The following is a 57,671-nucleotide window of genomic DNA, read 5'->3' on the forward strand; positions in this document are numbered from 1 at the left end:
TGCAGCCACTCCAGGGTGGCGGGCACGAAGGGGAGGCGGGCGAGGGCCGCGGATGCGGCGGTGGCGGCGACTGCGGGGACGCGCACCGGCCTGCCGCCCAGTGCGGCTGCCACGTCGGAGAGGGTGAGGGTGCCGTCGCCTGCGATGTTGTAGGCGCCGGGCGGCGCATCCGCGGTGGCGGCCAGCGCGATGGCGGCGGCCACGTCGTCGTGGTGGACGAGTTGCAGCGGGTGGCCTGGGTCGGGAATCACCGGTTTGAAAAGCGGATTGGCCTTGGCCAGTGTGCGCAACGGGCGGGGGAGTCTCTGCCACGGCAGGTCGTGCAGGGCCGGCGCTTTCGGGCCGGCCACGATGCACGGCCGAAGCACGAATACCTCCAGGTCGGAGTCGGCGGTGATCTCGGCGAGCGCCGCCTCGCACGCTGCCTTCTGCTCGGAGTAGTAGTGCTCGGGCGAGCCCTCGGGCGGCACGTCCTCGGTGATGGGGGTGGGATTCTCCGGGTGGTAGCCGTACGCGGCGACCGAGGACGTGTAGACGAGGCGGCGGGCCTGCTCGGCGGCGACCGTCGCCTCGAAGACGTTGCGGGTGCCCGCCAGGTTCACCCGAGCGCTCTCCTCCCGGGAGCCCATGATCACGAACGCCAGGTGGATCACCACGTCGGCCTCGGTGACCAGGGCGTCCACGGCGGTTCGGTCGAGGATGTCGCCGCGCCGGTACTCGGTTTTGCTCCAGCCGTGTGCGGCGGGGTCGAACGGTCGGCGGGCCATTCCGACGATCCGGTCGACCGCCGGGTCGCGTTCGAGTGCGGTGACGGCGGAGATGCCGATCTCGCCGGTCGGCCCGGTGACGGCGACGGTGATACCCATGCGGGCGGGATTCCCCGCCCGCCGTGGGTGAAACGGTGCTCAGTCGGGCGGTTCGACGGCGCCCGCCTCCTCGTTCACGTCCTCGTTCTCCGGGGTTTCGCGGGTCTCGAGGTCCAAGTCGTCGGGGTGGGAGGTGTCGGTCTGGTCGCCCAGTTCGGGTGCGTTCTGGTTTACGGGTTCGGTCACGTCCGTGGCCTACCCACCGACGTCGGTTTCACGCGCATCGGTTGTCGTCGCCATGCCCAACATGCCGGGCGCGGTAGCAATGGTTTCAGGGTTCCAGCATCGCATACGTCGACGATCCGAGACCGTGCGTGGATGCCGAACCCGTGAACGGGCTGGGAGCGAGAGCGTTGCGTGGCAGCAAGTTCTGCCAAGGTGGCAATCCAAGGCGCTGCCACGGCCGAGCGGAGTTGGGTAGGCGGTCAGCGGCACGCTCGGTGCGGCCCTACACTCGACGCACACGCATGCTGAAGACGGAGGTGATCGGCGGTTGAATCCCATGGATCCGCGCGACCAGCACACCGCACGCTATGAACCCGGTTATCAGCCGGGGAATTACCGTGATCCTGGGTACGGCCAAGATCACGGATACAGCCCCGGCTCCGGATACAGCCAGGACCACGGCTCCGGATACGGCCACCGAGGTCACGGATACAGCGAATACCAGCAATCCGATCTTCCGGACCGGCAGCCTCGGCAACAACAGGGCCCGGAGGTCAACATCGGCATGTTCGTCGGTGGTGTGATCGCGGCGGCCGTGGTGACCGCTCTTGCGGCCTGGCTGTGCGCCTTGATCATCGAGATCATCGCGACCCGGGTCACCGAGAGCGGCGCGTTCGGGGTGTGGAACCCGATGGCCCAGGACGCGTACTGGTTCGCGGTGGTGGCATTCATCTGCACACTGCTCGCCGGACTGCTCTGGTACCTGCTTCGCCTGGGCACTCCGTCACCGGAATTGTTCTTCAGCTGGATCGTGGGAATCCTCACCGCGGCGGCGGTGATCATTCCACTGGCACTGTCCAGCCACCTCTGGGTGGGAATCTCCACCGGGATCGAACATCTCGTGATCGGGCTTCCGATCCTCAGCCTGGTGCGCATGGTGGGTGCCAAGAGCATCGTGCCCCGATGATGCACGGTGAGCGGAGGTCCGACAGCCTTCGGGCATGATCGCCGTTCGCGATCGTGTTCCAGCAGCGCACTCGATCGGTCCTCGCACGCCATGTAGCACTGCGGCTATGTCGAGCAGACCGGAAGGGTCGGCGGGGCGGGGGCTGATCGGATCGCCCCCCGACTCCGGCATGGCGTGAGATGGGACCTCAGCGACGCTCACTATGGGTCAGCGGAAGTCGGCCGCGTGATCTTCTGCCCACTGCGCGAACGTTCGCGCGGGGCGTCCGGTGACCTCCTCGATGATCGACGACACCTGCGGTGGCGCCACTGTTCCGGCCTTCCATCCGGCCAGGACGGCCTCGACGCCGATCGACGGCATGGTCTTGCTCAGTTCTGCGCGCGCCTGTTCGACGGAGATCACCTCGAGGGCGATCTCACGGCCGATGGCCGCACCGATGTGCCGCACCTGCTGCCGCAGGGTCAGTGACTCGGGACCGAACACGGTGTAGGCGTGGCCGTGGTGACCCGGCTCGGTCAGGGCGGTCACCGCGAGCGCCGCCAGATCCTTCTCGTGGATAGGCGCAGTTCGCGCGTCGGCATACGGCACACGGGCGACGCCGGCGTCGCGGATGGACTGCTGCCACCACCACAGTGCGTTCGTGGCGAACATGCCGGGCCGGATGAATGTCCATTCCAGACCGGACTTTTCGATGGCGGACTCGACGACGGTGTGCATGCGGGCGATCGGGTTGTCGGCATCGCCGCCCAAGACAGCCCCGGACGACAGAAGTGTCACGTGCCGTACCCCGGCGGCCTCGGCCGCCGCCACGAAACCGTCGATCCCCTCGGGCTTGGCATAGAGGAACACGCCTTCCGCGCCTTCGAGTGCGGCGGGCAGCGTTTCGGGGCGCTCCAGATCAGCCGCGACGACCTCTGTGCCCCATAGGAAGCCCGCCGTGTCGGGTTCCCTGCTTGTCAGACGGACCTGGCTGCCCCTCGCGATCAGACCTGCCGCGACGTGGCGGCCGACATTGCCTCTGGCTCCGAAAACGACTGTGACCATGGCAGCAGCGTAGGCTGCGGGATTACTCTCAGTAAGGACATACCTCCAGGTAAGCTCCGGTCATGGTGGTACGTTCGCAAGTCGGTGGCACTGCTCGGCCGGTGCAGAGTGACGCATTCAACAGTGAGTGCCCTGCCCGTGAGGTGCTCGACCACATCACGAGCCGCTGGGGCATGCTGATCCTGACCGCGCTGGGCGGCGGGCCACTGCGGTTTTCCGAGCTGCGCGACATGATCGGCGGGATCAGCGAGAAGATGCTGTCGCAGACGCTACGCACGCTCGTGCGGGACGGGCTTGTCGCGCGTTCCGTGGAGCCCACCACGCCGCCGCGGGTCAACTACGAACTCACCGCACTGGGCCGGAGTCTCTCGGTGTCGTTGCAGCAGTTCCTCGAGTGGATCCGTCGGCACACGGCCGAGGTCGTGGCCGCCCAGCACGAGCACGATCGGCGAAGTCGATGATCTCTCGGCGCAAGCGCGCCGGCGGCGGGCGTTGCTGGTGCCGCGGATCCGCCGGTTAGTCGCCGCGACAATTTCCTACAACCTGATCGAGATTTCTTTGGCGTTCTTCCAGCCGTAGCCGCTCATCTTGGTCCGCCGAGACGATGGTCGGTCGAGCCCGCTGGAGCAGTCGACCCCCGTTGTGCCAGTGCCGATGCCCTGCGGGACGCCCGTGCCGAGACCACTGTGGGCGTGATGGGCTGCTCGTAGCGCCGACCCGTTCGGCGTGACATTTCCGCGACCATTTCGTAATGTATCGGTGACCTATCCTCGACGTAATCGGTAATCGACATCATGCCTGGTCAACATCGCAAGCGGACGGCAACCCGGAAGCTCACGCCCCTGGTTGTGGGTGGCATAGCGGCAATCATCGCCGTCGTGCTGTGGGCGGCGATTCGACCGAACCCGGCTGCTCAGCATGTCGCGGCGGTCGGATCCGCGCCGTCGTCCGCCGTGGCGAGCGACCCGGCCATGACGACCGTGCCGTCGACGGCGCCGCCGGTACCGGCGCAGGCCGCGGCGGCGGCCGAGCAACCACCACCGTCGGCCAAGCAGGCGATACAGCACCCGCCCCCGCCGCCTCCCTCCGTCCCGTGTTCAACGGACCTGGTCGGCACACGCCCGCACGTGGCACAGGTGGGCCACCTGCTCAAGAAGACGTTCGGCGTCACCGACATCGGCGGCGCCGTCGGCCGGGGCGACGGCGACCACGGCGCCGGGCTGGCGCTCGATCTGATGACATCCGATTCGGCACGCGGCGACGCCATCGCCGATTTCGTGCTGGCCAACCAACAGCGTTTCGGCGTGACCTACGTGATCTGGCGGCAACGGTACAACGACGGCAGCGGTTGGTCGTACCTGGAAGACCGAGGGAGCCCGACCGCCAATCACTACGACCATGTGCATGTGTCGTTCCACAAGACTGCCGTAGTGGACGTGACCTGCTGATCTGGTGACGCGGTCTTTCCGCGACTTTCCACCCCGCCCGATCGCCGGACGAGTGCAGGTCGGCACTCGGAGAACCGAGTTCAGTGCGCGCGCAGCGCGTCGAGAATCATCGGACGCGCGGTCGCGAGTGCTTGCTGCCAGTAGGGCCAGGTGTGCGTTCCGTTGACGATGTCGACGCGGGCGGTGATTCCGAGCGCGGCGATCCGGTCACGGAAGATTTGTGTGGCAGTGGTGGTCATCGACTCGAGGCTCATCGCGTTGACGGTGTTGCCGACCCCGTACGGCAGGTCTTGCGGACCGGGCACGCCGTTGCCGGTCGAGATGTAGATCGGCAGTCCGCGCAGCAACTCCGCCTGAACGGTGGCGTCGTTGCGGCTCCAGGCAGGGTCTCCGGCCGGACCCCACATGTCATCGACGTTGAAGTGGCCCTCGTCCCACATCGCAGCGCGCATCGCTTCGTTCCAGAGCGGAAAGGTGGGGTGCAGGAATCCCGAGAACGATCCGGCGAATTTGTATTGGTCGCGGTGATGCGCGGCCAGTGTGAGGGCGGCGTTTCCTCCCATGGAGGCGCCGACGATGGCGTTGTTGGTGCGCGAGACACCGTATCGCTGGAGGTAGGCGGGCAGTTCCCGAGTGAGGAAGGTTTCCCATTTGTACGTCGTCGTTTGACCGTTCGTGCTGCTCGGCCGGTACCAGTCGGTGTAGAAGCTCGAATGGCCACCGACGGGGAACACCAACGTGACATTGTCGTTCTCGAACTGGCGCAGAGCGTCGGTATCGGTCGTCCACTGGTTGTGGTCGCCCGGCGCTCGCAGGCCGTCGAGCACATACAGGGCAGCGCTCCCGCCGCGGGCCGCCCACTGCACCTGGACTTTGATCGGTCCCATGCTGGACGGCACGGAAAGCTCCGTGAAACCGCCTGCCGGGGCGCGCAATACGGGCGCGTGGAGTGGCACGGCGGTAGCCACGGCCGGGCCGATCGACGACATGAGCACAGCTGTTGCCACGGCAACGCCGGTCTTCCGCAATCGACCACGAACAACTCGCTGGTGTCCAGATCGCGCCGCTCCCACCCGCATACCTCCTGCCGACTTCCTGTTCGATGACCGAGAAATTCGAATCCGTCGCCGCTGAGAGCAAGTTGCTCCACTCGCGCGTACTGCAGCCGCGCCCGAGACCGGGAAATCATCCTACGTCGCGCCGCTACCGGCCCCTGGGGTCGTGGCCGTCAGTGCTGGGAAACTCCAGGTCCGACCGTCTGCGCGCGTGGTGCTGGCAACTCGCCGGTGCCGACGCCTTCACGTTCGGCCCGACCACGAGGATTCGTCTCGGCGGGCGGACCACCGGGTGCGACGTTCGCTCGGAGGTGGCCGATCAGGACCGGACGACGGATGCGCAGCGGCTGGTTCCGGCGGCGGGAAAGCCGACGTCACCTCCGTGATCCCGGTGATCCGCGAAACCCCGAGCTGTTCGGCGAGGGTGCGTCGACGTCGAGCGCAACGGCAGCGTTCTCATAGGGTGGATCTCCTCTGTTATGGAAGGAGCCCGAGGTGGCCGAGACGACGCTGGCCGAGGTGATGGCCGAGTTGGCCGCGCTCGAAGACCCGAAGGCACGCGAGGTGAACGAGAGACACGGTGACGATCACGGTGTGAACCTCAGCAAGCTGCGCGCGCTCGCGAAGCGGCTGAAAACTCAGCAGGAACTAGGAAGTGTCCTCAAAGCCATATGAGCAGGGTGGCCAGGTCGAGCATGCCGCGGTAAGAGGTTGCGGTTTTGTCGTATCGGGTGGCGATGGCCCGATATTGCTTGAGCCGGTTGAAGCAACGCTCGACCACGTTGCGGCGCCGGTAAGCGACCGGGTCGAAACTCGGCGGGCGACCACCAGCCGGGCCGCGACGACGGCGGTGGGCCTGCTGATCGGCACGTTCGGGAATCGTCGCAGCGATCCCGCGTCTGCGCAGATGCTCCCGGATCGCTCGTGAAGAGTAGCCCTTGTCGGCCAGCACCCGACGTGGCCGTGTCCACGGCCGGCCCCGCCCGGGGCGTGGCATACGGATACCGGCCAGCACTCGAGTGAACACGGTGCAGTCGTTGACGTTGCCGCCGGTCAGCACGACCGACAACGGCCGCCCCAGCCCGTCACAGGCCAGGTGGATCTTCGTCGTCGGTCCACCACGGGAACGGCCGATCGCGTGGTCAGCGGGCTCGTCGCCTGCCTCGGGGTAGAACCCGGTCTCCGCCGGTATGGACCACCCGACCGCGGCGGGCACCGGCGGCGTGCTGATGCGCGCGCACGATCGTCGAGTCCACCGACACCTCCCGATCCAGCTCGGCGACCGCTTCGGCGACCACCCGAACCCGCGCCACCAGCAGCGCCAAGGTCCCGTTGCGCGACCACCGCCAGAACCGGTTGTAGACGGTCTTCCACGGCCCGTACCGCTGCGGCAGGTCCCGCCAAGCGATCCCGGTCTTGGCCTTGTACAACATGCCGTTGACCACCCGCCGGTCATCCACCCTGGGGCGGCCCCTGGCCCCCGACACCGGCAGCAACCCCGCCACGACCTGCCACTGCTCATCAGTCAACTCATGCCTGCGCACCACAACGCGACATCAAAACAGAACACCACCGGCCACAAAGCAGATCCGCCGCAGCAACTTTGAGGACACCCCCTAGCGCGCACGCTGTGGGAGACCGGTGACACCGCGGCGAGACTGCTGGCGATTCTGATCTGCAGCCCGAAGACGTTCGAGCGTGCCGAGTTGGACGCCATGGTGCGCGAGGCGCGCACACCCAAGGTGCACGACTGGCTCGTCAACTACGTGGTGAAGAAGAACCCGCACTCCGAGGAACTGCGCCTGGCCTGGACCGCCGATCCGGATCGAGTGGTCGCCAGTGCCGGCTGGGCGCTGACCACCGAACGGGTGGCGAAGAAGCCCGAAGGCCTCGACCTCGCCGGACTGCTCGACGTCATCGAGGCGGAGATGAAACACGCCCCGGACCGCCTGCAGTGGGCGATGAACCACTGCCTGGCGCAGATCGGGATCGAGCACGCCGAGCACCGCGCCCGTGCGATCGGAATCGGTGAGCGCTTGCGGGTACTCGAGGACTACCCGACTCCAGCGAACTGCACGTCTCCGTTCGCGCCCATCTGGATCACCGAGATGGTGCGCCGAAAGCACGACAAGTAGGAAGGTCCGGCTCGCGCTCGGGATGTCACGGTCGACTCCTGCCATGGGGGGTCAGGACACGACTACGCGCTCCAGCGTTCCTTCGTCGTTGATTGCCATGCAAGCGTAAGAACGGTTCTCGCGGATCGCATGGCGAAAAAGAGCTGCCGGTGACGTTTCTCGCGGCGTATGCGTGCTATTCGGTGACTGACTAGACATAGCGCCCGCAACGGGTTACGACCAGACAGCGCATAGGAGATCACTGTGGCCGAGAAGAGCTTTCGTTCCGCCGAGACCGGCGAATATGTGAGCGAGGAGACCGCGGCGGAGAACCCGAAAACCACCCTCGGCGAGGATGAGCCGCACCACGGTGACAACCGGCGCGACCGTTCCGCGATCACCGGGCACTTCGTCAAACCCGATACCAGCCGCCGCCACCCCGACACCACCGTCACCGAAAACGAGTGACATTCCGCCCCCTGACAGGTTCCGTGTCGCCTCACCCCGCATTGTTCGCAAGCCATCTGAAACCTCGTAGAACCGGCGTTGCGCTCGACTTGCCTTGGAGTGCACTCCAGGTCGTAGCGTGAGGGCGCAAGCTCGCCGACACACGAGGAGATCACGCCATGGAACTCGGCTTTCACCTACCGATCTTCGACATCGACGGAGGAACCACCGCCATCGCCGGTGAATTGGCCAGGGTGGGTGCGGCGGCCGAAGCGTCGGGCGCGACCTGGCTGTCGTTCATGGATCACTATTTCCAGATCGAGCCGATCGGCCTCCCCGCGGAATCGAACATGCTGGAGGGCTACACCACGCTCGGCTTCCTGGCCGCGCACACCTCGACTGTCGAGCTCGGCTTGCTCGTCACGGGCGTGACGTACCGGCATCCGGGTCTGCTCGCCAAGATCGTCACCACACTCGACGTCCTGTCCGGTGGGCGGGCCGTGCTCGGCATCGGCGCCGCGTGGTTCGAGCGCGAGCACCGCGGGCTCGGCGTGGCGTTCCCCTCGGTGGCCGAACGGTTCGAGCGACTCGAGGAGACCTTGCTCATCTGCGGGCAGATGTGGGATCCGGCGAACAACGGGCCGTTCGAAGGCAAGCATTACCAGCTGGCCGAGACACTGTGTTCGCCGCAGCCGATCAGCCGCCCCAAGGTGCTGATCGGTGGCAGCGGGGAACGTAGGACGCTGCGGTTGGTCGCGCAGTACGCCGACGCGTGCAACCTGTTCGGCTCGCCCCGGGAAGTCGAGCACAAGCTCGACGTCCTGCGCAGGCACTGCGACGACGTCGGTCGCGACTACGACGAGATCCGCAAGACGATCATGGCCAACAACCCGCGGCCGACTCCGGAGACCCGCGACGAATTCGTCCGTGGGATGGCCGAATACGCGAAGCTCGGCGTGCACGCGGTCATGGTCACTCCGACCACCGGATCCCCGGCCGCGTGGATCGATGGCTTCGCGCCTGTCGTCCCGCAGCTGTCCGAGCTGGGCTAGGCCTCCCTCCGCCTTCGTCGCGGCCATGCGGATTCGTGGCTCGCATCCGGCCGTCGGCCCAATCGTCGGTCGGCCTCCCGGCGCATCGTCGGCGATGCGCCGGGAGACGAGTTCACCGTTCGCTCACGCCGCGGGGGCGGGGCTGAACACGCCGAAATGATTGCCGGAGGTGTCCAGCAGATCGGCCGATACCAGACCGTCCGCGCTCGTGACGGGCGCAGTCAGCACCTTGGCGCCCAGGGCCTCGGCCGCCGCCACGGTGGCCGCGACATCCTCGACGACCACCAGGAAGGTGGCGTGATTGGCCGCGCTGTCCGGGGTGTGCGCGATACCGCCGCTCGGTGCCTCGCTGCCAGGGTAGTGAATCAGTTCATAGCCGTCGTCGCTGTTCGGGTACGGGCTGTAGGACCAGCCGAACAGCTTGCCGTAGAACTCCTTGATCTGCTCGGGCTCGTCGCTGCCTACCTGGAACCAGGTCACCGTGTTGTACGGGGGAGTGCTCATCGATCGTCTCCGGATTCTCGGGGTCGTGTGGTCTTGCCGGAACACGATCTCCCGCCGAGGCGACATCCCCCTGTCGGTGTTTTCGAATCGGTTCTACCAGGCGACGACCCGGAGTCCGGAATCCGGAATGTCCCAGGCCGAACCGTCGAACGGGCGGTGCGGCGCGGGCAGTTCGGTCGTCACCGCCGAACCGATCCGGTCCAACCGGAAACAGCGCGCACTGCCGCGTAGCCGGCACCAAGCCGCCAGGTACCAGCCGTTGGTCCCGTTCACCAGCGCGAACGGCTCGACCTCGCGTTCGGTGCGTGCGCCGAACCGGTCGAGATAGCCGATCCGCAGCACCCTGCCGACCTCGATGGCCCGTTCGATCACCGCCGGGATCTCGCGATCCTGCTGTGCGTCGACCGACAGCAATCGGATCCGCGCGGCGAGATCTCGGGCTGCCACCGCGTCGCGTTCCGGCAGCACCGCCACGATCTTGCGCAGCGCACTGCGGCCCGCCCGCTCGAACGGGCCCCCGCGATGGCGGGCCAGCGCGACCGCCAGCGCGACGGTCTCCGCGGGCGTGAGATTCAGCGGCGGCAAGGACATGCTTTTGTCCAGCGCGTACCCGCCGCGCCTGCCGACATCGGCATAGATCGGGATACCGGCCTGCTGCAGCGCGCAGATATCCCGCTCGATCGTCCGGATGCTCACCTCGTACCGCGCGGCCAACTCGCGCGCGCTGCGCAGTCGCGGCGAGATCGCCCGCAGCTCTTCGACTATCGCGTACAGCCGATCCGTCCGGTTCACGCCGTCACCGTAGCGCCGCCCACCGACACCTACCGCCCACCGGCCGAGCGATGTCGAACTCCGTGCGTCCGTTTGGAGGAGGCCCTTGGCGTGCGCATCGGCATCGGGAACGCCGAGCACGGGCAGGCCGCGGTGCTCGTCGAATGGCTCGACGGGAACCGACGGACGAACGTGAGATCGGGTGTCGGACAGCCGGTTACCACGATTCGATCAGCGGGACGTCATGCTCCTGCCGCTGCCATTCCTCGGTGAGGCGGCCGAGTCGGCGCGGGGCGGCGATGCCGCACACGCCTGCGATCTTGTCGTCACGGATCTCCAGGATCGCGACACCGAGGACCCGGTCGTCCAGCGCGAACAACATGGCCGGGCAGCCGTTGACCATAGCGGCATGGATCGACGGGGAGCCACCGGCGAGTCTCCGCTTGGCCGCGGACGGTCTGAAGCCGGCCCGCACCGCGTCGGCGAGCCGCTGCGGAGTCGAGTACCGGATCAGCGTTTCGGCCAGTCCCGCGGCGCCGTCGGAGATGCCGGTCGCGTCGTCGGTCAGCAGCGCGACCAGCCGTTCGGTCCGGCCCGAGGAGGCGGCAGCGACGAAAGCCTCGGCGATTCGACGCGCGGAGGCACGGTCGATCTCGCGGGAGTTGCGCTCGGCGGTGATGCGGCGCCGGGCCCGGTGGGCGTGCTGTTGGCTCGCCGATTCGGTGATGTCGAGGATCTCGGCTATCTCGGCATGGCTGTAGGAGAACGCCTCACGCAGAACGTACACGGCCCGCTCTACCGGCGAGAGGCGCTCCATGAGCGTCAGCACGGCCAAGGTCACCGATTCGCGCTGCTCGACGGTATCGGCCGGGCCCAGCATCGGGTCGCCGTCGAGCAGCGGTTCGGGCAGCCAGGCGCCGACCGCGCGTTCGCGCCGCACCTTCGCCGAACGGAGCCGGTCGAGCGCCAGGTTGGTGACGATCTTGGTCAGCCATGCCTCCGGCACCTCGACGCACTCGCGGTCGACGGCCTGCCACCGCAGGAACGCGTCCTGCACCGTGTCCTCGGCGTCGGCGGCCGAGCCGAGCAGGCGGTAGGCGAGCGAGGCCAGCCGGTTCCGGCTGGCCTCGAAACGCGCCACGGTGGCAGTGTCCATGAGCACGACTCTATGCGGCGACCACGTCGGGCGAATGCTCTCCAGTGGTGGCCGAGCGGTACTTGTGACTCAACTTTCCGACGGTCGGGTGGCTCAGGCTCCAGGCAGCGGTCCCGAGAATCGCCGACTTGACACGCGCGGCCTTCCTGCCGAGCAGGGCACCCGGCTTGGATTGCGCATCCCCGTCGACGAGCTGGAAGATCGCGTCCTTGCGGCCGAGACTGATGTGGTTGCCGACGTAAGTCAGCGAGGCCGGCTTGATCTTGCGCCCGGTCAGGTCTTCGATGATCCCGGAGATCGCCCCCTTGCTGGTGGGCCCCGCGGAAGCGCAGGACATCGGCAACGGCCGACCGTTCTCTGCGATGGCGCAGACGCTGTCACCGGCAGCGTAGACATTCGGGTGCGAGACCGACCGCATCTGACGGTCGACCGTGATCTGACCGTTGGGTTCCACCGCGAGACCGCTTGCGGCGGCGATCGGGTGGACTGCGAACCCGGCGGCCCACACGATCGCGTCGGAGGCGAAAGTGGTGCCGTCCGCGGCGACCGCCGCCCCCTGCTCGACGCGCACGATCGTGCTGTGCTCGTGAACTGTGATGCCGAACCGGTCGAAGGCACGCAGCAGGTGACCACGGGCCTTCGCGCTCAGCCAGCCGCCCAGTTCACCGCTGGTGACGAGGTCGATCCGAAGTCCTGGACGGGATTCGGCGAACTCGGTGGCGGCCTCGATCGCGGTCAGGTTGCCGCCGACCACCAGCACCTTCCCGTCCCCGCCCAGCTCGTCCAAGCGTGCGCGCAGGCGTAGAGCGGCCGGCCGCGCGGCCACGTGGAAGGCGTGCTCGTGGACGCCCGGAATGTCGTGGTCGGCGGCGGTGCTGCCCAGCGTGTAGAGGAGAGTGTCGTATCCGAGCCGGTCGACGCCTTGGTCGTCGGCGACAGTGACTGTCCGGTGCTCGACGTCGAGGTCGGTTACCCGCGCCACTCGTAGCCGGATGTCGGTGCCCGCGAACACCTCCGTCAGCGGCCGGTGGCGAAGTTCCTGCCCGGCGGCGAGCTGATGCAGGCGCAGCCGCTCGACGAAATCGGGTTCGGCGTTGAGGACGGTGATCTCGAAGTCGTCGGGGTGGAGTTGGCGGGCCAGATATCCCGCGGAGAAGGTTCCGGCGTATCCCGCCCCGAGGACGACGATGCGGTGCTTCATGGTTCGCTCCTGTCTGGTTCGCGTGCTCCCTGAACGAGACAGCCCCCGAATTCCTGACAGCATCGACCGGTGACGTGGGTCACCTCCGACCCTCGCTCAGCGAACGACCTCCATTCCGAACCCAGCGATCCGCAGTCTTAGATCGAACAGCCGAAGTCGACCAGGGTGACCCCGTGGGGGTCGGTGGCGTGCTCGGTCATCGGCAGAGCCGTGGCGGTCGCCCTTCCGGCGGTTATGAGCTGTCGCTGCGGAACTCAGCCGGTACGTCCCACTGTGGCGCGGTGTCGTGATGGTCTGGAACGGCGTCGACGCCTTTGTGGCGCGCGAGCGCCACCGTCGCGACGACCACGGTCACGAACGCGGCTACCAGCACCGCGACCAGTTCGACATTCACATCCAGGTACTCGCCGAGCGCCAGGAATCCGAGGGCGCCGACCACTATCGGTTCGACGACCGTCGCCGCCGGAAACGATGCGTGCAGGCTTCCGGCCCGATACGAGTATTGCTGCATCACCGTGGCGGTGAGGCCGACGACGATCAATGCGTATGTCTCGGCCGAGAGGAGCACCGCGTTCGTGCCGCGGCCTGCGGTTGCGGTCACGCCCTTGATGAGCACGGCGGCGAGCCCGAAGAGTGCACCGGAGCACAGGCCGAGCAGTACCGCCCGACGCGGCCCCGGCCAAGCGCGGGCACCGAGCAACGCGGCGGTGAACAACGGAACGCCGATGAGCCCCACGAGCACCCAGTGCCACGCCTCCGCGTGCGACTGGCCGGGCTTGGGGTCGCCGACCACCACCAGAATCGCGACCGCGGCGGTCAGCGCCAGCGCCCATGCCCACTCGCGGGCCGACACCGTGCGCCCGTTGAGCCACGCACCCATCGGCAGAGCGAACAGCAGCGACAGCACCAACAGCGGTTGCACCAGCATCAGCGCACCCCTACCCAGAGCGGCGGCCTGGAAGGCGAATCCACCGGCGCCGACCAGGGTCCCCAGCCACCATTCGGAGGTGCGGAGCAGATCGCCCATGGCCGCGACCGAGTCGGGCGCACCGGCCGTTCGCGCGGCGGCACGCTGGCGGATCACCGCCCCGAGCGCTATACACAGGGCCGCGCAGAGGGCGAAGACAATGGCGACCTGTGAGGACGACACTCCGGTAGATTACTCCGGTGCACAGGCGGGGGACGGGCCGCGCGGCGCTCTACCGAGGACCTATCGAGGCTTTCCGCTAACGATCCGTTACTTGTCTTGATCGGCGGCTCGGCGCCCGTCGGGCCGGATGCGCTGGTCGCCCGGCATCGTCCGCGTAGAAGGCGCGTCATGGGCGCGTCGGGCCGCGAAAGCGCCGGTGCCGACGGGGCGCGGTGTACGGAATACCGCAGAATTTCTACGGAATTGTTATGGGTGCCGGCAGGATCCACATCGTCGTCGCGTGGCTACCGCCATCACCGACCTGAAATGTAACAGTTCAGTCCCCATGGAAAACAACAAGGCAGCATTCGGCCTCGATACCGCATCGGACAACCGCATCGGCCCGATCCGCGGGGATTTTCGATTTCACTGCGGTTCCCTTGGTCGAGCTGCTGAATGCAGTTGGATTCGCTGTCGCATTTCCCGGAACGATGTAATTTACTATTCACTGGACTGACGGGATTCCGCTGGTCAGCAGGGTGCGACGGTCAGCCGTGCCGGAGACGGTCGGGCACGCCGACGGGATGCCGGGTTACGGACTATTGCGGCGGCACCGCCGAACGGTCGTATACTCCCGTTATGGCGTATGAACCGTCCTCCACGGAATTACCCGAGGCACCGGTTCTTGTGGTGCAGACGAGAGAACGCGTCTATCGGCTCCGCGCCGGGGGCGCATATAATATCGGCCGCGATCCAGAAGCCGATATCGTGGTGAGCGATCCGCGTGTATCTTCCTTGCACGCCGTTCTGGAGCGGGGTGTGGAGGGTTGGAAAATCGAGGACGCGGGTAGCCTCAACGGAACATTCTTCGACGGTCACCGGGTCGACCGGATGGTGATCGACCACGACGAGACGTTCCAGCTCGGTCACGCCGTGGACGGTGAGCAGTTGGCCTGTTCCGTGGAGGGGCTACCCACCCACGACTCGGGTGGCGATGGTGAGGGCGACACGATGGTCGTCCCCGATCCCGGATACAACCTCGATGAGGATGCGACGGTCACGAAGTTCCAGCCGGGCCTGCCGCGGCGAGTTTCGCGATCGGCGCCACCGGTGGCCCCTGCGGACGTGGTAGTCCGTATCACTTCTCCCACCCTCCGGATCGGACGCGCGGCCGACAACGACATCGCCGTGCACGACCTCATGGTTTCCCGTCATCATGCCGAGCTGCGCACGGTCGGCCCGGGCAGATACCGGATCGTCGATCTCGACAGCCACAACGGCACCTATGTCAACGGCTCCAGGGTCGACGCCGCAGACTTGTCCGAATCCGACTTGATCGGCATGGGCCACACCGCTTTCCGTCTGGTCGGCGACGAACTGCGCAAGTTTGTCGATACCGGCGACGTGTCGGTCTCGGTGCAGAACCTCATCGTGCGGACACCGGAAGGCAAGGTGCTCCTCGACGACGTGAGCTTCCCGATCCCGGAGCGCTCGCTCGTGGGCGTCATCGGGCCCAGTGGGGCGGGCAAGTCGACACTGCTCGGCGCGGTCACCGGGTTGCGGCCCGCGACGGAGGGGACGGTCCGCTACGACGGACGCGACCTGTACACCGATTACGACGAGCTGCGGCACCGGATCGGGTTGGTCCCGCAGGAAGACATCCTGCATAATCAGCTTCCGACGCGGCGGGCGCTGCTCTACGCGGCTGAATTGCGCTTCCCGGGTGATACACGCAGCGAGGAGCGCGAGCAGCGGGTCGACGAGGTGCTAGACGAATTGGGTTTGTCGAAGCATGCCGATACCCGTATCGACAAGCTCTCGGGCGGGCAGCGCAAACGTGTGAGCGTCGCACTGGAACTGCTGACCAAACCGTCCCTGCTGTTCCTCGATGAACCGACCTCCGGGCTCGACCCGGGCCTGGACAAGACGGTCATGGAAATGCTGTCCGAGCTGGCCCACGACGGGCGGACCGTCATCGTCGTCACGCACAGCGTTGTGAATCTCGATTTCTGCGACCGCCTGCTGGTCCTCGTGCCCGGCGGTCGGCTGGCCTATTACGGGCCTCCGGCGGAGGGGTTGCAGCAGTTCGGAAAGCGCACCTGGGCTGAGGTGTTCCAGGCGTTCGACCGCGAGGACGACCGCGACTGGGCCGCTGAATTCCGGGCTTCGCCACGCTTCGAGAACTACGTGGCGGTCGGGCTGACCGACGAGGTCGGGCCGGTGGAAGTGCGTCCGCCAGCCCCGCCGCCCGCGCCGCAGTCCAAGCTCAGCCAGCTCAGTACGTTGTGCCGGCGATACCTGGCTGTGATCGCCTCGGACCGAAGCTATCTGGCGCTTCTCGGCGCGATGCCACTGCTCTTGGGCGGCTTGATCGCCCTGGTGCCGTCCGGGGAAGGGTTCATCGGGGCGCCGGGATCCAACGTCGATGCCCCGACGAAGCTTATGATCCTGGCATTCGCCGCATGCTTCGTCGGCACGGGCAACTCGATTCGCGAAATCGTCAAAGAGCAGACGATCTACCGCAGAGAACGCGCGGCCGGACTGTCAGCTGGGGTCTATCTGATGTCGAAACTCCTGGTCCTGAGCGTGATCACCACCCTCCAAGCGGCGGTGTTGGTCATGATCGGCACCATTGGTGTGAGCATGCCGCCCAAAGGGGTGTTCACGTCGGTGGAGCTGGAGCTGATCTTGGTGATGGCGCTACTCGGCATCGCGTCACTGGCACTGGGCTTGCTGGTGTCGGTGTCGGTGAACACCTCGGAGAAGACACTGCCGCTGCTGATCGTGCTCTCGATGGCGCAGCTGGTGCTCACGGGCGGAATGGTGCGGCTTCCCGGCACACCCGTCCTAGGGCAACTGTCCTATCTATCGCCGTCTCGTTGGGGCTACGGCGCGGGAGCCGCCACTCTCGACCTCGACACTCTCTCACCGCACTCGGGAGCGCCCGACCCGCTGTGGAAACACACCCTCGGCACGTGGCTGGTCGACATGGGAGTGGTGGCCGGTTTAGGGGTCCTCTTCCTCGCGCTGGCTTGGTATCGCCTGTACCAGCTGCGTCCACAGCGCCGCGGTGCCCGCCCGGCCAGGCTCTGACGCACGACTCCGACTCCGGCAACCTCGCGACGCCATATCGTCAGCGGCCTGCGGCGGTTCGGTACCGCGTGCGGTCGGCGGCAGGCCAGACCGGTCAGGAATCGAGAAGCGCGGGTCACCGAGCAGCAATTAGCGTCATCGCCATGGATACCACCGTCAAGCAGCCCACCATCGAGTCCGTCATCCTCGAGATGCCCGATCCAGCCGCCGCCGCGGACTTCTACGCCGCCGCGTTCGGTCTCGGCGACAAGGTGCGGGTGCGCGCCTCGGAGACGCCGACGAACGGGTTCCGTGGCTTCATCCTCTCGCTCGTGGTGTCTCAGCCGAGCACCGTCGACGGCCTCATCGGCACCGCTGTGGACGCCGGAGCGACGACGCTGAAGCAGGCCAAGAAGAGTTTCTGGGGCTACGGCGGCGTCGTCCAGGCGCCGGACGGGGCGATCTGGAAGGTCGCGACGTCGTCGAAGAAGGACACCGGCCCGGCGACCAGGGAAATCGATGATTTCGTGATTCTGCTCGGGGTCGACAACGTCAAAACGACCAAACAGTTCTACATCGATCGCGGCCTGACCGTGGCGAAGAGCTTCGGGAGTAAATACGTCGAGTTCGCCGCCTCGTCGTCGGTCAAGCTGGCGCTCTACGGGCGTCGCGCCGCCGCCAAGGACGCCGGCGTCTCCCCAGAGGGCACCGGGTCGCATCGGATCGTCATCGGCAGCGACATCGGTGCCTTCGCCGACCCGGACGGGTTCGCCTGGGAGGCCGTGGTCTGACGTGAGCACCGTATCTCCGTGGGGCGCAGACGCCCATGCGGTGGTCCCCGCCAACCGGCCGCTCTGCCGCATCGAGTGCTGCTACCAGTACTGATGCCGCTTTCCGTCGGTATCGGTGATGAAGATGACCGCGTCGGCGCCGTCCAAATCTTCGGGGTCGAGTGGGATATGGCCGGGCACGATCGGTTCGCTTGTGCCGATCGACGGGGCAAGCGCGGCGCGCAGGGCCGGTGCCGGGAACAGTGCGCGGCGGGTGGTCGCCTCGGCCAACACACCCTGGAGGGTGCCCGGAGCGCTGTGGAGGCCGGCGTCGGTTGCCAGGAACATGTAGCGCTCGCCGAGGGCGAGCCCGACGAGCGCGCCGGCGCCGCACCAGTTCGCCTCGTCTTCGCTGATCAGCGTGCGGGAGTGCGCGCGCCGCAGGTGCGCGTTGTGCGCGAAGACCAGGCTCGGGCCGCGGCACTGCTCTCGGGCCGCGATCGCGAGCAGGTTATCGGCCATCATCTCCGCGCGCAGGCTGAGCATGGTCGCGATGCGATCGGGGGCGGGGCCGGCCATGGCCGCGTGATAGCGCAGCAGGCCTTGGGCGGTGCGCGCGTGCGCGACGGCGTGGTCGTAGCCGGTCGGGTCGGCGGGACGAAGGCCGGGTGCCGCGCGACGCAGCGCGCAGGCGACATCGTCGGCGACGATACGCAGGGCGCGAGCGCGATCGGATCCGCCGATGGACGCCGCCGGGTCGAACATGGCCGCCCGGTTCGACCAGTCGGCATCCTCGCCGAGCAGTGCGTCGAGGTCGTGGACTGAATCTGGCCGCAGCGGCACGGGAAGGTAGTCGACGGCCGAGGTCAGTGTGCGTCGCGGGCTCGGCGCACCGGAGTACTCCACCGGCGCGTCGAAGCCATAGAAGCGAACTCGATCCTGCGGCGCGCGACCGGCGTTGTGCGCGCGGAGCCATTCGACGAGTTCGCGGTTGCCCGGCACGGCGCCGAAGCCGTGGCTGAACCCGGTCGCGAGCACCGTGTCGATCTCCGCCGGACCCCCGGCCACGTAGTCATCGACAACCGACGCGGCGAAGACGTCGGTCTCCAGCGCGATCGACCGGTACCCCCGTGCGACGAGATGGCCGAGGATTTCGTTGCGCAACAACGGGAACGCCTCGATCCCGTGCGTCGGTTCCCCGAGGGCGAGCAGAATCGGCGGCTCGGTTCGCGCGGCGAGAATTTCATCGATGGCACGGCCCAGGTCGGCCGGGTCGTCGAGTTGGCGGCCGAGGGTGCGCGGTAATGCGGCAGTGGACATGAGCACTTCTTTCGACTAGGCACTGCCTTTGACAGTATCGTTGAAGATTCGGGTGAAACTTCTGACACGTTTACCTGCCATCTAGAGATCAAAGCCTCAATCGGAGATGCAAGCTGCGACCCATCGACCTCGCCCGGGAACACGGGTTGTCCGCACAGGCGATCCGCAACTACGACGATGCGGGCATACTCCCGCCGACCGAGCGCAGCCAGACCGGCTACCGGCGCTATACGCCCTTGCACGCGCAGTCCCTACGCGCCTTCCTCGCGTTACGCCGTGGCCACGGGCACCAGCAGGCAATGGAGATCATGCGCGCCACCAACCGCGGCGACACCGAGTCCGCCTACCGGCTCATCGACACCGCCCACGTCGCGCTGCTCACCGAACGTGACACCCGCACCGAGGTCGCAACGGCACTGGGCAGCCTGTCCACCGCGATGCCGACCCCTGTCCAGGGTCGGCCGCTGAGCGTGGGGGAACTCGCCCGGCGGCTCGGCGTGCACCCTGCGACGCTGCGCGCCTGGGAGACCCACGGCATCCTGCGCCCCGAACGCGACCGGGCAACGGGTTACCGAGAATACGGACCCGACTGTGTGCGCGACGCCGAGATCGCACGACAGCTGCGCCGAGGCGGTTACCTGCTTTCCCAGGTCGCGCAATTCATCGATTCGCTGCGCGAGGCGGGCGGGGCGAACGCGTTGAGCGCATTCCTCGACTCCTGGCAGGACCGGCTGACCACGCGTAGCCGCGACCTTCTCACCGGCGCGGCGCAGCTCGATACCTACATCACCATGCTCGATCAGGCACGGCAGGGGCGAGCGGCGACAGTGTGAAAACGTTTATCCTGCACCACTACAGTGCTGGTATGCCCATGGCAGGCGGGGTGAGCCTATTCGCGTATCGATGAACAGAACGGTAGGTGACTGCCAATGCCGAAGATCGTGTTGTTCGGCGCCACCGGGTACACCGGTCGCCTGACCGCCGAAGCCTTGATCGCCCGTGGCGCCGCCCCCGTGCTGGCTGCCCGCAATGCCACTGTCCTCGGGAAACTGGCCGCCGACCTCGGTGGCGCGGAGACCGCGGTCGCCGACGTGACCGACCCCGCCTCGGTACGGTTGCTGCTGGGCCGAGGCGACGTGCTGGTGACGACGGTAGGGCCGTTCCTGCGATACGGCGGACCCGCGCTGACGGCGGCAGTGGCGGCGGGCGCACACTACTTCGACTCCACCGGGGAAGGCCCGTTCATCCGCGAAGTGTTCGACCGCGACAACGAGGCGCGCAAGGCAGGAGTGGCCCTGCTGACCGCGTTCGGTTTCGATTTCGTGCCCGGCAACCTGGCTGGCGGTCTCGCCTTGCGCGAAGCGCCGGAGGCGGTCCGCGTGGACATCGGCTACTTCATCGCCGGCCCCGGCACCAGCGGCGGCACCCGCGCGTCCATGGCAGGGATGCTGTTCGAGCGCGGCTTCGCCCTCCGCGGCGGCCTGGTCGTGCCCGAGCGGACCGGCTCACGGATTCGCACCTTCGACGTCGCCGGTCGCTCGCGCGGGGGTATCGATTCCCGGATCCGAACACCTCGCACTGAGCCGCGCCTACCCGCGGCTGGGGGAGGTCGACGTATATCTCGGACTGCCGACTGCGGTCGCTCGCGGCCTGCAGGCCGGCTCGTTACTCACCGGCGCCGTCGCACGAGTGGAGCCGGTGAAACAACTGGCCGAGGGTGTGCTGGAACGTGTCGTGAAGGGATCGACCGGCGGCCCGGGGCAGGACGCACGGGCCCGCACTCGCTCCTGGGCGGTTGCCGAGACATTCGACGACACCGGCCGCGCGCTGGCGTCGGTCACACTGGGCGGTGTCGACCCCTACGACTTCACTGCCGCGATCCTCGGCTGGGGTGCGCAGACCGGGGGTCGCCGTAGTATCGGCCGAATTTCGGGCGGATATGGCGTAACCCGCTGGTAGTGGTGGTATTTGGGGTTGCCGCGCTGCGGGATTGGGTTGTTAGTGCTTTGCTGGCTGGCGTCGTGGTCGGTCGGTGTGGTGAAGGGTGAGAGTTCGTGGCGACGCGGGTGTTCGCGGACGAGCAGTTGGAGCGTCTGCGGGAGTTCCCGGAGATCGGGCGGGAGGAGTTGTTCCGGTTCTTCACGTTGAGCCCGGCGGATGTGGCGTTCGTGGATCCGGAGCGTGGTCGGGGGCCTGCGGATCGGTTGGGGTTGGCGATCGCGTTGTGCACGTTGCCGTGGTTGGGGTTCGTTCCGGACAGGTTGGTGACCGCGCCGCCGGTGGCGGTGGCGCGGTTGGCGGGGCAGTTGGGGGTGGATCCGGTCGAGATCGGCTCCTACGGCCGTCGCGCGAAGACCCGGACCGAGCATGTGCGGCTGGTCGCGCGGTATCTGGGCTGGCGCAACGCCGGGGCGATGGAGTTGAAGGAACTCGACGAGTTCTTGTTGGCGCGGGCGTTGGAGCACGATTCCCCGACGCTGTTGTTCCGGTTGGGGTGCGAGTTTCTGGTGTCGGCGCGGGTGATCCGGCCGGGGCCGGTGATGGTGATCGAGCGGGTCGCCCACGCTCGCGCCCAGGCCCAGGCCCAGGCCGAAACCTACGATCGGCTCGCCCACGAGTTCACTCCCGAGCGGTGCGCGCAGTTGGACGGGTTGCTGGTCAACGACGCCTCGATCGGGATGTCGCGGTTGCGGTGGCTGTCGACCGGGCCGGTGGAGGCATCCGCGTCGGCGGTGCGCGCGGAGGTCGACAAACTCGGATTCCTGCGCGGTCTCGGCGCCGACGAGCTGGATATGTCGGTGCTGCCCGCCGAGCGGCGCCGGTTCCTGGCCACGATAGGCCGCCGGTTGACCGGCCAAGCCCTCGAACGTCGTGACCCGCAGCGGCGGTATCCGATCCTGCTGACGGTGTTGGCGCAGTCGGGCACCGATGTGCTCGATGAGGTGGTGGGGTTGTTCGATCAGGCGATCTCGGCGAAATTCGGTGCCGCCGAACGCCGGATGCAACAGGAGTTGGCCGAGCGCGGCAAGACCGGGGAGGACCGCCAGGCCCTGCTCGACGATCTCCTCGAAATCATCACCGACCTCGGGATCGGCGACGAGCAGATCGGCGGGCTGATCCGCGGTGAGCGGATCGGTTGGGAACGGCTACGCGCGGCGATCGCGCAGGCCAAACCCCGACTTCCGCGTGACCACGGCCATCTGGCCGCGCTCGACTCCTCGTATTCGTATCTGCGCCAGTTCACCCCGGCGGTGCTCTCGACGGTGCGGTTCACGGGCGGCACCGCGGCGACGGAGTTGCTGATCGCGGTGCACATGCTGCGCGAGTTGAACTCGACCGGCGCCCGCAAGGTCCCCGCGGAAGCACCGACCGGGTTCGTGCCGACGAAATGGCGCGGCTACCTCGACGAAGCCCGCAAATCCGGCAGCGCCACCGCGTATCGGCACTACTGGGAGCTGTGCGTGCTGCTCGGATTACGCGACGGGCTGCGCAGCGGGGACGTGTTCGTGCCCGGCTCACGCCGTTACGCCGACCCGGCCGCCTATCTGCTCACCGCCGAGCAGTGGGAGCCTCAGCGCGTCGAGTTCTGCCGTCTGGTCGGCAAATCCGCCGACCCGGCCCAGGCGCTGGCGGCCGCGACCGACGAACTGCACACCGCGGTCGCCGAGCTGGAGACCGTCCTCGCCGACGGTAACGGCCCGGTCCGCCTCGACGAGGCCGGGGATCTGGTGATCTCACCGCTGACCGCCGAGGATGTCCCGGCCGAGGCGATCGCGTTGAAGGCCGAGCTCACGGAAATGCTGCCCTTCGCCCCGATCGTGTCGCTTCTCATCGAGCTGGACAAACGCACCGGCTACCTGGACTGCTTCACCCACGCGAGCGGAAAGCAGGCTCGCACTCCGAAATTGAAACGCAACCTGATCGCGGTCCTGCTCGCCTACTCGACCAACCTCGGGCTCACCAGAATGGGTGAGGCGTGCGGGATCTCCTACGACATCCTGGCCTGGACCTCGGAATGGTACGTGCGCGAGGAGACCCTGCGGGCGGCGAACCTGGCCATCATCGACTACCATCAACGCCTGCCGCTGACCACGGTGTTCGGCGCCGGAACCTTGTCCTCGAGTGACGGTCAACGCTTCCCGACGCGCGGCAAGTCGATCACCGCTAGAGCGTTGAGCCGCTATTTCGCCAACGAGGGCCTGTCGACCTACACCCACGTCACCGACCAGCACGCCACCTACGGCACGAAGATCATCGTGGCCACCCGCCGCGAGGCGCACTACGTGCTCGACGAGATCCTGGGCAACGCCACCGATCTCCCGATCACCGAACACGCGACCGACACCCACGGCGTCACCCTCGTCAATTTCGGATTGTTCGACCTGCTCGGGATGCAGCTCTCGCCCCGAATCCGGGACCTGGGCCGCATCACCCTCTACCGGCCAGGACCCCGCGCCGTCGCCGAGGCCCGGTTCTCGCAGGTGGGACCGTTGCTGACCCGCAAACTGAACCTGGAGTTGATCGCCGAGCACTGGGACGACCTGCTCCGGTTGGCGGGGTCGTTGAAGTTCGGGCACGCCACCGCCTCGCTGCTGGTCGGGAAACTCTCGGCCTCCGGGCGTCAGAACGCCCTCGCCGCGGCGCTCAAGGAGTACGGGGCGCTGCGGCGCACGATCTACGCCGCGAAATACCTCGCCGACCCCGACTACCGGCGCAAGATCTCGCGCCAACTCAACAAGGGAGAATCGTTGCACGCGCTGCGCCGCGACCTGCTCTACGCCCACGAGGGCATGATCCGGGCGCGGCACCTCGACGGGCAGACCGAACAAGCCTGGTGCCTCACCCTGGCCACGAACGCCGTGATCACCTGGACCACAGAGTATTACGGTCTCGCCGTGGAGCAGATGCGGCGGTCCGGCCGCCGGATCGATGACGATGTGCTTGCCCACATCTCCCCGGCGCACAGCGAGAACATCAATTTCTTCGGCGCAATCGAGGTCGACAATCGACGCCGAACTCGCCGCACTCGGCCCAACCGGATATCGGCCGTTGCGGGTCCGCGACACCCTGTTCTGATCGCCGCCGCGGGCGGGATTCACAGGGCTTGCAGGGTGTAGAGCGCGTCCGTGGTCACGACGGTCGCGCCGAGGGTATAGCGCAGTGTCGGCGTCCATCTCGGGCATCGGCTCCGGATCCGACTGGCGAGCCGACATATGCAGAAGTCAGGACTTACTGCGTGCGAAAAGAATCGCTTGCTGAGCTTTCGCGTCCGGGTCGAGCAGCATCTGAGCCTCGACCACGAATCCGGCATCGCGCAGCCAGGATGCCACCCGGTCAGGCTGACGGCGGTGGACATGGACCTTCATCGGGTGACCGCCATAGCCGTCGGTCTTCAACTGCGACTCGTCGCCGACGTGAAACAGCAGCTGCAGCGGTCCGCCGGGACGCAATGCTCGGTGGAAGTGCCCGAACACGTTCGGCACCTCGTCGTCAGGGATGTGGATCAACGACTGCCAGGCGAGCAGGCCGGCCACCGAAGCGACGGGCAGGTCCAGGTCCGTCATCGAGCCCACCTCGAACCGCAGGCCGGGGTGGTCGCGCCGAGCCACGTCGATCATCGCCGGGGAGAGGTCGACACCGAAGGCGTCGACACCGAGCTCATGCAGGTGGGCGGTGACTTCACCGGGGCCGCAGCCGACGTCCGCGACCGGCCCGCCGCCAGCGACCCGCACGCTGTCGGCGAACAACGCCAGAGCCGCGCGAAGGTACTGGTGTCCGGCGAGGGCGCCGCGCACTTGGTCGGCATAGCTGACCGCGACCGTGTCATAAGAGGTTCGGGTGTCGGCCAACCAGTCATTCGTGGTCATGACCGGCACGATATTCCATGATCACGACCTCGTGGACGGCCGACGCAGAGAGAACCGATCATCGGCCCGCCGACTGGCCCTGAACTCCGCCGCGTTTCCGCGGACCGCAATGCAGGAGAGCACCATGGCGCTGACCACCGAACAGCGCCGCCATAACAAGCCAGCATCCGTGCTGCGATAATGTCGTCAAATGGTCCTTTGACGACACCCGCCGGGGGCGGCGTCCGGTCCGCGCGGATCGTGCGGAAACAGCACTCCCGATCCATTGCCGTCCGTTCCATATTGACGACAGGGTTTGACGACAGATAGAACGGTGAACGAAAGCGATCAGATCGGAGAGGGACACCGCAGTCATGGCCGAACTCGTCTACACGCGGGTCTCCACCGACGAGCAGAGCACCGCGCGCCAGACCCACCTGCTCGCCGAGGCCGGTCTCGTCGACGGCGCGCACGGTGTGCGACTGTTCGCCGACCCGGCCACCTCATCCAAGATCCCCGCGCTGCACCGCGACGGCTTCCGCGAACTCGCCCGATACGCGCGCCCCGGCGACCGGCTCACCGTGTCCGAGCTCTACCGGCTGTGCCGCGACCTGCCCGACATCCTCGCCGTGCGCGAATGGTGCCAGTGGCACCAGGTCAAACTGCGGGTGCTCTCCGGCGCGCTGTCGGGCATCACCGACCTGGCCGCCGCCGACGCGACCACCACCATGCTGGTCAACGTGCTCATCTCGGTCGGCCAGTTCCAGCGCGACCTGCAAAACGAACTCACCCGCGAGGGCCTGGCAGCCGCCCGCGCCAACGGTGCGATATCGGGGCGCCGCCCCCAGGTCGCCACGAACGGGGACCTCGAACAAGTCCGCCGCCAATACCGAGAAGGCGCCAGCATCGCCGCCCTCGCCCGACAACACCGAGTCAGCCGCGTCGCGATCCGCACCGCACTCGCCGACCTGCTACCCGACCGACCCGAACACCCCGCCCCCACCGATATCGACGAACCCCGCTCGATCCGAATCGAGATGCCGGGCAAGCTCGCCCACCACCTCACCGCCCACACCGCCGACCTCGGTGAAACCGAACGCCACGCCCTACGCGACGGCCGGGAGATACGGCGAGGCCAGGGCTACAGCCTGCACGTCACCGCACCACCACAGATCCACCAGGCACTGCTGGCCGCCGCCGAACCCCTCGCCCACAGCAACGCTGCCGCCGACCGCAAGGCATATCGGATCTACCGCGACCGCCTCAACCCACAACCCCCGGCCTGACCAGCACCCAGCGCGCGGAACTAGCCCTCTACCAGCGGGTTACGCCTTATCCGCCCGAAATTCGGCCGATACTACGGCGACCCCGACCGCCCGCGACGGCGGCCTGCTCGGCACCGGTGCGCTCGGTCCGGTCGACGCGTTCGGCTTGGATGCGCTCACTGCCGGTGCGGCCAATGCGGGGTTCAGCCGGTAGGGGTTCGCGGCAGCTACTGTGATCACCGCGGACCGCTCAGTTTTCGCGTTCAGCTTGCCGCCGGTCATATCGTGATCGGCATAGAGCCGCACACCCATGGTTTCGAGCGTCTCGGCTTCGTCGCGCCGCACGAGCGAGGCTTTGTCGTGGCTGTTCGAGATAGTCATTCCTACACCCGCCGGAACGACGGTGTCGCCGACCTGGTGATCTCACGAGTGGGTATCCGGCCTCGGTGATATCGCGGCCCTCATTAGCATCGAAACCGCGAACAATCGAGGGAAATCCGAGGACCTGCGTTGACGACCGAACAACTTGACCGCTGGAATGCCCAGGAAGCCGCCGCGGAGGCGATGATTCCCATCATCGGCACGTTGTACCGGGGGAAAGGCGTGACGATCCTGCTGCACAGCCGGTCGCTGGTGAACAAATCGGTCATCAGCATCCTGCGGACGCACCGCTTCGCGAGGCAGATCGAGGGCGAAGAGCTGTCGGTGGACCAGACCCTTCCTTTCTTGCAAGTGCTCAGCGAGCTGGATCTGGGGCCGTGCAAGATCGACCTCGGTCAGTTGGTCATGACCTATCGCGCTGATGATCGCGGACTCTCGATCCGCGAGTTCACCGAGTCGGTGCTGGCCGAGGTGACCAACGGCAACAAGGCTCGGTCACCGGGCCCGAGGGACGTCGTCCTCTATGGCTTCGGCCGCATCGGTCGTCTGGTCACTCGCCTGCTCATCGAGAAGGCCGGATCCAGCAATGGGCTGAACCTGCGTGCGGTGGTGGTGCGCAGAGGAGGCGAGGACGATCTGGCCAAGCGTGCGTCGCTGCTTCGCAGGGACTCGGTTCACGGCCACTTCAACGGCACGATCAAGGTCGATACCGGCAACGACACGATCACCGCGAACGGGAACGTCATCAAGTTCATCTACAGCGATGATCCGACGACGATCGACTACACCGCGTACGGGATCAAGGACGCGATCCTGATCGACAACACCGGTAGGTGGCGCGATCGTGACGTGCTGTCGCAGCACCTGCGCCCCGGCATCGCGAAGGTCGTTCTCACCGCGCCAGGCAAGGGTGACGTTCCGAATATCGTGCACGGCGTCAATCACCGCAGCCTGGATCTGTCGCAGCGGATCTTCTCGTGCGCCTCGTGCACGACCAACGCGATCGTCCCGCCGCTCAAGGCCATGGATGACGAGTACGGCATCATCCGAGGGCACGTGGAGACGGTGCACTCGTTCACCAACGACCAGAACCTGCTGGACAATTATCACAAGGCGGACCGTCGGGGCCGGTCCGCGCCGTTCAATCTGGTGCTCACCGAAACCGGTGCGGCGTCCGCGGTCGCGAAGGCCATGCCGGATTTCAAGGCCAAGATCACCGGCAATTCGATTCGTGTTCCCACCCCCGACGTATCGGTCGCGATTCTGAACCTGCAACTCGCGCGGCCGACGACGAAAAGCGATGTGCTCACCTACCTGCGTCAGGTTTCGCTCGCCGGGCCGCTGAGCCGCAACCTCGACTACACCGCCGCCACGGACGTGGTTTCCAGCGATTTCATCGGATCGCGCGCAGCGTCGATCATCGATGCCAATGCCACGATCGTCGAGGATGACACCGCGATCCTGTATGTCTGGTACGACAACGAATTCGGCTACTCGTGCCAGGTGGTGCGGACGGTGCAGTACATTTCCGGCATCGAGTACCCGACCTACCCGCAGGTCCGAGCAGCGGACGCGCATGTGCTGACTGCGACCGACGCGCGGTAGCCCGGGATCCCGGTCGGCACGCCCCGGCTCCGCCGGCAGGGGCGGCGCGATCGGGAAGTCGTTGCCGGTGGCATGCGCGTCGAGGCTGGTGCCACGGCAGAATGATCGAATGGTTGTGAGGATCGACGGCGCACGTTCGGCTCGATGCCAACTGGTGGCCAGGCGCGGACGGTACGCATCACCGGTGCGAACGCACCGCAGAACCCGAAGCGCACTCGTCATGGTGGCCGTGTGCGCGACCGCCGTTCTGTCCGCTTGCTCGTCGTCGAGTTCGGAGGCGGACTTCACCGCCACCAGGGATGAGCCCCTGGTGATCTCACTGGACGATCTGCTGGCCGAGACCGGCGGCAGCGCCGCGGTCGAGATCGCCGATCCGCGGCACGGCACGATCACCCATCGCACCGATGGGGCGGTGGTGTACACGCCGGCTGCCGGGTACACCGGGCCCGACAGCATCACCGTGACCACCACCGACGCCGTGAAGCTGTTCACCACCGATATCCCGCCGCTCGGCGACTTCGGCGGGGTGAGCTTGCAGGGCAGCGGGTACGGGTCGGCGTTCACCCCGGTACCCGGATCGACCGACGAATTCTACGGTCTCACCGACCGCGGTCCGAACGTCGACGGCCAGGGCAAGAGCGAGAAGCTCACGCCCGTACCCACTTTCACGCCCACCATCGCGAAGTTCAAGATGGTCGGCACCAAGGCGGTGCTGGTAAGCGCCATCGCTTTGAAGAACTCGGCGGGTCAACCGTTCAACGGCTTGATCGATATCTCCGCCGGCACCGGCGAGACCATCCGCGACCTCAACGGCGCCATCCTGCCGCCCACCGATCACGGCATCGACAGCGAGGGCTTGGTCGCTATGCCCGACGGCAGCTTCTGGGTGTCCGACGAGTACGGGCCGTTCATCGTGCACTTCGACGCCAACGGCACCGAGCTCGAACGGCTGGCGCCGGGACGCGGCCTGCCCGCGGAACTTTCGCTGCGCACTCCCAACCAGGGGATGGAGGGGCTCACCGTCACCCCGGATGGCAGCACGCTGGTCGGCATCGTGCAGAGCGCACTCAGCGAGCCGGGTGTCGCGTCGGCGCGTGAGGTGCCCATGACCCGGATCGTCACCGTGGATCTGAAGACCCGGGACGTCAAAGAATTCGTGTATCCGCTCGAGGAGCCGAAGCAGAAACTCGTGGTCTCCGAGATCACGGCGCTGAGCAACACCACTTTTGTGGTCGACGAGCGCGATGGCAACAAAACACCCAAAGCGAACAAAAAGCTCTGGACGATAGACATCACCGGCGCCACCGATGTCGGCCCGCAGTCGGAGATTCAAGGCGCGCAATACGATACGGAGCTGGGCCTGCTGGTCGGCGGAAAGCCGTTGGAACTCCTCGTCGGTGCCGTGCCCACCGCCGACGGCGTCGCCACGCTGCGGAAGGCGGGCATTTCTCCGGTCGTCAAGAAGTCCGCTCTGGATCTCGGCGGTCTGCTGGACGGTCTGAACGCGGACGGCCTATTCTTCGGCCACGACAAGATCGAAGGTGTCGCCACCCGTGACGGCGGCAAAACCCTTTACATCGCCGCTGACAGCGATTTCGGCATCGAGGCCCGCACCGGTGACCGACCGCCGTTCGGGCTGAAGCCGAAGCTCCTGGCCAACGGCGTGCAGGCCTCGGGTGAGGTGCTGATGATCGACACCACCGAGCTGCCCGCCGAGACACGGACGCAGACAGTCACGATCACCGTGAAGTAGACAGCACAGACGGCAATCGCAGCACGCGCGTCGGACGGATTCGGCAGTAGTCGATCGGCATTGCAGCGGTCGAACCCAGGAAAATCATCTGTTGTCCTCATCCGGGTGCCGCCATGGGAATTCGAACGGGTCAGGGTCCGCGAAGTCGGCGAGATCGTGACGGCCACGAGGGGAGGAGTGTCTCCACTGATGGAACTTTCCCTTGGAGATCCCGTCGCTCAGCGAGAACAATACCGCGAGCGTCAGCGCGACCAAGGTAATCAATACGATGCGTAGGACGCCTTCGATGCCGGGCCAGACGCGATTCATCCCGGTCGCGGTCAGCGTGCACGCTCCTACTGCGAGAAAGCTGGGCAGGATCTTGCCGTGGTTGTCATCGATGAACCCGGATTCCGCCAACCACCGGCATCTCCGGGCGCTCATCGGATGAGTCTGCCAGCTCTCGGCGAGGCGGGTGACGAGCCCGGCCATGACCCCAGCGATGAGTGCGATCGGGCGGCGAATCCCTCCATCGGTCCGGCGCAGGGGATACCGCCGGCCGGCGCGACGGATCTGCGCCAGTTCGTCGGTGCCGCGCTGGAGCACCGCCCACACCGCGGGGTCGGCTCCCCATACGCGGGCATCGTGGTCGGCTACCTGCTCCCGAGTGCGTTGCAGTCCCGCGTAGATCAGATGGCCCGTTACGATCAGTGATCCGAGAAGGGCCAACTCGCGCAGCGGGTTCACAGCACCGGTCGGCCAATGCCGGGAGTATGTACCCGCCGCGACCAAGCCGGTCGACAACCACAGATGCACTGCCGCGGACGGTACGGCGACACCGATCACAAACGCCAACCACAGGGCACGCGCACCGTATCCGATCAAGACGTCCCGGTTGTGGACGTGCGCCAGTTCATGCAGCACCACCGCCCGGAAAATGTCGGGCTGCCGCTCTTGCCTACGCTGTCCGGTCCTGCGCAACCCCTCCTTGACCAGACCCGCGCCGAGACAGATCGTCGGACGGCCCGCACGGCGCAAGGTGACCGCATCCCGGCTGGAATCGAAGATCGCGACAACGAACCTCGGTGGACGCGAGGTGAGTCCGGCGATCTCGACGAGGTCGTCGACCGTGGCCCGCAACTGCGTGGGGATCGTCCCCAGCGCCGTACGTCGGGCCCACAGCGGCCCGATCCGGTAGATGACCAATGCCACGATCAGCACTGCGGCGGTCCACCAGAGCGCAGGCCGCACCGCCTGGGACACGGTTGCCGGAAAACAGTGGGAATACCGGCCGAATCCGGCGGGAAGTCGCAGCATCGCGAGGTGCCATGGGTTGGCAGGATCGAATCCGGCGGCATCCAAACAGCGGCGGTAGGCGGCTTCACCCCGTACTGCCAACAGCATCCGGGTGACCAGCATGAGCGACCACGCAGGGACCACTGCCAGCAGCAGCACACAACGGCGCCGAGTACCCCAGGAGAGAAAGCCGCGGTGCCCGCGCGCACCGTCGGCGTCCGTGGTCACTGTCCGGTATCCGGCTCGATCGCCCGGAGCCGGGCGACCACCTCCTCAGCCAGCTCGTCGGCCCGGACGCGGTCGAACCCGCGCGCGAGCGCGCCGTCGACGACCTGGCTGCGCACGCGCCGCAACGTCTCCGAATCCACGGGAGGCACAGTAGGTTCCGCTGCCCGCCGCCTGCCGATCATGGCCCGCAGACGAGTACCGACCTTGGCCGTGGCAGCATCGACCGCCCTTCCGGTCGCATGGTCGGAAAGTTGTTCGACCACCATCCAGACCAGCGGAAGTACGAACGGCGCGACATCGGGAAGCCCGAAGCGTAGCGGTCCCCGCCGTCGCGCACCGGCGCGGCGCAGCGAACGGCTCACCTGCTCACCGTCCAAGGAATCCAGGTTCTCCAGTAGCCACCGCTCTTCCGGAACCTTGCTTCTTACGACATCCCATACGATTTGACGCACCGTCGTGACCATGAGCACCCCCTACCCTCGAGTTGGCCGAAGCTGCGATAGTACCGATCGGACGCATCACGTGCGGCCCCTCACGAATGCCCGCATCGAATCACAGACGCTGCGCCTACCGGCCTACGCGGGGCTGGTGGCGCGCCGCCCCTCTCTAGTCGCGCTTCACCCGGATCTGGTGGAACCGAGCTCTTTTCCCTGCTCGACAGCGGGTGGGAGTGGGCGGGCGTGCCGACCGACGGTGTGCAGGTGGCTCAGCGCTCGGCGGTAGGAGTCGAGCAGGCTGGTCTGGCAGTAGGGCAGCTCGAGCTCGCGGCAGAAATCTTCGACAAGCGGCTGGGCTCGGTGCAGGTTGGCTCGCGGCATGGACGGGAACAGATGGTGCTCGATCTGGTAATTCAGACCGCCCATGGCTACGTCGATGAGGCGGCCACCGCCTACATTGCGGGACGTGAGCACTTGCCGGCGCAGGAAGTCGGTCGAGTCGCCTTCAGCCAGTACTTCCATTCCCTTGTGGTTGGGCGCGAAGGTGCATCCCATGTAGAACCCGAACAGGCCTTGCTGCACAGCGATGAAGGCCACCGCTTTGCCCGGCGACAGGACCAGGAACACCGCGGCGAGGTACCCGGCGGTGTGCGCGGCCAGCAGCACGGCCTCCAAGGCGCGGTTCGGTATCGCCCAGCGCAGCACCGCCCGGACACTCGCGTAGTGCAGACTGCCCGCCTCGAGGAACAGCAACGGAAAGAACAGCCAGGCTTGGTATCGGAAGACGAATCCCCGGATGCCTTTTCCGGTCCGTGCTCGATCGCCGGAAAAGGCCAGTACTCCCATCACATCGGGATCCGAGCCCTCGGTGTTGGGGTGAGCGTGATGCCGGTTGTGGTTACTGGTCCACCAGCCGATGCTCAGCCCGATACCGAGATTGCCCGCGATCGCACCGAACAGGTAGTTGGCCCGCCTGCCGCCGAAGATCTGTCGGTGCCCGGCATCATGACCGAGGAAGGCGATCTGGGCGAACACCACCGCCAAGAACGCGGCAACCCCAAGCTGCCACCACGAGTTCCCGATGAAGAAGAACGCCGCCCACCCGGCAGCGAACGCCAGCGCGGTGACCGCGCTCCTCCAGGCGTAGTACCCCAACCGCCGATCCAGCAGCCCCGCCTGCCGTGCACGGCGCAACAAGACCGCGTAGTCGCTGCCCCGGGCCGGTCGGTGTCCCCGGGGCTGTGCGGTCGACGAAGAGAATGGCTGCGCCCTTGGAGTAGTGCGGTCCAAAGCGACGACCGCGCTCGCTGTGGCAGCGGATGTCGGCGCCACCCGGCCGGTAGAACTTTCGATTACCACGGGTTGCCTGCGCATCCTGTTGTCAGTGTCGGTCGCAACATACTGCCGCGACTGGACCACCGCAAAGTGAACTGCCGTGCCGTCTGCCGACACATCTGCGTAACGATTGCGCTGCATCGACGGTAGCGGCTGCCCGAGATCGCCGCCACGGGTGCCAGGGTCACCGTCTGGGGTGGCTGGCTCACCGGAGTGGCCGACGCTAGATCGGCTTGATACGTCGGCAAGTGTGATGCATTAAGTGCGAGGAGGTCTCAAATTGTCGTCGCGATAGGTCGCATGGCAGGCAGGTCGCCGTATTGGTGCATTTCGTTATAGCGCTGGGGCGTAAAGTGTGCAAGTTTCTATTCCCGGGAGATTTCAGATCCTGAGGCCGAACCGATTCAGGCGATTTGTAGGGACTGCTCGTGAACTGCTCGCGGTCGAGGTCGCGCGTTGGCGCCTGTGTGGCTTCGGCGTGTCTGTCGTCCCCGGACCACGGAGAGTGCCGTGCCACAGGTCGGGGATGAGGATCTTGCCGGGTTGACCGATCGGATCGCGGATGGGCTGCGTGCGGCGGCCCCGCCCGGGTGGCGGCGGCTGGAGGCATGGTTCGCGATGACCGTGGTCGCCGAATCGGCGTCGCTGGTGGCCGATGACGGTATCCGGTCGTTCCGGTGCCCGGTGCCGGATGCCGTGTGGGATACGGTACGCCGACATCGGCAGGTGTCGGCAGGGGGGCATGCCGGGCCGTGGTGGCGGTTGCTGGTGCGCATCGACGGGGACGGTGTCGAGGCCGCTGCCGATCACGGCGCGGCGCCGTTCCCCGGCGAGCAATTGTTCGCACCGGATGCCTATCTCGCCGACTTGGAACGCTATCCGCGGGATCGGCTGCCGGTGTGGCTGGCGGCCTATCTCGGTCGCGGCGAACGTCGGACGCGGTCGCCGCGCGCCGCCGCCGACGCGATGCGTGCGGACCAGCGTGCGGGTTTGCGCGCGGTCGCCGTGGACAACGAACTGCCGGAGTTGGCCGTGTTGTGGGCCCGGTGGGCGGTGCTGGCAGCAGCCTTCGTAGCGGTCGGGGCGGGGCAGGGGCCGCGGATCGGTCCGTCGGTGGGCATTTTCGAAGGTGCGGGACGCAGCGGTTCGACGTTGACGCTACTGCCTGGTGACCGGGCCGTGCTGTCGGGTGGCGTGTGGGATGCGCCGGCCCTGGACGCCGCGTACAACTCGGGTGCGGCGATGCCGGAATTATTCGCAGGAGCCCCGGGTTGGGTCGCCGACCCGGTGCTGAATCCGCGGGTGGCAACCGGTTTGCTGTCATTCTGTTACTGGTGGGAGGCCGGCCGATGGTATCGGGGTGGGTCCGCGCCGATATCGGAGTGCGCGCCGGCGCTGCCCGCGGTGTGGACGGTCGGCACCGTGGCGGGCGTTGTCGGCGACCTGCTGGAGGACCGGTCGGGTGGTACACCGGATGCGGCCGAGATGCTGGTGTCGGCCGCGCAGGCCGGTGCGGTGACTCGTGAGGCGATCGTGCAGGTCTTCGGTGACGGTGACGGCACCGACATCGATGGTGCGATGTTCCAATTCGTTCTCGCGGATCTGGACGCCGACCACGCCGAGGGGATCGGCGCAGCGGATGCGCTCGACGTCGTGCGGGAGCACATTCGACGAGAGGGCTATGACACTGCGGGATACCCGCTGTCGTCGTTGCGGGCCGATCGCATCAGCGTGGGCTGGGTAGTCCGTTCACCGGTTCCGGACGGCAAGATCGCTTTGGACCGCGCGGTCTTCTATGTCGCCGACGACGGCGTGGTGGAGCGCTCGACCACGTCGGTGCCGTTGTCGGTGTTCGTCGCCGGTTTCGAGCGCCGGTTCCGGCTGCGTGGCAACGGCCGCGCTTGACCGGAGGGGATCACGACGTGAACGGTGAAGTTCGGCTGGATCCGGATCGTCTGCGGAATCGAGGAGCGCGGCTGGCCGATCTCGGGGACCGCGTGGGACAAACTTACGCGGGCCTGCGCGATTCCCTCGCGCACGCCGAAGGCAGCTGGGGCGACGACGATCTGGGTGTCGCGTTCGCCAAGGAGTTCAAGCCGCATGCCGACCAGTTGCTGGCAAACCTTCGGGCAATGCAGGAGAGCCTGCACAGCACGGCCGCCGGAATAGTGGACGCCGCAGGCCAGTTCGAAGCACAGGACAGGTACGGCGCCGGCCGGGTCGGCGCTACTGCCGCCAACCCGGACCCGATCGGCGAACCGGCGCCTCCACTGTCCGTTGGCAGCGTGGGCACGACCTCGCCCGCGGGCGCACAGCCACCCGTGACGTCCGATCCCGCGGCGACCTCTCCGGCAGGGGCAGACCCGGCCTATCCCACGAACCCGGCTTATCCCACGAACCTGTCGTCACCCACGAACCCGGCGTCTCCCACGCACCGGGCCGAGCCCACCGAACAACCCGCCTCCAGCGGAACACGGACACCGGACCCGTCCGGGGGGCGCTCCAAACCGGAGGGCGGTCCGCAACGAGATCCCTCGGATCGGGCAGCGCGCCGAGAGGCGGCCCCGAGAGTAGGCGGACCGGTCAGCGTCAACCCCGGAAAGCCTGCCGAAGACTCCTCGCGCCGTCCGCCGGCCTCCGCGGTGTTCCCCCCGGCCGCCACCCGGGATTCACCCCGTGCCCCAGCCGGGCAGCAGGCACGGGTCGGCCCGCCGGGCGGTGTGGGACGGCCGGACACTCCGTGGTCCGGGCAGCCGCCTAGAACGGCCGGACCACCCTCCGGTGCGGATCCGAGGCCCCCTGGTCCTCGGTTCGCTGCTCCGCCGCGCACGCAGAAGCCCGCCGACGAATCGCCGCACGGGCGTGATCGGGGTCGCTCCGGCGCGCGCCCGGGTACCCATCCCGTGATCGGCTGGCTGGCGCGGACGCTCGCCGAACACCACGACGTGCGGGTGGACGGATTCGATGCCCCCGGATTGCAGGTGCCGGCCATACGAGGATTCGTGGCCGCTGTGGACCGAGTGCTCACCGACTACCCGGTCGTCGCTGTCGATTTCGTCGCTGTGGCGGAGGTCGACGCCGAATCGGGGCCGGTGTGGTGGAGTCTCGAACCACGCCATACGCGGGGCATGGGCGCCGGTCGGTCGATAACCCTCGACCAGCGGACCGCGCAGGAGTCGGGGGGAGCGACCGGAACGGCGCAGTCCGACGCCGAGTCGCTGGAGCGGGAGATCTACCTGGCGACGCTCTGCGAATTCGGCCGGGCGCTCGACTCCGCCGGCGGCGGTCTCGCACGCAAGCGGGCACAGCGTGTCCTGATCGCGACGTACCTGCATCTGGAGGCGGAACCGAACAGCACGTTCACCGAGGTGGTAAGCGGTTACCGGCGCTGGCGTGCCGAGTTGGCCGGGGACGTCGCGGACGCGGGCGGGTTCGACGTTTGCCGGGCCCTCGGCGCCGCGTTCGCCGATGTCGTGGTGCGCGGCGAGGAGGCGAGCGTGCAGGCGCGGGCACTGCACGCGGTGCTGGTCGACGCGACGTCGCGGCGGGAGTAGGCGGTGGCGGTGGACGGTTCGTGGTTGCTGAACCGGGTCGTGGAGCTGCGTACCATGTTCGAGGGTTTGCCCACCCCGGTGCGGCGCTCGATCGAACTGGTGGTCTTCGGTGGAGACCTGCCGCGCGCCGACGTGTCCGGGATGCGGTGGGTGGCCGCGGAGCTGCGGGCCAAGGCCGCCGCCATGAACGGTCATGCGGACGACGCAAAAACCATACTGGCAGAGGAGGATTCGCTCGGCGCGCTGGGTGATCGAGTGCGCGAGATATTGGATCTGCACCGGGAGGGCGCGGCCAGGCTGCGGGAGGAAGCGCTGGCCTTGGCCGATCAGGCGCACGCGGCCGCCAACGATGCGGAGAAGACGTTGTGCGTGATGTTCGCGTTCGGCGTCGAGTTGGCCTGGCGCATCTTCAGGACGCTGGCGGCAGCCGCCGCGGCCGGTCCGGCCGCTCAGGTTGCGGCGGCTCCGGTTGTGGAGTCGATGCTGGTCGAGGGCCGGGGCAAGGTCGCGCTGATGCGCGCGGGCCTCGAGCAGGCCTACAAGGTGGGCGCGGCGAGCACGGCGGCCCGACTGTCGGCGTTGGGGCCGGCCCGGTTCGCGGTGACGGTCGGCACGGCCGCCGCGCTGCCCGCCGGTGTGGATCTCGGGGTCCAGCTTGTGCAAGTCGCCTCCGGAGACCGGAATTCGACTGTCAAGGGCCCGAACGGGGAGAACCCGAGGGGTATCGACCTGAAGTCCGTCGCCGCCGCAGGAGTATCGGGTGCCGGCGGTGCGTTGGGCGGCATTGCCGCGGGCATGGTCGCCCCGAAGGTGTTTCCCCGTCTGGAGACCAGCCGCTGGGCGCTTGGGCTGGTGCAGGGCGTCGCGGGTGCGGTCTCCGGTCTCGGTGCGGCGGCATTGATCACGGGCTGGCCGGAACACTACGAAGACGTTTTAGCGTCGCTGCTCAGCGGCGGATTCGCCGGAGTCGTGGATGTCCACAGAGGGGGCCACTCGGATCTCGGTTCCCCCGTGGGAAAAGTGGTCGATGGCAGCGTGGCCCACGTGCCTCCGGATCCTTCGACGGTGAGTCTGAGCAAGGATGCCGTGATGCGGCTGACGGGGGCTCCTCAGGGGACGAAATCGCTGGTGCCCGCTCCACCAGCTCCGGTTGACAACACCGGCGGCATCACCCCGCAGCCCGCGAACCCGGCCTCACCCGGCCCCGCTACGGGCGCCGGAGCATCGCAGGCCGAAGAGAACTCGGTTTCGTCGAGGCCGCCGGGAGCGACGGGCGATGGACAGCACGAGCCCGACGAGGCGGGAGACCGCTTGCGGCACCTCGCCGATTCGGGATCAGGTGAGCGGGCTCCGGCTTCGGATGCCCACGCGAATGGTCAGGCGGGGACGGCCGGGCAACCAGGAGACTCCAACTCGCCCGCACGGCAGGGTGACCGGGCAGCCGCAGACCGGGTCGGCGATCGTGCGCGCGGTGTAGACCCTCCTGCGGGTGCCGATGAACCCTCCGGTCGCGGTTTGCAGACCGGTGGGGATGCGCAGGGCGGTAGTGGCCCTGTGCAGACCGGTGACCGTGCGCGCGGCGAAGACGGTGCGCATGGCGGTGATATGCACAACGACGGCGGTGCGCAGGCTGGTAGCGCCGGGATATCGCAGACCAGGGACGGCGGGCAGGCCGATAGTGGCGGCGGTGCGCAGGCCGGCAATGGGCAGGCCGGTGGGGGCGCGCACGGTGCTAGTGGTGGCAATGGGCAGCCCGGTGGCGGCGCACACGGTGCTGGCGCTGGTGCTGGTGCGCAGGCTGGGCGTGGCTTGGCTTCCGGTGCGGTCCTGTCGAGCGCGGGGGGCGACCACTCCGATTCGGGGCCGCGGCAATCGGGAGATCACGGCGAGGGCGACGCGCATGTGACCGGTCGTGGCCGGAATGTCTGGGCTCCGGCCGGCGACGGTGCGGCTGGGCACGAGCCGGCGGTTTCGCGGCCGGGGCCGAAATCGGCGAAGGTCGATCCTCCGGTGGAGGTGGGCGATGCCGGTTCCCACGGTGCGGGCGATGAGGGCCCGGCGCGGGTCACGGCGCCGAAGCAGACGGACATACCGCCGGCGCACGAGCCGCCGGTGGAACACTCCGCGGATGCGGCGCCCGCCGACGATCGCCCATCCGTGCACGACGCACCCGACCGCCCGGTGGGGGAGCTGGCGCAGGAGTTGGTGGGGTTGCCTTCGGCAGATCCGGCGACGAAGCGGGACCTCACCGCCGAGCAGCAGGCTCAGTTCAAGGCGGCGGCGAAGAAAGCGCTGGCGGTCTATCGGTTGCGGCAGGAGGAGCTGGCCGGTGAGTCGTGGGAGCAGCGCAGGCACGCGATGGAGCACGGCGATCGGGCGGAATCGCTGCTGCGGTACATCGACGCGGTGCGCGAGGGAACCGGGAAGACGCCGCGGTGGAATCAGATCAAGGCGTTCCTGCTCGGCGAGCACGGGTTCATGCGTCAGATGGGCACGGGGCAGGGCAAGTCCATGGTCGGTGCGCTGGATACGTTGCGGCAGTTGTCGCGTGGAGAGCCGGTGGAGGCCGCGAGCGGTAAGTCGGTGCGGGTGCATCATGTGATCACCACGACCGAGGTGCTGGCCAACGAGGGGGTGCGGGAATTCGCGCCGATGCTGCGCGGTCTCGGGTATGAGGTGGCGCGCTGGGATCCGCACGACCCGCCGGGCGAGACGCAACGCCCGACTGTCTACTACATGACCTACGACGAGCGTGCGACCGCCGAGCTGTTCGACCGGCCGCCCCCGGGGAAAACCGCGACCATCGATGAGGCGGACGCGGTGCTGGTGCACAACCAGACGGTGCACTACCAGTCCGAGGGGCAGCGGGAGATCGCCTCGGAGGTGGAGGCCGCCGGGGTGCACCGGGTGCGTGACTTCTTGAAAGCCGTCTTGCGCAGCCGAATCACCGCGGCGAAGGACCTGTCGATGCATCTGGAAGAGGCACTCCACGATGGGCCGCTGACAGCGGAGGAGGCCGGGGCCGTACGGGCGCTGTCGGCGGTGGAGGTCGGAGCGGCACGGACGCTGACGGCGCGATTGCTGCGCGAACAACCCGAGCAGTGCCTGGACACGGTGAGCCGGTTGTGGGAAAGCTACGCCGGACGGAAATTCACCGCCGAGGAAACCGAGATGGCCCGTGCCTTCCTGGACGTCAAGGCGGGCCGGTTGAAACTGAATCGGGATTTCCAGATCTTCGGAGAGGATTCCGAGAAGAAGGTACAGATTCTCGACGAGTACGGGAAGCCGCGAAGCGATCCGAAGATCGGCACCGAGAGCCGGTGGTTCGGAGGCCGCCACAAAATGGTGGAAGCGATGTTCGGTGCCCCGGTGTATTCCGATGGGACGGGATCGAAACAGGTGACCGTGGAGGACGTCCTCGGCAGGTACGAACATCTGCATCTGATGTCGGGCACGCTGGAGCGGACCGCGGCGGAGATCAAGGAGAACTTCCCTGTCGAGGGTGGTTTGGCGAAGGTGGAAGACTTCGGCCGGTCGAAACTGGCGGGGGAGCAGGATCGGATATTCCTCACCGAGCCGGAGAAATTGCGGGATGCGGTGGGCCGGGTGCGGCAGTTGCAGGCAGCGGGGCGGCCGGTGCTGGTGATCTGCCCGTTCAACGATCTGGCTCGGAAATTCTCGCTGATGCTGACCAAGGCGGGCGTGGAGCACAATTCGATCGATGCCCGGTGGTTCGCCGAGCACCGCGACAACAACGCCGCCGAGGAACACCTGCTGTCGGTCAAGGACACCGCGGGTGTCCGGGGCGCGGTGACTGTCGGCACGGGGATGCTCGGCCGGGGTTTCGACGTGTCGATCAGCGACGAGGTCAATGAGCTGGGCGGGGTACACGCGCACATGCTGGGGCGTTCGCCGACCAATCCGGACGAGGACCATCAGTGGTCGGCGCGCGCGGGCCGCAACGGCCGCAACGGCAGCTTCTGTTTCAACGTCGCCGCGTCCGACCGCCTCTACAGCGAGGCGCAACAGCAGGGTGCGCGGGTCGCGGTCACCCACTACCGGGCCGCGGTGGCCAAGCACGCCGAGGCCACCGCCGAATACACCGAAACCGTCCGTCGGGTAGGTGACCCGGATGCGGCGCAACCGCAGAAGTCCGTGCAGGCGGCGCGGACGAAGGTCGCGGCCACCGCGGCTGATGTCGCCGCGGCCGAGCGGGAGATGCGCAGCCTGACCACCCCCTTGCAGAACGATGCGGCCGACCGCACGTATCTGCAGCGTGCGATGCGCCGCGCCAACCAAGCCCACGCGCCCCCGGCCGCAGAAGATCTCGCTGCCACCTCGCCCCAGTCCACCGTCGCTGCGGACCTCCTCCACACCGGGCCGGGCACTGCCCATGCTGCGGCGGGCGTTGACCCGACCGGGGCAGACTCTGGCCGGACCAGGTCGGACACCGGCCACGCCGGGGCGGACAAGGACCGCGTCGTGATGGAGGCGGTGCACGCCGGGCCTGACGCCGTCCAACCGCACCTGCGGGGGGACCGGTTCGCGCGGCTGGCCGGGTGGCTGGGGATTCCCGCATCGGTCCAGGCGGCCGCGGCCATGTTCGACACCGACGATGACGACGACCCGCTGAGCCGACTGCTGGAACGAGCAGGCGTCTCATCCGCCGCTGTGGAAGCGCTGAACCAGCACCTCGACCACGCCGCGCCCGCGGTGGTGATGCGGGCGGACACCCTCAGCGACGAGCAGGCACTGAATCATCTGATGCCGCAGCGCAATCGGCTGGCCGCCGAACTCGGCTGGGAACCCGCTCAGGTCGCAGGCGCGGAGGGCGTGCGCCAAGTCGGCGCCGCCGTCGACACCGCCCGCAAAGAGCTGGCGGACCTGCTGGACGTTCCCGCCACCGAGGTGAACGCCGCCACCGCCCGCGACGGTCTCGCCGACGCGGTCGCCCGTCTGCTCGCCCCCACCGAAACCGCCGACGACCCGGCCACCGAACTCCTCGTGCTCGCCGCCTCCACCTACCTGGCCGTCACCGCCCTGCTCGACCTCGCCGTCGCCATCCACCAGCGCAGCCCGAAGAGCTGCGTCAACAACGGCGTGACGATGATGCGGGTGCTGTACCCCGACAGCGAGCACGCCTACCATCTGCCGGACGACATGCCACTGCGGGGCCACGACGCCGAAGACACCGAGCGGGCCTTCGGCGGCGCCTTCCGGGCATTCGGGTCGCTGGACGCGGCCGCCGAATCGCTGAAAGATCGTCCCGGGGGTAGCCAGGCGCTGGTCTATAGGTGGATGAACAAGGGGGAAGTCGAAAGCCACCTGGTGCTGCTGGTCAACGACAGTGACCGAGCAGATGCCCCGAACCTGGTCGTCTTGGACATCGCGGCCGCCCCCGGAGAGACTCCGATCACTCCGGCAGATCTGGCAGGTCGGCCCGCGCTGCTGAACAAGGCAGTCCCGTTCCAGCAATGGCGGCGTGAGCAGCAAGCGTTCATCGACCGACTGAAGGAGGCCGATCGCGCCGTTTTCGCCATCGAGTTCGACAACAAGGGCCAACCCCTCGCCCGCCTTTCCGCAACACAGCGCTCTGCTGTCGCCTCCCGGGACCCAGGACTTCCTCCGCCATCGCTCTGGTCGAGCCGTGCCCCACCGCTGCGGCGGAAGATGTTCGCGCTCGCCGGCGATCGCCCGCCCGGCGACGGCCCGTCACCGGACAGCTCCGTCCCGGCCGATACGACTGAACCGGACACGCAGTCGTCGAACGTCGACTCCGGTTCGGCGATGCCGCACGACGATCCGGAAAGTCGCGGCACGGATGCGGGCTCCATGCAAGGCCGCGTCGGCAGCAGGCCCCCAGCGGGACGCGACCGCGAGTCGACATGGTCGGCCGGTGCTGCGCCGCTGGATTTCCGGACCACGCGGGCGGAGGTTCATGCCAGGACCGGGGCCGAGGTCGGAGACGGTCTGGCGACGCTCGAGACGTTCGTGGCGATGCGCGATGGCGCTCCGGTCCATCCCGGGGGCGGTGCGGACGCGGGGGATCTCACCGATGCGCAGATGGCGGGGCCTGCTCTCGTTCCCGAGCAGCTTCTGCTCACCCAAGAGCATGCGGACGCACTGTCGGATGCCCTGACCGAACGCGATCAGGCAGTCGACCGGATCACCGATCAGGTGTGCGAATTGGAGCACGTGCTCGCGGCATTGGTCGGTGAATCCGGAACGGTAGACATGGTGTCTCTGACCGGTGTCCGCGATGAACTGAATACATTCTTGGACCAGCAGTTGGCCGCATACGCCGAAACTCCAGAGGGACGCCGTGACCAGATGATCGCGACCCTGCGTCAGGTTACCGCGAAGCCGCGTCTGGACGATCGAGATATTCGAGTACTGAACGAGATAATGCCGGCCAAGCACGGTGGACTCGCCGCGTTGCTTCCCGGGGCGAGAAATCGTTATGCCCAGGCGTTACACACCGCGGCTCGGGTTCGGCTCGCGGAACTGGATTCGCATCGGGTGGACGCCTTCCGAGTCGATGACGCGATGCGGCGTTTGCAGCGCGGAATTCGAGGTCAGCTCGACCACGCGGCAGAGGTGCTCTTTGAGCGCGGGTCGCGTCGGACGGTCCAGGGTTTGCTCGACGACATCGATTCGATGCGGTCCGAAATATCGGCGGCGCGTCGGAATATCAGCGCTGGATGGCACGATATCCCGGGCGACGGGCTGGCGCCGCTGCTATCGGAGATCGCCCGGGGTCTGCGTACCAGAGACGATGTAGTCGAAGCAGTAGCCGCCATTGCCGCGCCCCGGCACATCGCCGTGATCGTTGATGACGCACTGAGGATGGTCGAACAGTCCGCGGTCGGCATATTCGCCGAATCCTCGATGCGGGGTCTCGTGTTCCGCGATCAGGAGGCTCGGCGCGTCAGGGCCTTGGAGGACACCGTAGCCCGCGTGCGCACCACAGTGGGCATTCCCCAGACTGCCCCCGATCTGTACACCCGAGTAGTGGATAAGTCGGCGGAGCACCGATCGGATCTCAGCACCTTCGTGGATCCGGCCGACACACTGTACCTGCACTTCACCCCGAACATTCGGGCAATCGCCACAGCGGGCATGATCCGGTCCGGCGCACACGACGAGATCATCAACACCACGGCCGGCCATTCCCTCGGGGTGCATTTCATCAAGCCGGGGAACTGGCAGGGGACGGAAAACTTCAACATGTACGTCGGATACGCCGGACTCCGCCGCACACTCGCAACCGGAAACGGCACTGTACTGCCTGACCCGCTCGGCGCGATCGTCGTCATGCCACTCGGCGCGATCACGAAGACAACGCCGATACGCAACGAGGCCAAGACGACCGCACCGGACGAGGCTCATCTGGCCAGCGACGCCACATTCCGTCCTTTGGACGGGAATCCCAGTTACGCCTACCCTCTCGACGACGCCTACATCATTCCTTGCTACAGCAATCTGCAGGTCCCTCAGGAGCAGCGTCTGATCATCGACCCCGACACTGGGGAACGAAACGTGCGACCGATTGCCGAGCCGATCCGCGACGCCTTTCGCCGCGCCGGGTACGAGGAGGCTTGGATCGACCGGCACGTCATCGAGCTACCAGAACGCATCGCAGCGGACCCTGACACTCGCGTCCTCCACGGGGAGTACGACCGTACAAAAAGGTTGATCCGGCAGGCCCAGGACGAGATCAAACGGCGGATGGCCGAGGACGGGACGTACACGGATCGACTCGTCGTTCCATTGACCACCGAGCACGGGCGGCAATTCGAGACCCTCGATCTGCACGGCACAACGCGGCAGGGTTACCACTCGACATCCGCTCTTGCCATCGAACGGCTGATTGTCACTGACCGGCGCCCGCTGGTCGGTGACGCGGAGAAACCGCGGAGCGAACGTACCCGGTGGACTCGGAGCGACCAGCCGGATAGAGCACCCGACCAGCAGGAACAGCGCACCCGACCGCACGGACTCGACGGTCCCATCGGCAGCCGGCCGTCGTCCGACGTCACCGCGAGCGAGCAGAACCGGCCCACGCCGTGGAGCACAGCGAGGACGGAGCCGGATCAACCGCCGATTCCACCGGCGTCGCCCGGCGATTCCGTGCCGGGTGAGGACACTACCGGACCGGGCGAATTCATCGGGAGCAGACCGCCCAGCCCGGGTGAGGCCGCAGGCAGGCCGACGCCGTGGGCGCGGCACACGGACAGTAGTGATGCACACGATGGCTTCGGCGAGGGAGAAACGGCTGAGATCGTCGCGGCCGACGCGGTGGAAACACTTGCGGTACCCGCGCCGACCAGTGTCGTGGAGTTCTTGCTCGGGTACGTCACCCGGAGAGACACGTTCTACTGGTGTCAGCTGAATCCGGACAGCCTCTTCGCCGGCTGGGGCTGGTCGAGTGACGAACAGCTTCCCGATGACGTGCCGCGCAGCTGCGTCGACATGGTGGTTGCCGCCGCCGTCGCCGCTGGTGCACTCAGCCGCGAGCAGGTCCCGGTGATCTACAACTTGGACGCCCCTGAAGACTCCTCCCGGCGCTGGGTGGACGAACTGCCCGCCCTCCTCGTTTCGTCCGGACGGCAAGTCCTCTCCGACGGTGACACGGGGCCACGCCCCCAGCGTGGTGACGTGGTGATGTGGTTCGGCGCGAGTGAGCCGGGCGGTCAGGAGCGCTTGATGCATGTCGCGGTGGCAGACGGCAAAGCCGATGGCAGGGCTGACTCCGCCTCCGTGCTTTCGTTCGGCGCCGATTGCTCCTGGCTGCTGTCACAGCCGCGCCGCGGCGAGACCCGATTGAGCGGGGTCGAACTCACGACAATCGCGGACCTCAGCAACACCATGCTGAAGAACTGGTCCCACACGGTACGTGTGGAGTTCGGACCCGGCCCGTGGACGCAGCCATCGGCAGCGCCGCTGCCGTCTGGTCCGGACGAGGGTCGGCAGGCGCCGGTGCACCGGGGCGCGGGCGCGGTCCCGGAGGCGTTGATCGAGCAATCCGACGGGTCGGCTCCAGCGGCGTGGCCGACCCCGAACGGCACCGAGCCGTTCCGGCGGTGGTCGAAGGATGCTCGCCTTGCTCGCGGACTGACTCAGGCCCAATTGGCCGCTCGCATGGGCGTGCCGAATTCGGCGACATATATCGGTTCGCTGGAGCGTGGGGTGACGATCACGCGGGATATGGCGGTGCGTCTGCTGGAAGGTCTGGGCGCTCCCGCCGAAGTGGCGGAGTCAGTACTGCGCGAGTACTTCCCGGATGAACACGGCGAGTTTCCTGATCCCCGGTCCGACCGGTTCCGCCATCCCAAGGACTGGATCATCGCCGCTCGCACGAGTAAGGGACTGTCACGCACGGAGTTGGCCGCGCGCGCAAGTGTGGGCCTGACCGGTTTGAGCCAGAAAGAACGCGCGGAGAGCCCCCGGGGCGAGTTCGGCATGAACCCGGATTACGCGCTGCGCCTGCTCGCCGGACTGGACGCACCGGGCGATATCGCCACGGCGTTCATGAGTCGCTTCTATCCCGACTGGGAAGCCGCAGCGCGGGCCGACGGGCCACGAAGCGGCGGGCCTGACGGATTCATCGGCAGCCGGCCCTTGGACGACACGTCGGGGCGGGCCGGAGCCCCCGCCGATCTCATCGGCCCGGTCGACGAGCGCGCTGGGCTGCCCACCTACACCCCGCCCGATGCCGCGATGCGCATGCGGGCCGATCGGGTATTGCGTGAGCATTGGGGTGCCGGGACGAGCCCCGACGATCTGGTGTACCGATGGCGGCGATCCACCGCGAAACGCGCGGCGGCCGCCGCTGAAGAATGTGCCGAGCACGCGGCCCGGAACGCGCGTCTGACTCGTAACCTCGGCGTGGAGGAACTGCGAGCGCTGGCGCGGGTGTGGCCGGAATTCGTCGGCAAGGCAGGCGGATTCCCCAGCGGTGTGCGCGACGAGGCCAATCGCTGGGCTTTCGCGAAAGCGCGGTCCACACTTGAGCGCGCGGCGACGACCCGGCTGACCGGTCGCGAGCGGGAGCTGCGGGAATATCTGCTGAACGTCGAGGATTTGTTGATCCGTGCGGGTCAGCGGGCCGCGACGATCGAGACGCCAGGAGTCCCGGCGCCGACCGTGCTGCTCGAGCGGTTCGATACCGATGATTCGGGTGCCGGCTCGATCGTGATCTCGTTCGGCAGTGGAGAGCCCGTCGCGGAGGCCTGGCACGTAGACGGCACCGACCGTGATCTGCGCCGCCTCGATCAGCGAATGCAGTTGGCGTGCAACCATTATGAGGTCTCGGTGCGGGAGAACCCGGAGCGCCCGGTCAGGGTTGTGGTGTGGTCCGGGACCGACGGTCACCGCCTGGCCGGCGATATGGCGGCGCTGTCCGCTGACGTGGCCACGGGCTCAGCGCCGCATCCGGCGGACCGCCCGGAACGCCAGTTGGTTGTACACGGCAACGGCGGTCGACCCGCGAAGAAAGCTCTGGCGCACGACTGGGCCGCCCGTACTTTCGGCACGGTGGTGGTCTGCGGCGAGTCGAATCTGAAGACGATGGGTGACGCGCTGACGGGCATCGCATCGTCCACCGACGTGTACTACGGGATCGAATCCCGCGCGAGCACCCTAGAGAAAGGGAAGGCTCTGCCAGGCGTGCGGTTCGCGTGCCGGTTCCCCACCGGCGATGCGGGACGTACGAACGTCGTGCTCAAGGACATGCGTGACAGAGCGCAGAGATACGAGAAGGAGCCGTTCGAGGAGGGTAAGCCGATCGATGACGAATTCCTTTTGTATGTCGACGATCGCACCAAGGCGCCGACGGAGTCGCTGGACAATATGGGCCGCATCCTGGCCGGTCGCGCGGACCGGGTCGCGCGCCATGATCCCGTGCAGAATGGACGGCTCCGCTTCGCGGAATGTATCGAACGCGCCGTCGATGTGCAGAGCGAGTCCGTCTATGCCGACATCCTGCCGCGCGATCCGCACAGCGGCGTGCCCACACTGAGGGAGACCGGCAGCGACGCCGCTCTCGCCCAGAGCGCGATACAGAAGCGTGGCGGCCCGGGTGCGGGGCCCGAAGTCCTGCTGCATCGGGGTCTGCCGGACGACTTCACGAGGGCCGGCCGACTCGCGGTCGACAACAAACGGTGGTGGAACTCGCTGCATCGTGACGAGCAGCGCGCGATCGTGGCGATCCACCCCCAGGTCGTGGGCAAGGCCCCGGGACTTCCGTTCGAGGTGGCGGACTACGCGAACGACTACCGGCGATATGCCACCGCCTCCGCTATCCGTGCGAAAGGCAGGAAGAACGCGAGTCGAGTCGAGCGCCAGGTCTTCAGGAACCTGTACGCGGTCGAAGAGGCACTCGCCCGTTCGGTCACTGTGCACCGCGACGTCCCTCCGCCGGTCGTGACCACGGTGGCGTTGGACCCGGAGGCGTTCGGAGGCAACGGATCCGGCACGTTCGTCATCGGCAACTGCCGGCTCGAGGAAGCCGAACATGTGGTCTGGTACGTGGACGGTGTCGACACACGGCTACAGTCGGCGCCGACCCGCCTGGCAAGTGCGCGAAATCTCTACGAGGAATTGGTGCGGGCGGATCGTTCCACCAAAGTCGCCGTGGTGTGCTGGATCGGTTACGAAGCGCCCGCCAACAACAAGGAAGCGTGGGCCTCCAGGCCCGAACTGGCAGAGGCCGGTGGCAGGCTGTTCGCACGCGACGTGCTGGCTTTGCGTGCGGTGATCAGCGCGAGAATGTCCAAGCTCGGTTACAGCTACGGGACCCCGGTCGTTGCGGAGGGCGGTGTCGGAGGCCGGTTGGACGGTGTATTCCAATACGGCGTGGTCGTGGGCTCGCCCGGGCGTGGGCTACGGTTCGACAGCGCTACGGACGCCAGCTGTCGCAATACTTGGGTGCTGGCCCAGTCCGACGACCCGGTCACCGGTTTCGGCGGGGATGCGCCCGATGCGCGTGGCCGCTTGCTCGGTGACGGGCCATTGGGGCTGGGGACCGATCCGGCCACCGACACCAATGCGACGCGAGTGCGTGCCGAACGCGGGTTCCCCTATTCGCTGGCTCCTTTCGACGGGCACGGCGAGTACCTGCAGTATTCGTTGGTCGGTGCCGCACAACCCACGGAGTCGTTGCGGCACGTAGCGTGGTGCCTCGCCGGACGAGGTGATGAGGTGCCCACGGAGCAGCACCGACCTACTGTGCACAATCCGACGGCGATGCATCGCGTCCTGGCGAGGGTGGTCGACGCGGCCCGTGATCGCCGTGCGCCGCAATTGGACGCGGCACTCCCAGCACCGGGCGGTCATCCATCCCGCAGCGACCTGCGGCGACCTGCGGGAGTCGCGGCCGATGGGGGCGGTGGGCTGCGGCCGGGTCCGGTCGAGGCAGCCGGTGCGGCAGCGGCTTCGTCCGACGTGCGGGTTGGGCCGAAGCTCGCGGTGCAACTCGGCAAAGGCGGGCTCGCGGACGCCGGGCGCGCGTGTACTGACGCCCTGGGTATCGGGGTGAACGCGATCGTCGTGGAGGTGGGCCGGGCTGCCGCGGATATGGCTGCCCTCGACGTTTTGTGCCGGTCGGCGGCCTTCGAGGATGCGGCGCTGTCGGTGGAGGTACCCGCAGGACCCGCCTGGTCCGAGTCGGAGGTCAGGGCGAAGGTGGCGGAGATCGCGGCCACGTTGAAGCGGCACGGCATACGAGGCGAGCTGCACGCGTTCGACAGGAGGGTATTGACGGCAGCCGCTGAGCTGGCGCCGGACTGGCAGCGTGTGGCGATGGTCAACATGCTGACGGTGGCAGGCAAGGGGATCCGTGTCGCCACCGGTTGGATGGCTCGCGCCCTGCGGCCGGGCGCCGAGAAGATCGACGCCATCCTCGAAGATGCGCACCGTGCGGGGGCTACCGGTGTCGCGATCCCGTACCCACTGCTGTCCGAGGATTTCGTGCGGCAGACCACCGCGGCGGGAATGCGCCTCGCGGTCTGGGGCGTAACCGGTTCCGTCCGGATGCGCGAAACGCTCAGGATGGACGTTGGCGAGATATGGACGAGAACGACGAAAGCTCTCGCACTCCTGCGCGCGGAGGTCGCCGAAAGCGGATTACCGATACCCGCGGCGTCCGAATCTTCGACGCCGCCCGCCCGCTCGACACCCACCGCGCAAAACAGGCCGAACGATCATATCGGCAGCCGTCCGACGGGTTTCACGCCCGAACCAGGTGACCGGCAGCAGCCCGGCGAGGATCTCACCACGCGCGATGAACCCACCAGGCCCGATCCGGTCCACGCGACGCGAGAAGAACTCGCCGAGTGGGCAACTCAGCTGTCCGATCACGGCCTGCGAACCTTCCTTACCCGCGCCCAGACCGAGGCTTCGGCGCATATCGCGGACGTGCATCGCGGACAATCGCCCGCGCTGGAAGCAGCCATCGCCACGGCACGAGTGCAGACCGTATTGGTGATCGAACAGTTGCGTCGAAGCGCCGCCGGTGGTTCCGGATCGCTGCTCGCCGCGGCCGACGCGGCGACCAATGTATTCGAGGTAATCGGAGCGCTCCACCTGGCCGACACGCGGTCGGCGTCCTATACCCACGATCTCGATGTACTGACCCGATTCCCGGAGCGATTGCGCGCAGTCGCCGAACTCGGGGCGGCGCGCTTCGTCGACGGCTCCGACTGGGCACGGCTTGCCGACGAGTGCCTCCTCGCGGGACGCGACAACGGCTGGGACGAAGAGCTGATCCAGTCGCTGCGTGCGCTGCCTGCGCAGGCAACCGAATTCGCTGCGGCGCTCACCGGCTCGGACCGGATCTTCGGCGACGCCGGCGGCCGATATATTCCGAACGCCTACCGGGCGGCGATGTACTATCTGAACCGCAGCCACGACACCGACGAGGCGATCAACCGGCTTCGCGAGCTGGACCACGCCGTCGCGGCGGCGGTGGTTCGCCTGGGGTCGACTCGGCCAGCCACCGAGGCAGGGCTGTCGCTGTTTCAACTGCGCCTGGATATCCACGCGGCAATCGCGTCCGCCGACGGCGCGATCGCTCCCGCTATGCGATCCAGCGCCATGCGTGGCCTCGACCACAATCCGCTGCTACCGCAGACGATCGAGCGAATCGTGCTCGACCTCGGTGCCCTCGCCCGGCACGGCTCCGAAACACCGAGATCTATCCGACCGACCTACACCGCCTACCCCATCGCGTCCGAGTATTTGGTCGGGGCCTCGGACGAAGACATTTTCCCCGTTATCGAAGCTCTGGCTTTCGCTATGCACGGAGGGGATTTCATCAAATCGACCGGTCCCTCGTCAGAGCTACTGCGGACCGGATCGGATGGTGTTTCCTTCGTGATGGATCAGTGGGGCCGCTTCCTGGCCGCGATCGACCACAATTCCCTGCTTCACCTGATGTCGGCTATGGGGGACGAGCTGGCCGGCTGGGGCACATTGTTCACCGACCAGAACGGACGGCTGGACGATCCGGTGCGTCCCTATCGGGTGGACGAAATCTTCGATCCCATGGGTACCGCCCAACTGCGTGATGCGCTGACACGTGGCGGGCTCCGTCTCGATGACACCAACTTCGACAACGCGAGCCAGGGCAAACTGTGGCGCCACGATTCGACACCGGTGTCGGCGCTGTTCACCATGGAGCCGCTCGGCTTCCTGGGAAGCATCGAGTCGATGTTCGCTGTCTATGACGACGGTTTCTGGATAAAGCCTGTTCGCGGCGGAACGACACGCAGCGCCGACGAGGTGCGAGTACCGCTGATCCTCGGCCCTCTTCGCCACGAACCCGGCAATATCGAGGTTGCCGTATACCGGCAGGGCGACCAAACGATCGTCCGATATCGTGACCCCGACCCAGGCCCCGAACCCGATCGAGTCGCCCCCGTATTCGCCGAGTTCCATCAGCGCATGAACCGATGGGTGGCCGAATCCGGCGGTGTCGAATGGCACTCCGACACCGCCCAGGTAGTTCGCACCTTCGAACAACACCTCGGGCGATCGGTTTCCGGGCAAGACGGTCCCGATGGCTACATCGGCAGCCGTCCATCGGATTCCGCAGCCGACTCCAATGATCCGATGCGGCGTTCGTCGGTGGTGTTCGGACCGGATGCACCTACGTCGCAAATTCGTGCTTCTCTCACGGGGCCGCTGAGTTCCCTTGGATTGGACGCCGCCTCGGTCGAGCCCGCCGCTGGACTGCTCGATATCGCTGCGTGCCTGGTGAACTACGGTATAGCGGCGGCGGGTGGCGACAGCGTGAAGTTGCTTTTGTCGAGCAGGGGCAGCGACAAAGGTCTCGCGGTCTTCGGAGCGCTGTCGGGATCTACGGTGGTGCGTGCCCGTAGGGCTCTGGAGTCGGAGCTGCTGGGTAAGGGGTTCGGCACGTTCGAGTGGCGGGGTCGGGCAGGTGAAACGGATTCTTGGTTGGTTCATCTGTGGGGAGATCGAAAAAGCATCGTTCACGTAGACCCCGCGCAGTTGGCGGGGCTGGCAGAAGATTTCGGTGCGGATCAAGTGGGTTCGGCGGTATCCGCAGCGGTCGGGCGCGCATCACGACGGTGGGGTGGTCTGAAGCACACCGGCTCGCTGGCGGTCGAGCTGAACGATGGGCGGCTGCGGGTGCGAATGCTGGGGATCCGTCTCGTTGACGGCCTCGCTTACGAGCCTCCCACGTTGTTCGACGAAACCATCACCCGGCCCGGCGCGGACCGGCCCGGTGGGTTCATCGGCAGTCGGCCATCCGACTCCGCCGATGCGGCGGGGCTTTCCGCTGATTTGGCGCGCAACCGCGCGGACGCCGCAGCGCAGTTACGCGCGGCTGCGCAGCGATTCGGCGAGGAGCCACCCGTACGCGGTGCGGAGGCCGCGGCCATCGAGGCATGGCAGCACGCCCGGAAAGCGTCGGCCGCGACGATTGCCACGCTGACCGGGTCGAACCCCGGTCTGGTGATGACACAGCTGAGCGAAGTGCTCAACCTGCTGCACAGGCGGTTGACCGCGCTCACCCAGCCGGAATGGGACCGACTGCTCAGCAGTGGCGGGCAGCAGCTGTCGACGGCGCTCGGTCCGTGGATCGGTCGCAGCCTCCGGCTGGAAGATGATCTCCAACGTGCCACGACACTGGCACTCGAAGGAACACCGGACAACGCGCTCAACAACTCGAATGCCGAACGGCGCACACAGCGCACACGAGATCTCGACGACATGCTCGGTCGCTCTGCCACCAGCTCCGGCGTGGCGGCGAATGCGGGTATGGACCTACCGCAGGCACTCGAACGCCTCGCCGCCTCGATGGAGGAAACCCCGACTGGTCGCCTCCTGAACGCGCTGCTCGATCATGTGCGGTTCGCCCGGCTGATCCAGCTGACCACCACGTGGATGGAACTCGACGGATACATCACCACGAACGTCGGCCGATTCGAGACACCGGAACAGTCGGGCGGTTCGTCTCCAGAGGAAGGCGATCGCACATCTGGGCTCATAGGGAACCGGCCGCAGGATCAGCCAGGTGATGCCGGACCGAATAACGCGGAGAAGTCGACGCCGTGGTCACGCTCGAGTAATCGGCCCGGAGCGTCCGACCAGTCTGATTCCCCCCATCGCCCCGAGCCGTCGGGTATCACTTCATGGTCCCGACCGACCGACAGCGCATCTCCGGAACAGGCGACGTCGATCGAGTTTTCGCAACAGTTCTTTCCGAAGTCGGCAGCGGGATCCGGCACCGATGAGCCGAGCTCCGCGCGCCCTCCTGATTTCATAGGCAATCGACCTCCTGACGACGAAACCGCAAGCCTCGGAACCGAAATCGACAAGGTCGCGCAGTCACCCAGTGTGAAGCGAATGCAGGCGATGCAGGGACGTCCGGGAGTCACGATCGAGTTGCTGACCTTCGACGACAAGAAGGAGACACAGGTCCTCAGGGAGATCTACGACGATGCTGACCAGGCAATGGCGGAGTGGACCAAAGCGAAGATCGGCCGGGCCATGGGCGCGCCGATCTCCGACGTGTTGCTGGATCGACAGGATTCATACCATGTCCTCTACCGGGATTACGTGCTCGAGGGGGCACGCAACAACCCTCGGGCAGTCGACCTGCTGGGCCTCTTCGCGGCGATCACCGGCAAGCCGAGCCCCTTCGCCGCCGCTTTCGTCCGCGACGTCGGTGGCCGCAGAGTGTGGCAGGACCATCACCTTGGTCGGCAAGACATCGTCGAGATCGGACGGCTGGTGAAGTCTGTCGGGGATTCGCTGGCACAGATACCATTTCCCCCGTCGATCTCGAGGACAGTGCTCGATACGCAGATGGCGGCTATGTCCGCGTTGCGCGAGGTGGCGCAGCACGCCGAGCATCCACTGCGGATGGCCGGGCTCGACGAGGAGGCGCAGGCCAAGACCAGACTGGTCGCGAATTTCGAGCTCGATCACCCCTATATCGAGCTGTCCGGGCTCGTCAGTCCCCACATCCCGGCGGATACGGTCGGGGAAATCCTGGACAAATTGGATGACCTGCTCGGCAAGTATCGGTACGCTCCCGGTTTCCGCAAGCTCATGACCAAAATCCGCGTACTCAAAATCGATTTCGTGGTAGGAGCGCGCGCCATCGCCATCCGCGAGTATGTGGAGAATGACCCTGCCCTCTTCCAAACCATACTTACATTCAGTTTGCCGCATGCGGCCGATCGGATGCTGACTCTCGCTGACAGCGACTTCCGTCGCCTGAACGGCATGCATCCGAGCAGTGCTCAGATATACGCAGACGATGTCTGCCACGAATTCGCCCACGCCATCGATCAGGCCACCAACTATGAACTCAGCAAAAAGCTCGCCGCAGTATTGATCGCCGCCCACGGAAAGCTGGAGTTGTACGGCTTGACCGAGAGTTACGTGGAATGGCGCAGTCGCTTGCCCTCGTTCGCCTTCGAAGATTCGACCAAGACCGAACTCAATTACCCCGAGGCCATTGCCGTCGGATTCGCCGACGCGGAAATCAACGGTGCCATTGTCGGCACACCGCAATGGGTCATCCACCATTACGTTACGACACTTCAACGGCCGGAAATCAAGCGGGTACACTTCGCCATGTATCAGCAGGGCCTTCCCGATGGCTAGATCGGCAGTCGACCGCCCGAGCCCGCCGACGCGGATGGGCTTTCCGCTGATTCGGTGCGCAACCGAGCGGACGCCGGTTCGCCGATGTCGCAGCAGGATCGGTTCCGCCGCTGGTTCGAGATGCGAGGGCAGGAAGCCGAGGTGGTCACTCAGAGTGTCGCTCGATACACACAGATGACGCCTGCGGACGGTCGGCTTCGCACCAGCAAAGACGGGACCAGATGGCCAGATCAGTAGCCTTACCGGCGTCCACGCCCAACACAGTCGGTCAGGGTTCGACAAGCAGGTCTCGTGATGTCGCTGAGACCGCCAGCAGAACCGATGTCGATGATGTGTTTCGGCCGGAGGAATTCGATGTAGCCGATATCATCCGGGCGGCGTTGGCGGATGTGTCGGAGCCCGATGTTGCGGCAGATCTGATCCATGTGTGTTATTTCAGGACGTTTCGGTGTCGTCGGCGGCTGATCTCTTGCGGATCGGTGTCGACGACGCGCGGGAAATCCTTGCCGTGGCCGTTGACGCGTTGCGGAACGGAAAGTTTCGTGCGGTGCTGCCCGGAGCCGCCGACTGACCAGAGGTCTCGACAGGTTCGACGACCCACCAGGCGATCGCTGTCCATATCGATGCCAGTAGCACCGCGCCGATGATGTCGGTGGGGTAGTGCGCACCGGCGTAGATTCGCTGCACGCCCACCAGCGCGGGGATCGCGATGATGGTGACGGACAGGAGTCGATGCCCTCGTCGGCGGGTGGTGGCCCAGAGGAGTGCGGCGGTGGCTGAGTAAAGCGTCAGCGAGGCGGCGACGTGCCCGGAGGGGAAGCTGGCGGTGGGTGGCAGGTCGGGGTTGAGGTGTGGGACCTGGGGGCGGTCGCGGTCGACGATCGTGGCGGTGGTGAGAAACAGCGTGATCTCACCCGACAGCGCGATACCGAGGAACAACGCCGGGCGCCAGCTGCGGAGGACGCCCACCGCCAGCGCGGCGACGATCAGGGCGACCGTGATGACCGCGGTGGTATTACCGAGTTCGCCGAACACGCCGAGGATGGAGGTGAGCGTAGGGTTACGGTGCTCGGCAAGCGTCGCGACGATGCTGTGATCCCACCGCGGGACCGGGTTTTCGGCTTCCGGGGCGCGCACCAGCATGCCCATTCCGACGAGCCCTCCGACGAGCAGCACCCACGCGACCGCGAGTTCGCCGATTCCTCGCCATGGGTGGGGAAGGGTGGGCGCATGCCGCAGCGGGACCGGCCGCAAGTCGTCTTCCTCGGCCGGCGGTACGTCACCCGGCAGCGGGCCCGCGTCGCCGATTCGGGCGTCGCCACGCCATCGGTGGAACGCGACGGTGGCCAACACGAGCCACAGCGACCCGAGCAGCCAGCCCGCGAGGACGTCGGTGAGGTAGTGCACGCCCAGCGCTATCCGGCTGACGCCGACGGCCGCCACCATGAGGACCGCGAACACGGCCACCGCACGGCGTGGGCCCGCCGGCAGGATCGGTGCGAAAACCAGCAGGACAACGCCGTAGCACACCAGTGAACTCATCGCGTGTCCGCTGGGGAAGCTCCACCCGTCTGTGCTGTAGAGGGGAGTCTCCACCACCGGACGCAGCCGGGCGACAAGCTCTTTGACGATCGGGTTGAGGATCAACCCACCTGCGCCTGTCACCACCACGTAGACAGCAAGGCGGGGGAGACGACGAATGAGCAGCCAGAGCCCGCAGACGGCGAGCACAAGGACCAGCGTGCCGGTCCCGCCGAGATCGGTGATGCCGGTGAGGATGTTCCGCAGAATCCTGTGCTCCGCGACCACGGAGACCAGGCTGTCGGTGACCGCCTGATCCGCTGTCTGCATCGGTTCCCACCGCGCCCGGACCAGCGCAGTCAGCACGCCGAACCCGATACCGACGGCCACAGTGCCCAGCAATGCCGCGCCACTGCGGACAGCGAATCGTTCGGCGGCCGCGGCCTCACTTCGATGGGCCGGGCCGCCAGGGCAGTCGGCGCCCGTCACGGCATCCCCATCGCGGCGGTCTACAGACAACGCAACACCTCCTGCGATCGTGCGAGACTCCGCCGTGCAGCGAAGACCCGCGACAGGTCACCGGAGAACCTCCGGGTCTGGATCGTTCGTTATCCACGGTTTCCCGAAACGAGCGGCCGCAATCAATCCGGAAGGTCACGGTCGCCAGCCCCGCGATGTTCGGTGACGAGTTCGGCCCTCGTGGGTGACTGAAAGCAGCGTCCGCCGCGTATCGCTGAGCAACCGATTCACATGCCGAGCGTCGGCAGCGCCACTGTTCTTCCTTGCTGACACCTGAAGCCGCAGCGGAGTTCGACGTCGCTCGCACCGGATCACCTGTGTCGCAGTAGAAGCCGATTTGGTCGTTGCGGGCGTACAAGACGAGTCCGCCGACTCCCGCGCCACAGTGACCGCGGATCTAGCGACTGCGTTCGTATGTGTGATCCGGAGCTGGAATCCGCTGATAGTCGGTGACGCGGAAGGTTGGTGTGTGATCGGGATCATGCTGGGCGCTGTCCGGTTCGACTGAGCCGCGGACCTCGAGCCACGTGTCGTCCTCGATTACTTCCGGCATCCCCGTAAGGTGCACGACTACATAGCGGGCATCGGCGACGCAGCAGGTGATGACCACTCGCGCGAGATCTGTGTCGGTGGTGTCGGAAGGCCGTTGCCCGAGATCGACCGGCCGCATCGCGAATCCGCTGATGGTCACCTCTCGGCCGTCCAGGGAGCGGTTCGAGTCGAACAG

The 57,671-nt window shown here is 67.0% G+C and carries 32 protein-coding genes and 4 pseudogenes (2 of these 36 only partly in view); 18 read left to right on the forward strand and 18 right to left on the reverse strand.

From position 1 onward, the window contains the following. Together K8O92_24345 and K8O92_24350 are read right to left on the reverse strand one after the other, a co-directional pair. A protein-coding gene (locus K8O92_24345) for an NAD-dependent epimerase/dehydratase family protein (protein UAK30974.1) crosses the window boundary here: on the reverse strand, positions 1 to 866 show its 5' portion. The gene continues 112 nt to the left of window position 1, outside the view; only the first 866 of its 978 coding nucleotides appear in the window; it begins with the start codon at positions 864 to 866; its stop codon lies off the left edge, out of view. A gap of 39 nt (positions 867 to 905) precedes the next feature. Further along, a complete protein-coding gene (locus tag K8O92_24350) occupies positions 906 to 1,052 on the reverse strand; it encodes a hypothetical protein (GenBank protein UAK30975.1) in 147 nt (48 codons plus the stop codon). Between the two features lie 307 nt (positions 1,053 to 1,359). Here K8O92_24350 and K8O92_24355 point away from each other — a divergent pair, with 307 nt between their 5' ends. After that, positions 1,360 to 1,998, forward strand: coding sequence for a hypothetical protein (locus K8O92_24355; GenBank protein ID UAK30976.1), 639 nt, complete (start codon positions 1,360 to 1,362; stop codon positions 1,996 to 1,998). A gap of 207 nt (positions 1,999 to 2,205) precedes the next feature. On the opposite strand, the gene K8O92_24360 is transcribed toward K8O92_24355, so the two are convergent. Further along, positions 2,206 to 3,042 carry an NAD(P)H-binding protein gene (locus K8O92_24360; protein UAK30977.1) on the reverse strand — a complete coding sequence of 279 codons (837 nt, stop codon included), beginning with the start codon at positions 3,040 to 3,042 and terminating at the stop codon, positions 2,206 to 2,208. A gap of 62 nt (positions 3,043 to 3,104) precedes the next feature. On the opposite strand from K8O92_24360, the gene K8O92_24365 reads away from it, so the two are divergent. Both K8O92_24365 and K8O92_24370 read left to right on the forward strand, forming a co-directional pair. Next, positions 3,105 to 3,503 (forward strand): helix-turn-helix transcriptional regulator, encoded by a 399-nt coding sequence (locus tag K8O92_24365; GenBank protein UAK30978.1) that lies wholly within the window; start codon positions 3,105 to 3,107, stop codon positions 3,501 to 3,503. 333 nt (positions 3,504 to 3,836) lie between these two features. Next, complete coding sequence (locus K8O92_24370; protein ID UAK30979.1) at positions 3,837 to 4,490, forward strand: hypothetical protein; 654 nt, start codon at positions 3,837 to 3,839, stop codon at positions 4,488 to 4,490. Positions 4,491 to 4,570: 80 nt separating this feature from the next. Here K8O92_24370 and K8O92_24375 read toward each other — a convergent pair whose 3' ends face one another. Continuing rightward, positions 4,571 to 5,479 (reverse strand): esterase family protein, encoded by a 909-nt coding sequence (locus K8O92_24375; protein UAK35922.1) that lies wholly within the window; start codon positions 5,477 to 5,479, stop codon positions 4,571 to 4,573. 588 nt (positions 5,480 to 6,067) lie between these two features. Between K8O92_24375 and K8O92_24380 the strand changes: the two are divergent. Next, positions 6,068 to 6,196 (forward strand): annotated as a pseudogene (locus K8O92_24380) (DNA alkylation repair protein). A 10-nt stretch (positions 6,197 to 6,206) separates the two neighbouring features. Here the strand turns inward: K8O92_24380 and K8O92_24385 are convergent. Continuing rightward, positions 6,207 to 7,089: pseudogene (locus K8O92_24385) on the reverse strand (IS5 family transposase). 84 nt (positions 7,090 to 7,173) lie between these two features. Between K8O92_24385 and K8O92_24390 the strand changes: the two are divergent. The 3 genes from K8O92_24390 to K8O92_24400 all read left to right on the forward strand — a co-directional run bounded on the left by K8O92_24390 (position 7,174) and on the right by K8O92_24400 (position 9,158). Continuing rightward, positions 7,174 to 7,680: a DNA alkylation repair protein gene (locus tag K8O92_24390; GenBank protein ID UAK35923.1), complete on the forward strand. Its 507-nt coding sequence runs from the start codon at positions 7,174 to 7,176 to the stop codon at positions 7,678 to 7,680. Between the two features lie 243 nt (positions 7,681 to 7,923). Further along, positions 7,924 to 8,127: a hypothetical protein gene (locus tag K8O92_24395; GenBank protein UAK30980.1), complete on the forward strand. Its 204-nt coding sequence runs from the start codon at positions 7,924 to 7,926 to the stop codon at positions 8,125 to 8,127. Between the two features lie 158 nt (positions 8,128 to 8,285). Beyond that, complete coding sequence (locus K8O92_24400; GenBank protein UAK30981.1) at positions 8,286 to 9,158, forward strand: LLM class F420-dependent oxidoreductase; 873 nt, start codon at positions 8,286 to 8,288, stop codon at positions 9,156 to 9,158. Positions 9,159 to 9,281: 123 nt separating this feature from the next. Here the strand turns inward: K8O92_24400 and K8O92_24405 are convergent, their stop codons facing one another. The 5 genes from K8O92_24405 to K8O92_24425 form a co-directional block, all read right to left on the reverse strand. Then, a complete protein-coding gene (locus K8O92_24405) occupies positions 9,282 to 9,662 on the reverse strand; it encodes a hypothetical protein (GenBank protein UAK30982.1) in 381 nt (126 codons plus the stop codon). Positions 9,663 to 9,755: 93 nt separating this feature from the next. Further along, positions 9,756 to 10,454: a YafY family transcriptional regulator gene (locus tag K8O92_24410; GenBank protein ID UAK30983.1), complete on the reverse strand. Its 699-nt coding sequence runs from the start codon at positions 10,452 to 10,454 to the stop codon at positions 9,756 to 9,758. A gap of 196 nt (positions 10,455 to 10,650) precedes the next feature. After that, positions 10,651 to 11,589, reverse strand: a complete 939-nt coding sequence (locus tag K8O92_24415; GenBank protein ID UAK30984.1) for a sigma-70 family RNA polymerase sigma factor — start codon at positions 11,587 to 11,589, stop codon at positions 10,651 to 10,653. A gap of 10 nt (positions 11,590 to 11,599) precedes the next feature. Continuing rightward, complete coding sequence (locus tag K8O92_24420; GenBank protein UAK30985.1) at positions 11,600 to 12,790, reverse strand: FAD-dependent oxidoreductase; 1,191 nt, start codon at positions 12,788 to 12,790, stop codon at positions 11,600 to 11,602. Positions 12,791 to 13,022: 232 nt separating this feature from the next. After that, complete coding sequence (locus tag K8O92_24425) at positions 13,023 to 13,940, reverse strand: DMT family transporter (protein ID UAK30986.1); 918 nt, start codon at positions 13,938 to 13,940, stop codon at positions 13,023 to 13,025. Between the two features lie 618 nt (positions 13,941 to 14,558). On the opposite strand from K8O92_24425, the gene K8O92_24430 reads away from it, so the two are divergent. Continuing rightward, positions 14,559 to 17,012 (forward strand): FHA domain-containing protein, encoded by a 2,454-nt coding sequence (locus tag K8O92_24430; GenBank protein ID UAK30987.1) that lies wholly within the window; start codon positions 14,559 to 14,561, stop codon positions 17,010 to 17,012. Between the two features lie 143 nt (positions 17,013 to 17,155). Beyond that, positions 17,156 to 17,782, forward strand: a complete 627-nt coding sequence (locus tag K8O92_24435; GenBank protein ID UAK30988.1) for a glyoxalase — start codon at positions 17,156 to 17,158, stop codon at positions 17,780 to 17,782. A gap of 81 nt (positions 17,783 to 17,863) precedes the next feature. On the opposite strand, the gene K8O92_24440 is transcribed toward K8O92_24435, so the two are convergent. After that, positions 17,864 to 19,081 carry an erythromycin esterase family protein gene (locus tag K8O92_24440; protein UAK30989.1) on the reverse strand — a complete coding sequence of 406 codons (1,218 nt, stop codon included), beginning with the start codon at positions 19,079 to 19,081 and terminating at the stop codon, positions 17,864 to 17,866. 113 nt (positions 19,082 to 19,194) lie between these two features. On the opposite strand from K8O92_24440, the gene K8O92_24445 reads away from it, so the two are divergent. The 3 genes and pseudogenes from K8O92_24445 (at position 19,195) to K8O92_24455 (ending at position 24,157) form a co-directional block, all read left to right on the forward strand. Then, a complete protein-coding gene (locus K8O92_24445; protein ID UAK35924.1) occupies positions 19,195 to 19,914 on the forward strand; it encodes a MerR family transcriptional regulator in 720 nt (239 codons plus the stop codon). 96 nt (positions 19,915 to 20,010) lie between these two features. Continuing rightward, positions 20,011 to 21,040, forward strand: a pseudogene (locus K8O92_24450) (saccharopine dehydrogenase NADP-binding domain-containing protein). Positions 21,041 to 21,135: 95 nt separating this feature from the next. After that, positions 21,136 to 24,157, forward strand: a pseudogene (locus tag K8O92_24455) (Tn3 family transposase). Between the two features lie 146 nt (positions 24,158 to 24,303). Here the strand turns inward: K8O92_24455 and K8O92_24460 are convergent. Then, on the reverse strand, positions 24,304 to 24,948 hold the full coding sequence (locus K8O92_24460; protein UAK30990.1) for a class I SAM-dependent methyltransferase: 645 nt from the start codon (positions 24,946 to 24,948) through the stop codon (positions 24,304 to 24,306). Between the two features lie 353 nt (positions 24,949 to 25,301). Here K8O92_24460 and K8O92_24465 point away from each other — a divergent pair, with 353 nt between their 5' ends. Beyond that, positions 25,302 to 26,213, forward strand: a complete 912-nt coding sequence (locus K8O92_24465; GenBank protein UAK30991.1) for a recombinase family protein — start codon at positions 25,302 to 25,304, stop codon at positions 26,211 to 26,213. Positions 26,214 to 26,252: 39 nt separating this feature from the next. On the opposite strand, the gene K8O92_24470 is transcribed toward K8O92_24465, so the two are convergent. Beyond that, positions 26,253 to 26,573, reverse strand: a complete 321-nt coding sequence (locus K8O92_24470; protein ID UAK30992.1) for a hypothetical protein — start codon at positions 26,571 to 26,573, stop codon at positions 26,253 to 26,255. A 129-nt stretch (positions 26,574 to 26,702) separates the two neighbouring features. On the opposite strand from K8O92_24470, the gene K8O92_24475 reads away from it, so the two are divergent. Both K8O92_24475 and K8O92_24480 read left to right on the forward strand, forming a co-directional pair. Continuing rightward, positions 26,703 to 28,178 carry a glyceraldehyde-3-phosphate dehydrogenase gene (locus K8O92_24475; protein UAK30993.1) on the forward strand — a complete coding sequence of 492 codons (1,476 nt, stop codon included), beginning with the start codon at positions 26,703 to 26,705 and terminating at the stop codon, positions 28,176 to 28,178. A gap of 220 nt (positions 28,179 to 28,398) precedes the next feature. After that, entirely contained in the window at positions 28,399 to 29,931 is a 1,533-nt protein-coding gene (locus K8O92_24480; protein ID UAK35925.1) for an esterase-like activity of phytase family protein, read from the forward strand. A gap of 84 nt (positions 29,932 to 30,015) precedes the next feature. On the opposite strand, the gene K8O92_24485 is transcribed toward K8O92_24480, so the two are convergent. The 3 genes from K8O92_24485 to K8O92_24495 all read right to left on the reverse strand — a co-directional run bounded on the left by K8O92_24485 (position 30,016) and on the right by K8O92_24495 (position 33,245). After that, positions 30,016 to 31,434, reverse strand: a complete 1,419-nt coding sequence (locus K8O92_24485; GenBank protein ID UAK30994.1) for a M48 family metalloprotease — start codon at positions 31,432 to 31,434, stop codon at positions 30,016 to 30,018. Beyond that, positions 31,431 to 31,886, reverse strand: coding sequence for a hypothetical protein (locus K8O92_24490; GenBank protein UAK30995.1), 456 nt, complete (start codon positions 31,884 to 31,886; stop codon positions 31,431 to 31,433). The genes K8O92_24485 and K8O92_24490 overlap by 4 nt, the downstream gene beginning before the upstream one ends. A 165-nt stretch (positions 31,887 to 32,051) precedes the next feature. Continuing rightward, the gene (locus tag K8O92_24495) at positions 32,052 to 33,245 is read right to left on the reverse strand and encodes an acyl-CoA desaturase (protein UAK30996.1); all 1,194 of its coding nucleotides are present in this window, start codon (positions 33,243 to 33,245) and stop codon (positions 32,052 to 32,054) included. A gap of 504 nt (positions 33,246 to 33,749) precedes the next feature. Here K8O92_24495 and K8O92_24500 point away from each other — a divergent pair. The 3 genes from K8O92_24500 to K8O92_24510 are packed head-to-tail and all read left to right on the forward strand — an operon-like array spanning position 33,750 to position 54,904. Beyond that, entirely contained in the window at positions 33,750 to 35,111 is a 1,362-nt protein-coding gene (locus tag K8O92_24500) for a hypothetical protein (protein UAK35926.1), read from the forward strand. Positions 35,112 to 35,128: 17 nt separating this feature from the next. Next, positions 35,129 to 36,760 carry a hypothetical protein gene (locus tag K8O92_24505; protein ID UAK30997.1) on the forward strand — a complete coding sequence of 544 codons (1,632 nt, stop codon included), beginning with the start codon at positions 35,129 to 35,131 and terminating at the stop codon, positions 36,758 to 36,760. A gap of 3 nt (positions 36,761 to 36,763) precedes the next feature. Next, positions 36,764 to 54,904: a helix-turn-helix domain-containing protein gene (locus K8O92_24510; GenBank protein UAK30998.1), complete on the forward strand. Its 18,141-nt coding sequence runs from the start codon at positions 36,764 to 36,766 to the stop codon at positions 54,902 to 54,904. Positions 54,905 to 55,339: 435 nt separating this feature from the next. On the opposite strand, the gene K8O92_24515 is transcribed toward K8O92_24510, so the two are convergent. Further along, positions 55,340 to 56,944: a phosphatase PAP2 family protein gene (locus K8O92_24515; GenBank protein ID UAK30999.1), complete on the reverse strand. Its 1,605-nt coding sequence runs from the start codon at positions 56,942 to 56,944 to the stop codon at positions 55,340 to 55,342. A 397-nt stretch (positions 56,945 to 57,341) separates the two neighbouring features. Beyond that, positions 57,342 to 57,671, reverse strand: the end of a protein-coding gene (locus K8O92_24520; protein ID UAK31000.1) for a TIGR03943 family protein. The gene runs 432 nt beyond the window's last position; the window shows 330 of its 762 coding nt (coding positions 433-762); the start codon falls outside the window, past its right edge — the gene reads right to left on this strand; the stop codon is at positions 57,342 to 57,344.

Origin of the sequence: Nocardia asteroides (assembly GCA_019930625.1) — a bacterium.
Taxonomy (GTDB): Bacteria; Actinomycetota; Actinomycetes; order Mycobacteriales; family Mycobacteriaceae; genus Nocardia; species Nocardia sputi.

Bases quoted from the DNA above. Each gene is read 5' to 3' on its own strand.
- K8O92_24360 (UAK30977.1), bottom strand. From the start codon at position 3,042: ATGGTCACAGTCGTTTTCGGAGCCAGAGGCAATGTCGGCCGCCACGTC.
- K8O92_24365 (UAK30978.1), top strand. From the start codon at position 3,105: ATGGTGGTACGTTCGCAAGTCGGTGGCACTGCTCGGCCGGTGCAGAGT.
- K8O92_24370 (UAK30979.1), top strand. From the start codon at position 3,837: ATGCCTGGTCAACATCGCAAGCGGACGGCAACCCGGAAGCTCACGCCC.
- K8O92_24375 (UAK35922.1), bottom strand. From the start codon at position 5,479: ATGTCGTCGATCGGCCCGGCCGTGGCTACCGCCGTGCCACTCCACGCG.
- K8O92_24400 (UAK30981.1), top strand. From the start codon at position 8,286: ATGGAACTCGGCTTTCACCTACCGATCTTCGACATCGACGGAGGAACC.
- K8O92_24405 (UAK30982.1), bottom strand. From the start codon at position 9,662: ATGAGCACTCCCCCGTACAACACGGTGACCTGGTTCCAGGTAGGCAGC.
- K8O92_24415 (UAK30984.1), bottom strand. From the start codon at position 11,589: ATGGACACTGCCACCGTGGCGCGTTTCGAGGCCAGCCGGAACCGGCTG.
- K8O92_24420 (UAK30985.1), bottom strand. From the start codon at position 12,790: ATGAAGCACCGCATCGTCGTCCTCGGGGCGGGATACGCCGGAACCTTC.
- K8O92_24430 (UAK30987.1), top strand. From the start codon at position 14,559: ATGGCGTATGAACCGTCCTCCACGGAATTACCCGAGGCACCGGTTCTT.
- K8O92_24435 (UAK30988.1), top strand. From the start codon at position 17,156: ATGGATACCACCGTCAAGCAGCCCACCATCGAGTCCGTCATCCTCGAG.
- K8O92_24440 (UAK30989.1), bottom strand. From the start codon at position 19,081: ATGTCCACTGCCGCATTACCGCGCACCCTCGGCCGCCAACTCGACGAC.
- K8O92_24460 (UAK30990.1), bottom strand. From the start codon at position 24,948: ATGACCACGAATGACTGGTTGGCCGACACCCGAACCTCTTATGACACG.
- K8O92_24465 (UAK30991.1), top strand. From the start codon at position 25,302: ATGGCCGAACTCGTCTACACGCGGGTCTCCACCGACGAGCAGAGCACC.
- K8O92_24470 (UAK30992.1), bottom strand. From the start codon at position 26,573: ATGACTATCTCGAACAGCCACGACAAAGCCTCGCTCGTGCGGCGCGAC.
- K8O92_24480 (UAK35925.1), top strand. From the start codon at position 28,399: ATGGTGGCCGTGTGCGCGACCGCCGTTCTGTCCGCTTGCTCGTCGTCG.
- K8O92_24495 (UAK30996.1), bottom strand. From the start codon at position 33,245: ATGCGCAGGCAACCCGTGGTAATCGAAAGTTCTACCGGCCGGGTGGCG.